The organism is uncultured Psychrobacter sp. (assembly GCF_947500265.1).
GTDB lineage: Bacteria > Pseudomonadota > Gammaproteobacteria > Pseudomonadales > Moraxellaceae > Psychrobacter.
Genome location: NZ_CANMRN010000009.1, coordinates 57,672 through 115,342, shown reverse-complemented (window position 1 = coordinate 115,342; position 57,671 = coordinate 57,672). Strand labels below are relative to the sequence as shown.

Genomic DNA, 57,671 nt, shown 5'->3' with positions numbered 1-57,671 from the left:
CGCCAAATTAACAGTTTGTTCAACGTTAACGCCTTGCATCATGCCATCGCGGGCGATATCAGTATAAACGATTGATGACACACCTACATCTGCAAAGCGCTTAGCAAGTTCGGTCGCTTTGGTATCTGTCACGTTTGCCCAGCCATGAGTGGCTACCATACCGTCTTTGGCGTCGATACCGACGATGATATGCCCTGCAAATTCGCGGCAAGCTTCCGCGACAAAATCAGGATCTTCAACAGCTTTTGTACCGATGATGATATACGTCAAACCTGCGGTAATATACTGCTCGATAGTGTTCATGTTGCGTACACCGCCACCCAATTGAATAGGCAGGTTCGGATAGGCTTTGGTGATATCATTGACCACTTGTCTATGTACTGGCACGCCATCAAAAGCACCATTCAAATCAACCAAATGCAGGCGACGCGCACCTTCATTTACCCAACGCGCTGCCATAGCAACTGGATCATCAGAGAACACCGTATCATCTTCCATACGGCCTTGTTTTAAACGTACACACTTACCATCTTTTAAATCAATAGCCGGGATAATGACGGGCACAGCACACATATAGCATTCCTTATAAAGCACAAGATTGGCAATAAATTTAGTAAATTAAAATTTTGAGAATGAAACGTTATTGAAGCATCAAATAACGAGAGAAAACGCTGCTTAAAAGTAGCATAAATTATGGACAGATCGAAAACCAAGACATCGCTAAGTTAGCAATCTGTTTGAATACAAATAAGAAAGACAGAAACTAGACAATCATAACCATAAGTTTTAGTACGTAGAATCACTACCAACAATCGTTAAATTCTATTACTGACTGGCAATTTTAGGTCAATTTAGCGTATAATCCTAGGTAAATTTTTATTTGTTTCTATGTGATAGTAACCATGTGTTACGCTTTTTGTTGAGTTGTTACAACTCACTAATACAGCATGGTGATCAGGATGGATCGAGCAATCGCTCAATACGCCAATAAAATATTGGCCAAGAAATTGCTAAAAAGGACTATCTGAAAAAATCTCAACCAATAGTCTCTAAACCATCGATTCTGCGGTATTTAACCTTAATTAGATGTCTTGCAAGTCCCTATCACTAGCTAACTATATTAAAACCGTTACGATTGAAACTATAGCAGCTTATAATAAGCGAGGTTTGCTTATCAGTTGCTTAGCTAGTTTGTCTTTTAACCAGTATATCATCTACCTTAATAGATCGTTATTTGGCCACACTCTTATTCTATCGAATATCTTTAAACGGTATTCGTAAACGAGAGATGGTCAAACATGCTGGTGTTACAAGTTTTAAATTTCAATGAAACGTGTGATAAAGCCATTTGTATTTAAACCAGTCTCTTTTAGCCATGTGCTGTAGCGATTGATTTCGATGAAACGGTTTTAGCATACACCTTGGTAGCCAGTCGCCACTTTGGTAATTCGAATAAGACATTAACGTGTTGTTAAGGAGTCTAAGGTCAGCGTTAATACTCTTACTAGTAGTTATGATCATGTATTGTCTTCACAGAGCTTTCATCCCTATTTCACTATAAAGGAAATAGACGATTGAAGGCTTTGTTGAGTGATACAAACGTTCATGCTACCGATATACCAAACAGGACGTCTGGTATCGTTTTAGACTATGGACTAAGTTTTCGCTTATGATTACCATCAAAAAAGGTTTGGATTTGCCCATCACTGGTGAACCCTCCCGCGAGATATCTGAGCACCAACCGACACATGTAGCACTTGTTGGCTATGATTATGTGGGCATGAAGCCCACTATGAATGTCAAAGAAGGTGACATTGTAGCCAAAGGTCAGCCCGTTTTTGAAGACAAAAAACGTGTTGGCGTGATCTACACTGCCCCTGCTGCCGGTAAGGTCGTCGCTGTTAAACGTGGCGAACGTCGAGTGTTTGAGAGTCTTGTGATTGCGGTCGACCCAAATGGTGAAGAAGTAGACTTTGAGCGCTATGACTCACAGCAGCTTGCTGACCTAGACTCTGAAGTCGTTGAAACCCAACTGATTGCCTCTGGCGAATGGACCGCGTTCCGTACGCGTCCTTATAGCCGCGCACCCGAAATCGGCGCTCGTCCACATGCCATCTTTGTCACAGCAATGGATACCAATCCACTTGCCTTTGACCCGATGCTTGTGATCAATGAGCAGCTACAAGCGTTCAATGATGGACTTGCTGTATTATCTACGCTTAGTCCAAAGACCTTTGTCTGCCATCGTGGCGATACCCAACTGACGCCAGTTACAAAAACTGCAGCGAATAACGTCACTGAGTATCATGGTTTTGCTGGTAAGCATCCAGCTGGTCTTGCTGGTACGCACATTCACTTTTTGCATCCTATCAGCCGCGGTGTGACCGTATGGACGATTGGTTACCAAGACGTGATTGCCATCGGTAAATTGTTTACGACAGGTCGTCTATATACTCGCCGCATGGTGAGCTTAGCAGGACCTGCTGTCACTAACCCGCATTTGGTTATGACTGAGCGTGGTGCTGATATCACTGCATTAACCAAAGGTAAACTGGCTGCTGGCGAGAACCGTATCATTTCAGGTTCAGTATTGTCCGGTCGCAAAGTGTTTGAAAACATCGCCTATCTGGGTCGTTTTCACAATCAGATCAGCGTATTGACTGAAGGTCGTGAGCGTCCTGCGTTCCATTTCTTTACTCCAGGTAAAAACCGCTTCTCAAAACTGCCTATCTATATTTCGCAGTTCTTTGGTGGCAAAAAATACGACTTTACTACGACAAGTAACGGCTCACCACGAGCGATGGTACCAATCGGTGTCTACGAAGAAGTCATGCCACAAGATTACCTACCAACTCAATTACTACGTGCATTGATCGTCGAAGACATCATTAGCGCCGTAGATTTGGGCGTGCTTGAACTGGACGAAGAAGATTTGGCACTATGCACCTTTGTATCTCCTGGCAAATATGAATTCGGTGATATTTTGCGTGATAACTTAACGCGCATTGAGCTGGAGGGCTAACCACGATGAAATTTTTACACAATATGTTCGATCGTATGGAGCCATCTTTCACCAAAGGCGGCAAACACGAAAAGTACTACGCTATTTTTGAGATGTTTGATACGTTCTTACGTCAACCAAGCTCAACCACATATGCGTCATCGCATGTACGTGACGGGATTGACCTAAAACGTATTATGATTACTGTATGGCTATGTACCTTCCCAGCGATGTTTTGGGGTATGTACAACATTGGTCATCAAGCACTAACCGCTATCGCTCAGCTTGGCTTGCAGCCTGAAGGCTGGCGTACTGTGATCACTAGCATGGCAGGCTATAACCCAGACAGTATCTGGGCCAGCTTCGTCTATGGTGCGATGCAGTTTTTGCCTATTTATATCGTGACGTTTGCGGTAGGTATTCTCTGTGAGATTATCTTTGCTGTCGTCCGTGGACACGAAGTTAACGAAGGTTTCTTTGTGACTTCAGTTCTATTTGCATTATGTCTACCACCTGATATTCCTTTATGGCAAGTTGCCCTAGGTATTATCTTCGGTGTAGTCGTCGCAAAAGAAGTGTTCGGTGGTACTGGTAAAAACTTCCTTAACCCTGCCCTATCGGGTCGTGCATTCTTATACTTTGCTTATCCAGCCTATATGTCTGGTGACTCAGTATGGACAGCAGTAGATGGTTTCTCAGGTGCGACGCCTCTTGGCCTTGCAGCCCTTGGTGTGGTTCCTCAGGACTTCGTCGATGTCTATGGTAATGCCATCACGTGGAGTGATGCATTCTTAGGTAATATGCAAGGTAGTATCGGTGAAGTATCGACGCTAGCTATCCTAATGGGCGCTGCAGTGTTGCTATGGACGCGTATCGCTTCTTGGCGCATTATGGCAGGTTGTGTGGTCGGTCTGATTGCTACGTCTCTTGTATTCAACATGATTGGCTCTGAAGACAACATGATGATGAGCTTACCGTTCTACTGGCACTTAGTTATCGGTGGCTTTGCTTTCGGTGCTGTATTTATGGCAACCGATCCAGTATCAGCTGCGCATACAAACAAAGGCCGCTGGGCTTACGGTATCTTGATTGGTTTTATGACCGTATTGATTCGCGTCATCAACCCTGCTTTCCCAGAAGGCATCATGCTGGCCATTCTATTCGCCAACTTATTTGCTCCATTGTTTGATTACTTTGTGACTCAAGCAAATATCAAACGCCAAACCGCTCGGAGGGTTCGCTATGTCCAAGCCCAAAAGTAATAACGCGAAAACCATCAGTGTGGCTTTGACGCTATGCTTGGTGTGTTCAGTGTTGGTCTCAGCAGTGGCTGTTGGTCTAAAGCCTGCGCAAGTTGAAAACGCTCGTTTAGACCGCAACAAAAACATCTTAGTTGCGGCTGATATGTATGACGCTGAGTCTGATACAGCAGATGATGTCGCCGAACGTTTTAAAGACTTTGAAGTCAAAATCATTGATCTAAACGAAGGTACTTATCTCGATGACGATGCGCTAAAAACTGCTGGCATCCCTGATCGTAATGCTTATGACGCCAGTCAAGCGACAAAAAACCAAGCTTTAAGTGAAGACTTGGGTGACAACGATCCTGCTGGTATTGGTCGTAAGCCAAAGTATGCCAAAGTCTATGTCAAAAATGATGACGCCGGTCAGCCAGAAACGGTTGTACTGCCAATTCAGGGCTACGGTCTATGGGGCACTATCTATGGTTTCTTAACGCTCGAAAGTGACATGAATACCATCAAAGGTATCAGTTTCTATGAGCATAAAGAAACCCCAGGTCTTGGCGCTCGTATCGAAGAGCCAGAATGGCGTGCAAAGTGGAGCGGTATCGAGTCTTATGACGAGAATGGTAACGTTGCCACTGGTGTAACCAAAGCTGGTAACCCAAAAGAGAACTGGGTTGATGGCATTAGCGGTGCAACATTGACTAGCCGCGGCGTCAGCAACATGATTCAGTTTTGGTTAGGTGAGCAAGGTTATAAGCCTTATCTAGATACGCTACGCGAAAAGAGCGGCCAAACGGTTGAAGGTGCAGACACGCAAGCAAATCAATCAAAGCCGGCAGCTCAACCTAAAACCGAATTGGCAGCCAAGCTACCAGTAGCAAACGGCAAGGAGGCATAACATGGCTGACACTAAAAGCATTTTAACCACGCCTATCTTTGATAATAACCCTATTGCCCTACAGATCCTCGGTATCTGTTCGGCATTGGCTGTCACCACCAGCATGGCTAACGCTATGGTCATGTGTGTGGCATTGACCTTGGTAACGGCATTTTCAAGCTTCTTTATCTCGATTATCCGTAAACAGATTCCATCAAGCATTCGTATCATCGTACAGATGACGATTATTGCTTCGTTGGTTATCTTGGTTGATCAGGTACTAAAAGCAGTTGCTTATGACGTCAGTAAGGGTCTATCTGTCTTTGTTGGTTTGATCATCACGAACTGTATCGTTATGGGCCGTGCTGAAGCATTTGCGATGAGCAACCCACCAATCCCAAGCTTTTTAGATGGTATTGGTAACGGTCTTGGTTACTCAGCAGTACTACTATTCGTTGCAACTATCCGTGAGCTATTGGGTGCTGGTACTTGGTTCGGTATTACGATTCTACAGCCAGTCACTGATGGCGGTTGGTACATACCAAACGGTCTATTACTGTTACCACCATCAGCGTTCTTTATCATTGGTTTGTTCATCGCTGTTGTCCGTATCTGGAAACCAGAACAAGTTGAAGAAGCTGAGTTTGTAATGAAGCCGCAGTCTAAAGGCATGGCACATGGAGGCGGTCACTAATGGGACATTATGTTAGTTTATTTATAACCTCAGTCTTTATTGAGAACATGGCGCTTGCCTACTTCTTAGGCATGTGTACTTTTTTGGCCGTATCCAAAAAAGTCTCTACAGCGATTGGTCTAGGTGTTGCGGTTGTTGTCGTGATGGCGATTACGGTTCCGCTAAACAACTTACTATTCCAGTTCATCCTAAAAGATGGTGCGCTGGCATGGGCAGGTTTCCCTGATATCGACTTGAGCTTCTTAGGATTGCTAAGTTATATCGGTTTGATTGCAGCCACCGTACAGATCCTAGAGATGTTCTTGGACAAGTTTGTACCGAGTCTATATAACGCACTTGGGGTATTCTTACCACTAATCACCGTAAACTGTGCCATCTTGGGTGGTGTACTATTTATGGTTGAGCGTGACTATAACTTTGGTGAATCTGTTGTCTATGGTGTGGGTGCAGGCTTCGGTTGGGCACTTGCTATTACAGCATTGGCGGGTATCCGTGAAAAGCTAAAATACTCAGATATTCCAGCACCGCTGCGTGGTCTTGGTATTACTTTTATCACGGTTGGTCTTATGTCGCTCGGCTTTATGTCGTTCGGTGGTATGTCCATCTAAACCGCTAAGCTCAAAGCTTTCATTAGCTATTTGACTTATTTAATTCATTTATTCGGTAGAGGTTTGGGTACAGCATAGATTATGCCCCCTCACCCCTACCCCATAGATTAAGGATACCTACCATGGATTACGCTACGGCGATTGGTGGCGTTGCTATGTTTACCTTGATCATCATGGGCCTCGTCGCTATTATTTTGGCGGCGCGCTCAAGACTGGTCAGTTCAGGCGATGTCACTATCCATATTAATGATAATCCCGATAATGATGTGGTGACACCAGCTGGCGGCAAGCTACTACAAACGCTAGCGGGCGAAGGTATATTTTTATCTTCAGCTTGTGGTGGTGGTGGTACTTGTGCGCAGTGTCGTTGCCGCGTTATTGAAGGTGGTGGTTCTATTTTGCCCACCGAAGAAGGCTATTTTACTCAAGGTGAAATCCGCAATCACATGCGCTTAGCTTGTCAGGTAGCTGTTAAGCAAGACATGAAAATTGAGATTGACCCTGAGTTCTTTGATGTACAGAAATGGGAATGTGAAGTTATCTCTAACGATAACGTTGCCACTTTCATTAAAGAGCTGGTACTAAAAATTCCAGAAGGCGAAGAAGTAAACTTCCGCGCTGGTGGTTATGTACAGTTGGAAGCGCCACCACATGAAGTGCACTACAAAGACTTTGTGGTTGATGAAGAGTATAGAGAAGATTGGGAAAAATTCGGTATTTTCAACTATGTCTCAAAAGTTGATGAGCCAGTTATCCGTGCTTACTCAATGGCCAACTATCCTGAAGAGAAAGGCCTCATCAAATTTAACATCCGTATCGCAAGTCCACCGCCACGTGGTCCTGACGGTATTCCACCAGGCAAAATGTCTTCATGGGTATTTAGCTTAGTACCTGGTGACAAAGTGACAGTTTCTGGTCCTTATGGTGAGTTCTTTGCCAAGAAGACCGAAGCTGAAATGATCTTTGTCGGTGGTGGTGCTGGTATGGCTCCAATGCGCTCACATATCTTTGATCAGCTCAAACGCTTGAATACTGATCGTAAGATTAGCTTCTGGTATGGTGCTCGTTCTATTCGTGAGATGTTCTACGTTGAAGACTATGATCAGCTAGAAGAAGAGTTCGATAACTTTGAGTGGCATGTTGCACTGTCTGACCCATTACCAGAAGATAACTGGGAAGGTCCAACAGGCTTTATCCATAACGTATTGCTCGAAAACTATCTGAAAGATCATCCAAACCCAGAAGACTGTGAATACTACATGTGTGGGCCACCGATGATGAACGCTGCCGTAATCGACATGCTACACAGCATGGGCGTGGAAGACGAAAACATCATGCTTGATGATTTCGGTGGTTAAGTTAGATAATTAATCTAGCAAAGTAAGTTTAAGAATATAAAAAAGAGTCTCAATTGAGACTCTTTTTTTGTGCGATTTTTACACATAGTAGTGCCTTTGCAGACTATAAATCTAGCTAGTAGAGTAGCTTTATTATCCTATATTATGGACTATCTAAACTTTGAGAAAGGACTCTTATGAAAACGAAATACAAAGATTTGACCATTTGGATTACTGGTGCTTCTAGCGGTATTGGACAAGCATTAGCCGTTGCCTTCGCCAAGCGCGGCGCTAGGATTATTCTAAGTGGACGTGACAGTGATAAGTTAGAGGCAGTCAAAAATAGCTGCAAACGTGCTAACAAACATATTGTCGTTCCTTTTGATATTAACGATGCCAACCAAACCAAAGAAGCTTATGATACTGCTAAAACTCAGGTAGGAAAAATCGACTGGCTCATCAATAATGCTGGTATCAGTCAGCGTTCGCTCATCATGGACACAGCTGAAGAAGTTGAACGCCAAATCATGGAAATAGATTACTTTGCCCAGACGCGTCTTACTAGACTTGCATTGCCGGACATGATTGCACAAGGCGGTGGTAAAGTCGTGATGGTTTCAAGTGTGGCAGGCCTATTGGGTACACAATATCGCGGTGCTTATGGGGCAGCCAAAGCAGCGCTGCATATGTGGGCAAATAGTTTGCGTGCTGAATTACATGACCAAGGTATCGAAGTAGCCACGATATTCCCCGGGTTTATTCAGACTAATATCTCTATCAATGCATTGACTGGCGACGGTAGCGCACAGGGTACGATGGATGAAGCGACCAGTAATGGTCTAACTGCGACTGAGTTTGCCAAACAAGTCGTGAAGGCGCTCACCAAGGGAGAGGAATATATCATCGTCGCTGGTCGTAAAGAAAAACTGGCCACACGGGTCAACCGTGTCTCTCCGCCAAAACTCTATAAGCTCATACGTGAGTCACAAGTGAAGTAAACCACTCAACCGAACGAATTGTCGCTGAATGGTGCCTTCAGTAGTATTTTTGGGCTCAAGGGGTGTAAAATAAGCGTGGCTTGTTTTACACCCTACTCATTTCTACGCCATACCGAAAATATTATGAAAAACACTATATCCAGCTTATCTTCCAAAAAACCTCTACACCTTACCTTAGTAAGCGTTGTTGGTCTTGCCAGTACTTTAGGTCTCAGCGCTTGCCAACAAACCCCAGACTATAACTATCTGATCGGTGAGACGATGGGGACGAGCTACCATATTAGCTATCAGTTGCCTGATGATGCGGACGAAGCTGCCATACAAGCTGCGGTAGACGAGCGCCTAAAACAAATTAACGATAGCATGTCTACTTATCAAAACGACTCGACCATATCTACATTCAATCGTTTGGCCAAAGACAAACCTATCACTATCGATGCGGATTTTAGTCGTGTGCTCGATGTCTCGCAAATTGTCTATCAGCAATCTGGCGGCGCTTTTGATCCTACCGTTATGCCATTAGTAAATACATGGGGCTTTGGAAGCACCATGACAGTCGAGCGTCTACAAAGCCCACCGACTGCCGTTGAGATTGCTCAAGCCAAAGCATTGGTCGATTTTGAAAGCATCATAAAGAAAGATGACACCATTTATAAAACCAAAGACGGCGTGGGTTTAGATTTCTCTGCCATTGCCAAAGGCTATGGTGTCGATGTCATCGCTGACGTACTGAGAGATGATTATCAAATTCGTAACTATATGGTTGAGATCGGCGGTGAAATAGCCACCTCTGGTGTGAACAACCAGCAGCAGCCATGGCAAATTGCGATTGACGCTCCTATTGAAGGCAGTACTGTCAGCGAACGTCAGACCATATCTGCTATTCGCCAACCAAAGAATACGGCTAGCCAAATGCATCTAGCGACCTCTGGTAACTATCGCAACTCTGTTATATTCGATGGCAAACGCTATAGCCATACTATCGATCCGACAACGGGTAACCCTATTGCAGGCGGTGCACCTTCAGTTACTGTCGCAGCTGATTCGGTTGCATTGGCGGATGCGTGGGCAACCGCCCTTACCGCGATGCCTTATCACAAAGCACTAGACCTCGCTAAAACGCAAAATCTAGCAGCCATGTTCGTGGTACTAGCTGACGATGTAAAAGCAAAGAGTTCTGACGATATGTCCAACGAAGCTGCTGACGAAGCTACTGATGATAACATTGACGACTGGCAGGTGGTACAGACACCAGCGATGAAAGCATTACGTGCTGATAAAAAGCTCTAAACATACTTCAAACTCTAGATGGCACATTCTAAAAGCCACTAGTAAGTGATAGATGTGAAACAAGAGAATACGTTAACGCACAACGAGCCGTACTAAAATTTGCTATACTATTATACAGTTGTTATTAACGGTGCTTAGCTGCCATGAACTTAGGTAACACCACTAATAACTGCCCTATTTTTTAAAATGAGGTTTCCTCTATGCTTAGCCAACTGCTTCCTATGCTTGCCATTACTTTCACCGTATTTGTCCTATTTTTCATTTTTATGGGCGTCGGTTATATGGTCAAAAAAAAGCCGCTTAGAGGATCTTGTGGCGGTGTTGCCAAATTGATGGGCGATGAAAATTGCTCGTTTTGTGGTAATGATCCCAATAAGTGCGATTCACTAATCGCTGAACAGCAAGAGAATGCATTAAGAGCTGCTCAATTGGGTAAATCGGTTTAATAGCCTATTGGTTACTATACGTTGGTAGCATTTACCTGACATATGTTCTTATAATAGCGTCAAGTCATTCAGAAGTGACTTGGCGCTATTTTTATTGTGCGATAAGGCTGCTCATCTAATATTCGTTATTATCGCCATCTCTTACTATCACTGTTCTATAGCCGTAACTCGAAGTAACCACACATATATCTTGACTAACCTGCCTGCCAATTTAGCAAAGTCAGTTAAGCAAATTGTATGTCTTACGCGCTACATATATCTTTCGGTCTGATTTACGATATCGATTACCGTTTAGGTACGTGTCTGGGTAAATGCTCTCTGGTGTTATTTTATAAGCGGCAATTGCTTGGCGCTGTTTAATAACGTGTTCTTTTTCGCTGTCATCGTTGTGCTGCTATGTCTACCTCATCCAATCTATCTGCTTCATCTAGCCTGCCCTCCTCACGCTTTACCTTTTGGTTGGTTCTGTGTGCCATGATTCTGCTAGCAACCAATATGCGTGCACCTATCGTCGCGCTAGGTTCTATCGCTCCAGTGGTAAAAGACGCGCTTGATATCTCTGAGTTTCAGATAGGCTGGCTAGGGGCAGTGCCTATGCTGAGCTTTGCCGTTGGTGCGCTGATTTCTCCAACCATTGGTAAGCGATTCGGACTAGAAAACACACTGATTGCCATGATTGGGTTGTTAACGGTAGGGATGATTATCCGTACTGCTATCCCGACGTGGAGTGGGTTTTTAATTGGTACTTTGTTGCTTACCCTCGCCATCGGCTTCGCTAATACTTTAGCAGCGCCTGTTATTAAGCAGCGTACCCCGCAACATATTCCGTTAATTACAGGGTTGTTCAGTTTAACGATGACCACAGCAGCGGGTATCGTCGCAGGCGTGGTGCTACCGTTATCTGAGCAAGTAGGTTGGCAGTGGGCGTTAGGCGGTTGGACAATACTGGGTGTTTTTGCCTTTGTCATCTGGCTGTTCTTACGTGTACGGTTGGGTTCATCTAACCATCAAGCGGTTATCCCTGCGGCGTTAGGTTCTTCTGATATCTCCATGTGGCGAACCACCTTTGCGTGGCAGATTGCTATTTTTATGGGATTGCAGTCATTATTGTTTTACACCGTTGCCAGTTTTTTACCATCGATTTGGGTCAGTAAGGGACTATCTGCCGTCAGTGCTGGACAAATGGGTTCTGTATTTCAGTTTATGGCACCAGTCTCTATATTAAGTTTAACTTGGCTGGTCAATCGTGGCCGCCCTATTCAAGCGCTAGCAGTGTTCGCCGCTGTGCTAAATGTCGTTGGCATATTGGGCGTCAGCTATCTATCGACTGACTTGGCATGGCTATGGTCAGGCATGATGGGCATGGGCTGTTCAGCGATTTTTACCTTGAGCATGATGCTGTTCTCTATGCGCACCTATACGACCAATCAGGCAAGTGAGCTGTCTGGTATGGCTCAAGCAGTGGGTTATGTCATTGCATTTTTTGGACCGTTAGGTACAGGTTGGCTACATGAAATGACTGGTAGTTGGAGTATGCCGCTTTTTATTATGCTGATACTGATGATTGTCAACGTCGTGATTGCTTGGCTTGTTAGTCGTCCAGTAATGGTCGATGGTAAATATATTTGATTGCTATAAGCCTTTGTTATTCATAAGGCCATGATTGCTAACGCGCAATAAAGCGGTCTTAAATTAACCTTAGGGCAATATAGGTCGCTGTCTTATTTTGCTATAGTCAGTTCAATATAACTTAGATACTTAATATAATCTGGATACTCAATATAACCCGGATAAAAGGAAGGTGAGTGAAAGTACTACCAATAGTAGACTGAGCGAGCCTGACGATTCATCCGACTGTTACTGTATCTGGTTTAGATAGGATTTGACTAGACACTGGTTTGATTGCATATAGGACATAACACCCATGATGAAATTTCCCTCTCGTTTTGCTCAGCGCTTGCCTGCTATCGCTATGCTCGCGGCTGTAATGGCTATCAGTGGCTGTCAAAAAGATGCTGAAACCACATCTGCTACTGATACGCAGAGTACCAGTACTGAAGCGAATAACAGTCAAGCCAGCACTGCTCCAGTAGCCACTGAAACCTCAGCAACAACTGATCAACAGGTCAAATCCTCATCACTTACTATTCTAGCGCTTGGTGACTCCCTGACAGAAGGTCTGGGAGTGGACAAAGATGACAACTACCCTGCTCAGTTAGAAGATCGTCTACAAGAGATGGGCTACGCTAATGCCAAAGTTATCAACTCAGGTCTAAGCGGTGAAACCAGTACGGGATTGGTCAATCGATTGGACTGGGTGTCGCAAACCAAACCCGACATCACCATATTGACCATCGGTGCTAACGATGCGATACGTGGTATCGATGTAGCAACCATTGAAGCCAATATTCGTACTGCGGTTAAGCACCTGCAAGACAATGGCAGTATCGTCATCTTAGGCGGTATGTCAATCTATGACAATCTAGGCAATGAATACGTTGCGGCATTCTCAGACATTTATCCACGTGTTGCTAAAGACATGAATCTGACGCTTATTCCGTTCTTCTTAGAGGGCGTCGGCGGTGACCGAGAGCTTAACCAAGCGGATGCGATTCATCCAACCAAAGAAGGCTATGAGATTATCGTTAACAACAACATCCTGCCTATTCTAGAGCCTAAGTTAAAAGAGCTAGAAGAACTACAAGAGCTAAAAACAGCCGATACCGATAACACAGCTACGACTGCTCAAGACAATACGACAAAAAATAAGACAAACGAGACCATTTAACGAGACACTGTAATGACATCATCATCTTCGACTGCCACAGCAACGCCACAAGCAGACGCTAAGACACAAGCTCTACTGACCGCTTCACAATTAAATAAAACCGTGCAAGTCGGTGAGCAAAAGCTGTCCATCATCAAAGACGTAGATATCTATGTCAACGCTGGCGAGTTTGTGGTCATCATGGGTAAATCAGGCTCGGGTAAATCTACTTTGTTAGGTTTACTCGCAGCATTAGACTATCCCGATAGTGGTACGGTGTCGCTGGCAGGTCAAATGCTTAGCAGTCTTGACGAGGATGCGCTTGCCGTTATTCGACAGCAGGATATGGGCTTTGTCTTTCAGTCGTTTCATCTACTGCCCACACTAACCGTCGCTGAAAATATCGCCTTTCCACTTGATATTGCCAGACGTCCAAACCCATCACGCGTAGACGAGCTGATAGATGCGGTCGACTTAGGTCATAGACGTAACAGCTTACCCAATCAGTTGTCAGGTGGTGAGCAGCAGCGTACAGCAGTAGCACGAGCACTGGTATCGCATCCAAAGATTGTGTTTGCGGATGAGCCAACGGGTAACTTGGATGAGCAAAACGCCGATCAAGTCATGCAGCTGCTATTGGACTTACGCCAACAGGTTGGCTCGGCACTGGTGGTCGTGACTCATGATCCTGCACTTGCCGAGATGGCAGATCGTGTCATCACCATGCATGACGGCCGCATTGTACCTACATGAATAACTGGATTGTATCTTAATGAATAGTAAGCCCACAGACAATAAATCGCCTGATACAAAAAAGACTGATACCAGTATGCATCAAGAGTCCAGTTATCCTAACGGCATCCTTAATCAATTTACCCGTACCCTAGGTTTTCAAACTCTAGGCTCACAAGCACTCAGCCGTAGTTGGTGGCAGCGCTGGGTATATCCCGTGTTGTTTCTACTGACATTGACCTTGTCGCTTGCAACCTACCTGACCCTCGACTCGGTGCAGCAGTCTGTCGATAGCTACATCAATGACAATCAGCGCGCACTCGTTGGTGGGGATCTAATCCTAAACAGTAAGCAAGACTGGCCAAGCGAAGTATTGTCACAGGTAGAAACTATCCCTGATACACAGACGGTGTATGACTATCAGTTTAGCGCCATGCTGGTCAATGATGAGCAAACCTTGCTTGCCAGCGTCAAAGCTGTCTCGCCGTCGTATCCCCTATACGGCATAGCGGAACTTGCCTCAGGACAGCCGCTGTGGGATCAGCTAACATCTGATAGTGTGATCGTCGCGCCAGAAGTGCTCAGTAGTCTACAGGCCGATGTCGGCGACCGTATCACCATCGGCGATGCGCAGTTCACGATTAGTGATGTACTGACCAAAGAGCCTGATCGTCCGCTGACCACCTTTGGTTTTGGTGGGCGTGTGTTAATGAAACAAGATGCACTTCCGTCAACCAACCTATTGGGTCAACGCAGCCGCATAAACTATCGTATCGAGATGGCAGGCGACCCAGAACTGATAACCACGCAGCGTGAACAGCTTACAGATATCCTGACCAATTATCCTGATATTGAGCTATCTGACGCTGAGTCCGCAGACACTTCTGTCTCGCGTATCTCTGATAATGTGCTGATGTTTTTAAAATTACTGGTCATCGCAGTATTGCTACTATCTGCGGTCGCCATGTACGGTGTCATTAGCGCTTTTGTCAGTAAGCAGCAGTCCAATAATGCCATTCGCTTGGCGCTAGGCGAGCCACTTGGCTCACTCAAACGTAGCTACTATCAGCTGCTTATCATCACGACCGTCATTGCTTGTGTCGCAGCGGTTGCCCTTAGTCTGGGCTTACTCAAAATCGGTCAGCCGTATCTGGTCGCTATCTTGCCTGCCGATGTCGGTCTAGCCATCAATCCAATCAGTGCCGTCAAAACCATTGTGATTGCTTTAGCCCTGACGTTGCTGATTGCGCAGCGTGGTTTGAGCGCACTTAGCACGACCAAACCCGCTACCCTACTCAATCAAGGAGCGAGCACGCAAACGCAAAACTTGCCTTGGTATCGACGTGTGCCGCTACTATGGTATGGCTTGGTGCTGGCAGGACTGTATGCTTTCTTTGCGTATGAAGCTGGTTCACTGTCATTAGGCGCACAGCTATTGGGCGGCTTGATTGGCTTTGTGGCGATATTTTGGCTATTGGCGCGTGGGTGGCTCTGGCTGCTTAACAAGTTGGCAAGCAATACTAAGGTCAGTTGGATGCAGCGTATCGCCATCCATAACCTTGCGCGTAAAGGCAACCAATCAGCGTTATTCTTTGTCACCTTATCACTATCGGTGGCGGTGCTGACGCTTATCACCACACTCAATCACAGTATCAATGCGCAGTTTATCAATGCCTATCCTGAAGATGCGCCCAATCTGTTTTTGCTCGATGTGCAGAGCGATCAACATGACGATATTGATACCATCATTGAGGCGCCTGTCACTTATTATCCAGTCATTCGTGCGCGTGTAGAGACGGCCAATGATGTGGCGGCAAAAGATATCGAGCCTGCTGATGGCTTTGATGACCCCACGCGTGTCTTTAACTTGAGCTATACAGATACGGTCATGGAGACCGAATACATCACTGAATCGCTCACAGACGACGCGCTATACACCCCTATCGATGCGACAAATGAGCAAATCAAACCCTTGTCTATCTTGGACACTGCTGCAGGTATGCTCAATGTCGGTATGGGCGATCAGGTGCGTTTTAACATTCAAGGGATCGAAATCATCGGGCAAATTACCAGTATTCGCACGCGCTATGAGCGTGGCCCAAGCCCGTATTTCTATTTCTTATTTGAGCCATCAGTGCTATCCGCAGCCCCGCAGATTCAGTTTGCTACTACGCACGTATCAGAGAATGCCATTCCAGAACTACAAGGCAAACTGGTACGCGAGTTCCCTGCTGTCACTACGATCGATGGCACTGCCATTGCCAAGCAAATTCAAGAACTGGTGGTACAAATGAGCCGCCTGGTCTATGTATTCACCTTGCTTGCTCTACTCACTGGCGTCATGGTGCTGATCAGCTCGCTGCTGTCCACTTCACAAGATCGCATGAAAGACAGCGCGTCATTTAGACTGCTCGGTATGCAAAAGCGTGACTTGTATATGCTCAATATTTTAGAGTTGGGTGTACTTGGGATTAGCGCGGCGACATTTGCCGTTGTCATCGCCAGCGTGGGTGCATGGGCTGCTATCACGCAGTGGTTTAATTTACAATTTAGTGTGCCGTGGACGAGCTTGGCGATTGGCGGTGCAGCATTAATCATATTGCTGTTTGCGATTGCCATTATTTATGTAAGATTGGTAATTGGACGCGGGATTATGGCACGGGTAAGAGCGATGATTTAGCAATAGTTTATTTTACGATTCCAACTCGTTTAAAACTGACTATTTGCTATACTAACGCCCATATTGTCATTAGGGGTATGCGTGCCTATACCTCATTAACACCCTCCCAAACAGCATGGTAGCCTTATGAAATTCTCAAAGTTCGGTCAAAAATTTACCCAGCCAACTGGCATCTCACAATTGATGGATGATCTGGGCGATGCGCTAAAAAGCGATCAGCCAGTCAACATGCTGGGCGGTGGTAACCCTGCTAAAATTGATGCCGTCAATGAGTTGTTTTTGGAGACGTATAAGGCACTAGGTACGGATAATGATGCAGGCGTGCCCAATAGTAGCGCGATTATCAGCATGGCGAATTACTCTAATCCACAAGGTGATGCTGGCTTTATCGACGCCTTGGTTGGCTTCTTTAACCGTCATTATGATTGGAATCTGACTTCAGAAAATATCGCCTTGACCAATGGCTCACAGAATGCGTTTTTCTATCTATTTAATCTGTTTGGCGGTGCTTTCGTTGATGAAAACAGTCAAGATGAAAAGAACGAATCTGTCGACAAGTCTATTCTACTGCCATTGACCCCTGAGTATATCGGCTATAGCGATGTGCATGTCGAAGGTCAGCATTTCACAGCGGTATTGCCACATATCGATGAAGTGACGCATGATGGTGAGGAAGGCTTCTTTAAATATCGTGTGGATTTTGACGCGTTAGAGAACTTGCCAGCGTTAAAGGAAGGTCGTATCGGCGCGATTTGCTGCTCACGTCCGACCAATCCAACTGGTAACGTGCTAACTGATGACGAAATGGCGCATTTGGCTGAGATTGCTAAACGCTATGACATTCCCCTTATCATCGATAACGCCTACGGCATGCCCTTCCCCAATATCATCTACTCTGACGCGCACCTGAATTGGGATAATAATACGATTCTGTGCTTTAGCCTATCGAAGATTGGTTTGCCTGGTATGCGTACCGGTATCATCGTGGCCGATGCCAAAGTAATTGAAGCGGTCAGCGCAATGAATGCCGTGGTAAATCTAGCTCCGACACGCTTTGGTGCAGCGATTGCCACGCCATTGGTAGAAAATGACCGTATCAAGCAATTATCTGATAACGATATCAAGCCGTTTTATCAAAAGCAGGCAACCCTCGCGGTGAAGCTGTTAAAAGAAGCCTTGGGCGACTATCCTTTGGTCATCCATAAGCCTGAAGGCGCGATATTCTTATGGTTATGGTTTAAAGACTTGCCGATTAGCACGCTGGATCTATACGAGCGCCTAAAAGAAAAAGGTACGCTTATTGTGCCAAGTGAGTACTTCTTTCCTGGTGTCGATGTTAGCGATTATCAGCACGCACACGAGTGTATTCGTATGAGTATCGCTGCGGATGAACAGACACTGTCTGATGGTATCAAAGCCATTGGTGAGGTAGTACGTGAGCTTTATGATGAAGCCAAAAAATAAAATGAGCTGCTAGAATTATAAATTCAAATAGCAAAACGAAAAAATGGACTGATTAATAGTCCGTTTTTTTATGGCGTTTGGTTAGTGAAGTTGATTTATTGGTTGGTCGAAATATGGTTGTCCACTTATTCAGGGCAAAGAGCACATACGGCAGCATACACGTATTAATCAAATCACGGATACTCGCGAGTATTTGATCACGACTCAAGCTTGCCAAGCCAAGCGATTCAATCGTATCTCGATTGTCTAAATACTCACCCAACAGCGCAATGCAAGTCACGACGATCAATGCAATAAATGACCGAATACCTTGGCTTTTGATAATAGGACGCAGCGCAACCAGACACAGCAGATAAACACCGACACCGACATAGATATGTAAAGCATCTTTGGCAAGGCCCGTTGTTTCCATAACATTCATTTTAAAGGCAGTAAAATCCACTGAGATATTCCAAATATAAGCGAGTAGAAAATAACTGAGCGTATCACTAAACCATGATGGCTAAACTATAATAGCTACAGAATAGCAGCTAAAAAGTGATGGCTGAGCATAAAAAAGGCAGATTATACAATTGATAATCTACCTTCTACTAAATTAAATATTCACTTCACGTTTATCAACTATTTACACATTCCACTCTACAAAGTTCTTGAGCAGTTGCAAGCCAGCAGTATGGCTCTTTTCTGGATGGAACTGGGTGGCAAATAGATTGTCTTGGATCACACTGGCACAGAACGGTTGACCATAGTCACATACCGCTGCTACTTGTGAGCTATCGGCAGGTTCACAGTAATAACTATGCACAAAGTAAAAATGCGCATTGTCTTCGATACCGTGCCAGAGCGGATGGTCAAAATCCATACCGCTAATGGTATTCCAGCCCATATGCGGTACTTTTATCGTTGCGCCCTCCTTGTCTTTCCACGTAGGGTCAAACGCTTCTACAGTGCCGTTTAAGATGCCCAAACAGTCCGTGCCACCATTTTCAGCTGACTGCTCAAACAATGCCTGCATGCCCACACAGATGGCCATAACGGGCTTGTTAAACACTGCATGGCGTATGACATCATCAATGCCTGCATCACACATGCCAGCGATACAGTCGCGCATCGCACCCACACCAGGGAAAACGATCTTATCTGCCGCCGCGACGACTTTTGGATCATTGGTGATAGAGACTTCTGCCCCGACTACCGATAGGGCCTTGCTAGCAGAGTGCAGGTTGCCCATACCATAATCTAGTAGTGCTACTTTAGTCATCGATTGGTTCTCATTTTTAAATATTTTGACTAGTACTATTTATACTGTTAGCCATTACCAATGTGTAGATAAGGCTTTGCTACAAGGAAGTCAAACGTAGGCTGTACAACTAGTACGCCAAGCTTGACTGACACCGTAGAAGAGCCTTAAATGCGCCTTAGAAAGCCTCTTTGGTCGATGGCAGGGTATTCAACGCACGCTCATCGTACTCACAAGCCATACGTAACGCACGAGCAAAGGCTTTAAAGGTTGATTCGATCTGATGATGGCTGTTTTTGCCTTTTAGATTATCCAAATGCACAGTCATCCATGAGTGATTGACGAACCCGTAAAAGAACTCACTGAACAAATCAACATCAAAGCGGCCGACGTGCGAGCGCGTAAATGGGATATCCATGTGTAGACCAGGACGCCCTGACAGATCGACGACAGCACGGGTCAATGACTCATCTAGCGGCGCATAAAAATGCCCATAACGACGAATGCCTTTTTTGTCACCCAGTGCTTTGTTGAATGCTTGGCCAAGCGTAATACCAGTGTCTTCGACGCTATGGTGGTCATCAATAAACGTATCACCCGTACATTTGATGTCTAGGTCAAACAAACCGTGACGCTTAATTTGATCAATCATATGATCCAAAAATGGTACGCCAGTGTCTACCGTGCCTTTACCTGTACCGTCCAGATTAACGGTACAAGTGATTTGCGTCTCGGCTGTATTACGCTCAACGGTCGCGATACGTTCAGGGCGACCATATAGATTTACGTTTTTTGACTCAGTTTGCTCAGGTGTGGCAGCAGTCGTCGTTGCATTGGCTGTCATGGCTACTCTCTATCAGTTTTTATCAGTGAAAAGCGTTCAATAAATAAGGCAAAAACCTGCCCAGAATATTTTACTAGTGTCTGGGTCAGACCTTAGCAGAAAATGATATATACAAAAGATATCAACATATTAGGGTTTATACATACTAAATATTATATAGCCTCATCATAGCAAACCCTAACATTTACTGCCACGACCAAGCGGTAAACCACGCACAAAATCACGTCATTCTGCTAAAATAGTGTGTTCAGTATTATCAATCATGACTCGCGCTGACTTTGAAGACCCTTACTTACGGCACTGCACGCTATGACATCGTGCTGTCTCATATTGCTAATTTATACTGTAGAAACCCTCTATTTATAGGAACTGCTATGCCTTTAGAAGCGATCGCCATTAATAGTTTGGATGCGCCACTTATCAAAAAACCTGCTCGCGACAATGAGCTAGCAGAGCGTTTGCAGGCGTTGTACGATAGTGATGATGCACAGCCTGACGGTCTCGAGGTATTAAATATCGTTGAGCAAGGATTTAAACGTGGACAGTACCTCTATGTCGGTATGTTCAATGATAAGCCTATCGCCGCTGTCGCCTGCTTTGATGACGGGCAGACCAATGCTAAGCGCCTGCAATATCTCACGGTGCATCCAGAGAATCGTAAACGTGCTATCGATGCCAAGTTTATTAAACTGGTCTATGATTGCGAAGTTAGAAAAGGCGTACGTGAATTTGTCCCTGCTGACGCTGATATTCACCGTATCATGAGCGAGTACGAACTGTTGCGTGTAAAAGACTAAACCGAGCGCTAAAATGGTTAATTTTGCCAATATCTAATTATTTATCGTCTTTTATCAGATATAATGCAAAAACAGCTTGACAGAAGCGCGTATATTTAGTTTAATAGCGACCTCAACGAAGACGGCTCGATAGCTCAGTAGGTAGAGCAACGGATTGAAAATCCGTGTGTCGGCAGTTCGATCCTGCCTCGAGCCACCATTCGTTAATAGAATTCTAAAAAGCCCTGAACAGCAATGTTCGGGGCTTTTTTTATGTTTAAATTTTACCGTATTCTTTAGCGTTCATTTTATTCATACGTTGCTTTTATTCATGCGTTGCTTTTATTCGTATAGCCGACCACTATTCGTACAACCGACCACGTAAGAGTAAATTACAGCGCTCACGCGAATCCAAGTCGTATATAGTTGCGCGGTAATCAATACCGTGACGCCCCTCAAAAAATATCACTCGGTCACCCACTGCCAAAAAACAAGACGTACGCGCATCATAGATAAAGCCATCTATCACAAATGCCAAATCGCGATCTATCTCGCGTACCGTATAAGTCTCCCCTTGCGGAATCAAACGTTCAAACCAAGCACTATGGGCAGCCGTAGTAGCTAGTATGCTTGTCGTTAGCAATAGCCATGCCACCAGTATGTTTTTGGGTAATCGCAAACGGCTGAGCTCATTTACACTTATCTTATTTCTCAACATAACATTTCTCGTAGCATTGTATTTATCACACTCATAGCCTTCATACGTCTCATAGCCTTCATACGTCTCATAGCTGACTTTACCATAACTATTTCTACTTAACGCTCTTGATGCTAAATACCTACTGTCACGGTTGCATAACATTTTTGTGCTTTTTTCTAAACAGCTTGGCTAAGTATACTCAATAACCATATACGAATAGATAAGAATAATAGGTCATAGATATGAGAGAGTTTGATTACGACTTGGATTATAAGAGTTTGGATTTGCGCGCTCAGCCTGAGTTGTACCGTGTTGGTCGCGGTGAGCAAGGCGTATTACTGGTAGAGCCTTATAAATCTGAGATTTTACCCCATTGGCGTTTTGCGACTCCTGATATCGCCCGCGAGAGCAGTGAAGCTATCTATCAGATATTTTTAGATTACTTGGCTGACGATGACTTCGTCGGCGCAGATATGGCGCGAAAGTTTATACAAATGGGCTATACCCGCGCTCGTCGCTATGCCAATCACAAAGGTGGCAAAAAATATAAAGGCGCGGTACCTGATGATAAAAAAGGTCAAAGCGGCGCCCATGGCCGCGAAGAATTGCCACGACAAGAGGAAGACCCAGTCAAAGCAGAATCAGCACGGATTTTTAAAGTTAAATGGGACGAATGCCGTGAGAACGAAGATTATTTAAGAATGAAGAAAGAGCATCGTGAACGCTATAAAGATGTCGAATAGTTGCTAATACTCAAGACATTCAGCACAACAGGTAACTAAATTGACTGGTCTCGAAATACTACTGTGCTAAGGTATGGCCAATATAATAAATATAACGATTTTCAATAGTGAGGAACAATGAATAAGCAGCTTTTAATTTTTGATTTTGATGGAACACTCATTGATAGCGTGCCAGATTTGGCCGACGCAACCAACGCCATGCTAACCACATTAGGCAAAGATACTTACCCTATCGAGACAATACGTAACTGGATAGGAAATGGTTCACGCCTGCTCGTAGAGCGCGCTTTGGTTGGTAAAGTGGAAGTAGCAGAAGGTGAGCTAACGGTCGAAGAAGCTGATCACGCAGAGCAAATATTTTTTGAAGCTTATAAGAGTCTTAGTGGTAGTAAAACCGTTGCCTACCCAGATGTCGATGACGGAATCAAAAAACTGCACGCTGCTGGCTATACACTTGCTTTAGTCACCAACAAGCCTATTCGCTTTGTACCGAAGATATTGCAATCGTTTGGCTGGCAAGACTTATTTAGTGAAGTGATGGGCGGCGACAGTTTGCCTGTCAAAAAACCAGACCCAACGCCCCTACTACACGTCTGTGAGACTCTTAATGTCAGTGTCGAGCAGTCAGTGATGATTGGGGACTCTAGGAACGATATGTTGGCTGGACAGAACGCCAATATGGACACGCTCGGCCTGTCTTATGGCTACAACTATGGGCAAGATATTCGCGAATTAAATCCGACTGAGGCATTTGACCACTTTGCTGACTTGGTTGCTTGGATTATGAAAGATAAAGCCTAGTCTATAAAGAACCTATCAAATCATCATGATGTAACTTGCTCAAACAGAGATTACGCTTTACTACGATAGCTCAGCGCCTCAGATACGTGGGCGCTGTTGATATCAGTACTGTTAGCCAAATCAGCGATTGTACGAGCCACCCGTAAAACTCGGTGGTAGCCACGCGCTGATAGATTTAGACGCTGCTGAGCAAGTTGCAATAACTGCTTTTCATTGTCGCCTAGCTGGATATATTCATCAATTTCGCTAGGGCTAAGCTCATTATTAACCTTTTGCTGACGCTGCATTTGATGCTGATGCGCGACCACTACGCGAGCCCGTACTTGCTTAGAGGTTTCACCTACCTGACTATTTTGCAGATCGGCAATCGGTAACGCAGGCACGGTGATATGCAAATCAATACGATCTAAGAGAGGCCCAGATAATTTGTCTTGATAGCGTTTTATCTGCTCAGGTCGACAGCGACAACGTCCTGATGTATCGCCATCATAGCCACATGGGCAAGGGTTCATCGCAGCGACCAGTTGAAAATTCGCCGGAAAAGTCATTTGAGAGTTAGCACGGCTAATAGTGATTTGTTTGGCTTCTAGCGGCTGACGCAATACTTCCAGCACACTCCGATCAAACTCAGGTAATTCATCTAAAAACAACACGCCTTTATTAGCAAGTGTGATTTCACCCGGTTTTGGTCGTGAACCACCACCGACCAACGCCACAGCTGATATTGTATGATGCACCTGTCTGAATGGCCGCGTCCCATAGTCATAATCGCTGTCTGCCACCGAATAGGTACTGGCAACTTCTAGCGCATCCTCATCACTCAAGTCTGGCAATATCGTTGGCAATCGTGATGCCATGAGCGTCTTGCCAGAACCTGGTGGCCCTGTAAATAACAATGAATGACCGCCCGCAGCGGCAATCTCTAACGCGCGCCGAGCATGGTGCTGTCCTTTGACATCAGCTAAATCCACTTGATAGCCGACATGCTGCTGTACAGGACTTGGCTGCACCACTGACAAACTTGCATAGCTTGCACTTGGGTCAACGAGCGACTGTAGATGGTCACAAACTGCTTTTAGGCTTGGTGCAGCTAGTATCGTTACGCCATCAACGCGGCTGGCCTCACGACCATTATCAATCGGTACGATCAGTTGCGGTGTTATCGGCGGCGAGGTATCCGAGTTATTTTGCTCTTGGTCACTCGCTGCTACTAACTTCGACAATGCTAATGACAACTTCTCAGCTTTGATTGCTCGTGCGACTGCCAAACTACCAGTTACTTGTCGCAATTGACCATTGAGCGCTAATTCGCCAATAAACTCATATCCTGATAGCACCTCTGGCTCAAGCTGTCCGCTTGCCGCTAGTATACCGATAGCAATTGGTAAGTCTAAACGCGCGCCATCTTTAGGTAAGTCAGCAGGGGCTAAATTGATTGTGAGACGGCGGTTAGGAAACTGGAAACCTGAATTGAGAATGGCGGAGCGTACCCTGTCTTTACTCTCACGCACGGCGGCCTCAGGTAGCCCGACGATGGTCAATGCAGGCAGTCCTTGCGATAGATGCACCTCAATGATGACCTTGGGAGCATGCAGACCAACCACCGAACGGGTATAGACTTGGGCAAACGACATCAGCATCTTCCTAATACAGAGTGTCATTGATAATAAAGTATTATTTATCAACGCGCAAATGTCGTGTTTTATTGCTGGTGTAGAGGGAATCATCAGAACCTCAGCGTCGTTCTGAGGTTTTTTATGTGTAAATAACGCTCTATTTTAATATTTAAGAATACTCACCGACCACCCCACTGCTAATAGGGATTTGTTATACTATCTACTATACATTTAGCGATACATACTGCTGCCGATGACGTATTCAAATTTTATTATCAATCAGTCACAAAATTTGAAAATAAACACCACATCCGAAATCATTTTTAATCCAAAAACCAGCAGTATCTAGAGTAAAGACGAGGAATATCGCATGACAGACTATTCAGAACAGAACACTCAGCAGCCCTACAACCGTGCGGACGAGCCGCCCACGACTGTGCGCCCTGTTATGCAACCTGACAACCCTTATGCCAGTACACGTGGCAGTATTACGAGCAAGCAGCTACCAGCATTTGATGAAGCAATTATCAATAAGTACAATCGCTCAGGGCCACGTTATACCTCTTATCCGACTGCTCTAGAGTTCGCGCCAATACCAGATAGCTTTGAAGCTATCGGTCTTGAGACAAAAATCCTGCAGAATCGTGAAGCGCGCGCTCCTTTATCGCTATATTTTCATATTCCATTCTGTCGCCACCTTTGCTACTACTGTGCTTGCAATAAGATTATTACCAAAAAAAATAGCGATTCTGGTGATTACTTGCAGTATTTAATCACTGAAATTACGCATAAGCGCCGCCTGTTATCTACGCCAGAAGGCAGCGACAAACCATTGGTCAAACAGCTACATTTGGGCGGTGGTACACCAACATTTTTGCGTGACGAAGAGATGGTGCAATTATGGGAGTTTTTACAGACTCAGTTTAAGTTTTTGCCAGAAGATGAAGGTGACTACTCTATCGAAATTGACCCTCGCGAGCTGAGTGAAAACACTCTAAAGATATTGCGTAATCTCGGTTTCAACCGTATCAGCTTAGGTGTGCAAGATTTAGATGGAACGGTGCAAATTGCCGTTAATCGTGTGCATTCCGCAGAGCTTATTGAAAGCGTGCTAACAGAAGCACGTGAGCTTGGTTTTCGCTCTATCAATATTGATTTGATTTATGGTTTACCGCATCAAACGCCTGATACTTTGGACAAAACCGTAAATCGTATCATCGAGATGTCGCCAGATCGCCTGTCGGTCTTTAACTATGCGCATTTGCCTGAGCGATTTAAAGCTCAGCGTCAGATAAAAGATGAAGACTTGCCAAGCCCAGCTACCAAACTGACGATGCTCGGCAGTACTGTCAATACATTGACCGAAGCCGGCTATCAATATATCGGTATCGATCATTTTGCCAAACCTGATGACGAGTTGGCTATCGCCCAGCGCGAAGGTAAATTACATCGTAACTTTCAGGGTTACACCATCATGGGTGATTGTGACTTATTAGGCTTTGGTGTCTCATCAATCAGTCAGATTTCTAATGCCAATACGCGCTATATTTTGCAGAACGATACTGATTTACAGAACTATCAAGCCAAGATTGATATGACGAAAATCAATCCGACTGTCATGCCTGCGGTCAAGTATATAAAAACCTCTATCAAAGACCGCTTGCGTGAATATGTCATCATGAACCTACTATGTCATGACTATCTCGATTTTAAAGATGTGAATCAAAAATTTGGTATCGATGCCATCACCTATTTTATTAGTGAGATTCAGCAGTTGGCCGCTATGCAAGACGACAGATTGATAGATATGGATGCAGCAGGTATTCGCGTCTTACCCAGAGGTCGCTTGCTTGGCCGTAACGTCGCTATGGTATTTGATGAATACTTGGACAATAAACATCAAAACCGCTTTTCAAAAGTTATCTAAGCTAGCGAAACTTTAGTCCAATTAATACACATAAAAAAGACCTCAAGCGAGGTCTTTTTTAATATTGCTATGACTTTTTACACTTTTAATTTATCACCGACCATACCTTTTACGGTACTTAAGATATCTGCTGGTAATACCACCATTTTGGAGTTATCAGATTCAGCCAACTCTCGTATCGCTTTAATATACTGCTCACCCAGCAAGTATACGATCGGCATCTCTTCCTCGCCCATCGCACTAGTAATCAAACGAATCGACTCTTCAGAACCTCTGGCTAGTACCACCTGCGCTTCAGCATCACGGCGTGACGCTTCCAAGCGACCATCCGCTTCTAAGATAGCAGCTTGCTTTTGACCATCAGCACGGGTCACGGTCGCACGGCGCAAACGTTCTGCCGCTGCCTGCTCTTCCATGGATGCTTGCATGGTCTGCGAAGGATTAATATCTTGAATCTCTACTGTCTTAAGGGTAATACCCCAATCCGCAATATCTTCTGAAATCGCATGTTTTAGCTTGGTTTTGATCTCGTCGCGACTGGACAATGCACTATCAAGATCCATCTCACCAATGATCGAACGTAGCGATGTTTGTACCAGATTACGGATACCGTACTCATAATCTTCGATACCGTAGACCGCCTTGTCAGGACGCACGATATTAATATAAGCGACAGCGTTTGCAATGATAACAACGTTGTCACGAGTAATGACTTCTTGTGACGGGATATCGAGTACGATGTCTTTGGTCGTTACCTTATAAGCCACATCATCTACATAAGGGATGATGAGGTTAAGCCCAGGCTCTAGCGTTTGGCTATACTTGCCCAGTCTCTGTACTACCCATTTATAACCTTGCGGTACAATACGTACGCCTTTAAACACGGTGAATACCACCAGTGCAATCAATACCACCATGACAATACTAAAGCTTTCCATAACTCATCCCTTATTATTATACCTGCATACTTTTATGCATCGCTGCCTGCGCTTTTGTACTGCTCACAATCAGCTCGTTGCCAACGATATCCGTCACGACCACTCTATCGCCTATTGCCACCTGCTCACCTCTCGTACGGCACATCCATTCAGCCGCACCAACGATAGGAACACTAAATCTAACCGTTCCAGCTTTATCTAGCTGCGGTGACACGACAATCATGCCGACTTCACCAACTATGACACTACCCCCTAGCCCAGCTTTGGTACGATCTACTGACAACGGTTTGATAAACTTGAACCAAGCCAGCAAAAACACAGCGGAGAGCACTAACCAGACGATAATCTGAACAGAAACAGAAATAGGCAACAGCCATGATAGCGCTGCAACGATGATGGCAGCGGCACCAAACCACAGGCTGGCAAACGTCGGTACAAACATCTCAACGATTAGTAATAAGAAGCCTAATACTAACCAATGCCAAGGTTCAATCATCCAAAGTATCTCCATCCTTGCCACCATTCCTATCTTTATCATTCCAGTTTTTAATGTAGCACACTTTTAAGGATAACAACGCTTTAACAGTAATGATATATTACTTATTGGATGCTTATAAATTACTAACTTAAAGACCTCAACATAAATTTTAAGCAAAAAGAAACGACCACTTAAAGTGATCGTTTCTTTATTATAGCTGTTTAGCTAAAAGCTTATTTTCTAAGTCATTAGAATTTTAGCTGTGCGCCAACAGTCATAAGATCAGCGTCGCTACCTAGCATGTCGTATTCAGCTTCAACACTGAAATCAGAGTTTACTGCGTAACCAAGACCTACACCACCAGCGACGTTAGTATCGTCGTCTGAGAAATCAGAAGCGCCAGCAAAGTTAGTGTTGTTAGCTTCTACTTCAGTTTTTGCAACACCTAGCTTACCTTTTGCGTATAAGCCGCTGTTTGGGAATGCATAACGGTAAGTACCATAAGCGCCGTATGTCTTAGCATCGATGTCGCCGCCTCTATAGTCAGCATCATCTGAACCTACGTATTCTGCTTCCATACCAAAGTTAGGATCAAAATTATAACCAGCAGTTACACCGTATGCAGTTGGGTCATCAGCACCATCAACATCTAGATCAAACTGACCAACTTTAGCAGCAACATATGGCTGACCCGTGTAGCCGTTGCCATAGTTAACAGCAGCTTGTGCACCTACAGAAAGTAAAGAACCAGTTGCTAGTGCAAGTATTGTTTTTTGTAGAGTTTTCATTATTAGCTCCTTGAAAGAAATTTGGACAAACAAGTTATTTATTTATATTGGCCTTGTGGCCCTATCGCCTTGTCTGCTAACGATGAATACATAGTAACAAACTATTTCAGACACTCTGTCAGTGTTTAATGGTACGAAAGTTAAGATTTGAAAGTTTTTATCAGTGTGTGGGTTACAAAGGCTTAGATATGAAACCTTTTGTTACATCCACCCAGTTTATGCAATAATCCATACTCATTTCACAGTTTTCTTGCTATACAAATCGGCTAAACATGGCTGATATAACAATAACTAGAGAGAAAAAATGCAAAATTCAATCACTGAGCGTTTGCAAAGCGCACTTGCAGACTTAAAAGCAAAGCAGCAGTATCGTCAATTACCAAACCTGCAGCACGATGGGCGATACGTCGTTAGTGCAGGTAAGGCTTTACTTAATATTGCGAGTAATGATTATCTGGGTTTAGGCGGCGATACCGAGATGCAAGCTGAGTTTCTTACTCAAGTGGGGCAGGTATCTACTACGCACACTCCTAAAATGAGTGCCACTTCCTCACGCCTACTGACAGGCAACGATATACAGTTAGAAGCTCTAGAAGAAGAACTACAAAGCTGGTATCAAAGCGCCATAGAAAAACAGAGTTTAACCGATTCAAAGTCGGTGCTGGTGTTGAACAGTGGCTATCACGCCAACCTAGGTACCTTGCCAGCATTGACAGCTTTGCCAGTTAAGACACTTATTTTGGCTGACAAGCTAGTACATGCCAGCATTATCGATGGGATGCGCTTGAGCCAAAGTAAACTTGTCACCTATCGTCGTTACCGTCACAACGATTACGAGAATTTGGCCAAGTTTATTGAACAAGCAGACGAAACGGTTGAACGCATCATTATTGTCACCGAGAGTATATTTAGTATGGATGGTGACCGTGCTGACTTGCCTCAACTAGTACAAATAAAATCCAAAGATGCTCGCATTGAGCTGTATGTCGATGAAGCACATGCTGTTGGAGTGCTTGGCAATACAGGTCTAGGATTGGCGGAAGAAACGCATACCTTGGCGGAGATTGACTACTTGGTGGGTACCTTTGGTAAAGCATTTGCTTCAATGGGTGCTTATATCATGTGTGATGAAGTCGTCAAACAATGGCTGATCAATGCTATGCGTCCACTGATTTTTAGCACTGCACTCCCTCCTATCAATCACGCATGGACACGGTTTATTTTAGCAAAAATGCCGACCTTAACTAATCAACGTGCGCATCTAGCACAGTTGTCTACCACGCTTAGCCAAGCCATTGACCCACGGCACCGTGTATCGCCAACTTTGCAAGATATAGATTATCAATCCCCTATTGTTCCTTATATATTAGGCGATAACGCGAGCACGCTTGCCAAAGCACAACAGTTACAAACCGCTGGATTTTACGCGCTGCCTATCAGGCCACCTACTGTGCCTGCAAATACTGCTCGCATTCGTTTAGTTATGAATGCCAAACTGACTAACGAAGACTGCGAACGACTGATACAGCAGTTGTAACCTTATCGTTTGACACAGAATTTACTTCTACTATTGATAGATAACTGGCGCACTTGGATGTAATGAAGCCTATGACAACATTCGACACAGCTGATGACCTCAGTGTTAGAAAACAAACCATCGCTCGCCACTTTGCCAATGCAAGTGACTATGACCAGCATGCTAGTATCCAGCAGACCGTTTGTCATTATTTATTAGACAGTATTGCTCATACCAAGCAAAGCAGTGTGCTAGAAGTGGGTGCAGGCACAGGTCAGATGACGCGCCTACTCGCTGATCATATTCAAAGCCAGCACTGGCTTATCAATGAGTTATGTAGTGAGCAGACGGCTACATTGCAATCAATACTGCCGACTGCTGACGTAATGATTGGTGATGCTGAAACGATAGATTTAGCAGAAAATCATAGCTTGATAGTTAGTGCCAATGCCGTGCAATGGTTTGATAATCCATTGAGTTTCGTCACGCAATCAGCGCAGCGTCTACAATCTGGAGGCCAGCTAGTCTTTAGTACTTTTACGCCAAATAACTTTTTACAAATTAAAACTCTCACTGGCCAAGGACTTCACTACCCAGATATTGATGAATGGCAATTGGTATTAGATAGTGAAGGCTTTGAGAATATCGAACTTTCAACTCAGCGCTTTGATTTACCATTTCCAACCCCCTACGCTATCTTGAAGCATATGAAACTCACCGGCGTATCGACCAATCAAACGCAAGTTAAGTCAGAAGATAGCCAAACCTTTGTATGGACAAAATCGCGTCTACAGCAATTTGAGTCAGGCTATTGGCAGCAATTCTCAGAAAAGAATGGCATAGGACAGATCGTGGTTAATTTAACCTATGAAGTTCTCATAGTGAGTGCGTTTAAACTATAAGAACACATCTTATTCATAAAAAAATAGCTAGCAGAAATAGTAAACGATAGAAAAAACAGCCATAAAAAAACGCACCCCGAAGGATGCGTTTTTTCATTTAACTAGTTATCGATTCGTATCGACTATACCATTTTCAAAAACTTGAGTAGCAAGAAAAACGAGCGTAAGTACTACATTAAGTAGACTAAGCGAGTTTGACGCAGCTAATCGCGTTTTTGGATTTGGTATTATTTTTTGTCTTCGTCTACTTCAGTGAACTCAGCATCAACGACGTCGTCATCAGCTTTGTTGCTACCAGCATCGTCAGCACCTTGTTGGAACTGGCTTGGATCCATACCTTCTGCACCAGCGCCGCTATCAGCGTAGATTTTTTGGCTGATTGGCAAGAATGCATTGTCTAATGCTTCAAGCTTAGCTTTGATTTCGTCATGATCGTCTTCTTTCGCTGCGGCTTCAAGCTCAGTGATAGCAGATTCTACTGTTGATTTTTCTTCATCAGTGACTTTATCTTCTGCTTCTTTTAGCGCTTTTTGTACAGCATGAATACGGCCATCTGCTTCGTTACGAACTTGCGCTAGGTTAGCGAATTTCTCATCTTCAGCAGCATTGGCTTCTGCATCGCGAACCATTTGTTCGACTTCTTCGTCCGACAAACCAGAATCTGCTTTGATTTGGATACTTTGTGCTTTACCAGTACCTTTATCGGTTGCAGAGATGTTCATGATACCATCAGCATTGATGTCAAAAGACACTTCAATTTGCGGTAGGCCACGTGGTGCTGGTGGAATATCCGTCAAGTCAAAACGACCAAGCATTTTGTTTTGGTTAGCGATTTTACGCTCACCTTGATATACCTGAATCGTTACAGCTGGCTGATTGTCTTCAGCCGTTGAGAATACCTGTGATTTCTTAGTAGGAATCATGGTGTTTTTCTCGATAACTGGCGTCATGACACCGCCCATAGTTTCGATACCTAGAGTCAATGGCGTTACATCAAGTAGCAATACGTCAGTTTTGTCACCAGACAATACGGCACCTTGAATCGCTGCACCAGCTGCAACTGCTTCATCAGGGTTCACGTCTTTACGTGGCTCTTGACCAAAGAACTGCTGTACATTTTGCTGTACTAATGGCATACGAGTCTGACCACCAACTAGGATAACGTCATCGATATCGCCAATTTTTAGACCAGCATCTTCAAGTGCAGTCTTACAAGGACCCATTGTACGCTGTACTAGGTCTTCTGTTAGGCTCTCAAGTTTTGAGCGGCTGATAGTTACAACCAAATGCTTAGGACCACTGCTATCAGCAGTGATGTATGGCAAGTTCACTTCAGTGCTTTGTGCACTTGATAGCTCAATCTTCGCTTTTTCTGCCGCTTCTTTTAGACGCTGCATCGCAAGAGAGTCACCTTTTAGGTTAACGTCTTGCTCTTTTTTGAATTCAGCCACTAAGAAGTCAATCAATGCTGAGTCAAAGTCTTCACCACCTAGGAAAGTATCACCGTTGGTCGCTAGTACTTCGAATTGTTGCTCGCCGTCTACGTCTGCGATTTCGATGATTGAGATATCGAAAGTACCACCGCCCAAGTCATATACAGCAACAGTGCTATCGCCTTGCTTCTTGTCCATACCATAAGCAAGTGCAGCAGCAGTTGGCTCATTGATGATACGTTTTACGTCAAGACCAGCAATTTTACCCGCATCTTTAGTTGCTTGACGCTGTGAGTCATTGAAGTAAGCAGGTACAGTTACAACTGCTTCAGTCACGCTCTCACCAAGATAGTCTTCTGCTGTTTTTTTCATTTTTTTCAAGATTTCAGCAGAAACCTGTGGTGGCGCAAGCTTTTTACCGTTGATTTCTACCCACGCATCGCCGTTGTCTGCTTTAGCGATTTTGTAAGGAACCATACCGATATCTTTTTGTACGACTTTGTCATCAAAACGACGACCGATCAGACGCTTGATCGCAAACAAAGTGTTGCTTGGGTTGGTTACTGCTTGACGCTTAGCTGACTGACCAACAAGCGTTTCGTCATCTTTATAAGCGACGATCGATGGTGTGGTACGAGTACCTTCAGCATTCTCGATGACTTTAACTTTGTCACCTTCCATTACTGCTACACACGAGTTAGTAGTACCTAGATCAATACCAATTACTTTACCCATAATCAATTGCTCCTAATTTGTTTTTAACTATAAATACTTATTTATCCAGACCGTAGTCGGTCACTTGTTGCTATATATCGGTTTACCCGTCGTATTTTTCAAGGCGATAATCACGCAAAATCTATGTTTCATGTCATTTTTTGTGAAAAACCTTCATATTAGTAGGGTTTAGCCCTAAAAATATTACTGACCAACACGAACCATGGCCGGACGTAATAGACGACCGTTTAGGCTATAGCCTTTTTGTAATACTGTACCAACTGTATCTGCCGCTGCTTCTGGATCAATACCCACTGCTTCATGGAAGTCAGCGTTGAATTTTTCGCCTTGTGGATCGACCACTTCTACGCCGTTTTTGGTCAATACTGCAACCAATGCTTTGTGCGTTAATTGTACACCCTCAGCGACTGGATCATTGGCATCGGCATTTTCGATAGCGCGCTCTAAGTTGTCAACGATGTCTAACAATTCTTTAGCAAATTTCTGTAGTGCAAACTTTTTGCTCTTATCCGCTTCTTGCTCCATGCGTTTTTGCGCATTGTAAGCTTCAGCATTAGCACGTGCAGTACCTTCTTTGGCTTGTTTTACTTCGCCTTCTAGCTCAGCAATACGTGCTTTGAAAGTATCAAGGTTGATTTCGTTTTCGATAGTCGTTTCTTCACCTGAATTATTCTGTGGATCAAACTCTTTCATGGTTTCTTCTAAGATACTGTCATTGTGATCAATATTCTCATGTGCCACATTTTGGTCAAGATTTTCGTGGTTCGGGTTTTGCTCGCTCATGATAGCTCCTTGGAATTTCAATAATGAAGATTAAGAGATGGCACAGTAGACCGAATAATTACTGGTCCTACTATGCCATTATTAAATGCTCGATGTTTCTGACTCATTGTTTTTTTAATACGCTTCAATAGCTGCTTGATAAAGGTGATAAGTACAAATTTCAAGCCTAGAGCAAAGGAATTTTTACCATTTATGACAAATATTCGTGAAGTGTCATTAATACGATGCGTCAAACATTTTTGTTCCATGTCAATAAATCTCAATATTTATTCACAAAAAGAACAAAAAACCGCTATTTATTCCAATTGCTTTACGCTTATTAATCAAGCTATTACCAAACGATACGCTATTATTCTGCTGTCTATTTTATCATTGCTATAAATATTATCGCCTACACTCAAATGCACGCTAAAAATCATTTATGAGAGCTGTTATGTCTAATTCAAAAAATTTATCTATCAATACTTTGCTTAATAAAGCATTGATGACATTGCACTTAGCGTCAAAAGAACACCTAGCGTCAAAAGAACACCTAGCGTCAAAAGAGCCATCAAATCAAGATGTAGAAGCTGACTCATTAGAAAAACGTCTAAGCGTTAAAGAAAAAATACTTGCTTATAACCCTGTGGCAAACTACCAGCCGCATACATTGCACTATGCAATGAAAAGTCTCGGCTACTTACCAGACCCTGTTTTAGAAGGGGCGATTGGTTATCTTAAAGGCCCTAACTCAAAACAGTATTTGCATGCAAACGCTCATCTGCGTCTCATCCTTGCAGTGAATAGCTACCTAAAAACACCGTTAGAACTAACCCCAATGCCGGAGTTGCGTGAGAGATTTACTGCTGATGCGGTAGCCATGCAATCACCTAGAGTATGGCAACAAGCCAATACGACTATGCTAAGCAATATAAAGCCCTTTACTAAAAAAAGTGATTCGCCTGTTAGTTGGAAAGATGAAACGATTGCTAATGCGGATGATGGCGACATGACTGTCCGTTGTTATAAAGCCGGCGGCAAAAAGTCTGGTTTTAGAAGAAAACGTATCCGCAATCCTGATGAAACAGTCATGCTGTTTTTTCATGGTGGCGGGTTCTGCATTGGTGATGTCGATACACATCATGAGTTCTGTCATGCAGTCTGTGAGCAGACTGGCTGGTCTGTGGTTAGTGTCGATTATCGCTTAGCGCCTGAATGTCCTGCTCCCGCAGCATTGAAAGACTGTATCACTGCGTATGATTGGTTAGTTGATCACTGTCACACGTTGGGCGCATTACCTTCTCGTATTGTATTGGCTGGTGATAGCGCAGGTGGTGGTCTATCAACTTTAATTGCGCAGCAACTGACCGCACCGAGCAAAAGCGCATGGGCAGACTTAGGGATAGATGGACAGAAAATGTTTAATCTATTAGAAAAACTACCTAAACCTCTAGCGCAGATGCCTTTGTATCCAGTCACGGATATTGAGACAGATTATCCTAGTTGGGAGCTATATGGTGAGGGTCTACTATTAGATCATGCTGATGTAGCAGTATTTGATGCTGCTTGTTTGGAAAATAGCCCACTGCCTCGCTTGCATATACTGAATTCACCTATGCTGGGTGATAATAGTAAAGTTTGCCCGACTTACATTGTAGCTTCTGAGCTCGACGTATTACGTGATGAGGCGTTTGCTTATGCAAAGCAGCTGAAAGGTTACGGCGTTGCTACAAAGACCTATACTGTGCTTGGTGCACCGCATGGCTTTATTCATTTTATGAGTGTTCATCAAGGTCTTGGACAAGAGACAAACAATATTATTCATGGTTTTAGCAGCTTTGTACGTGAGGTCATCAGTACACAATCCCAATTAGCGGCATAGACCATTTGCCACCTAATTAATGATTTGTATAACTGATTAATTGGTATTACCAGATAGCGTAATCAACCAAATCTCTGAGCGCGATCCCAATCGAAACGGAATGCCCCAAAAACCATAGCCAGAGGACACGACAAAGTGTCCTTTACCAATCTGCTCATAGCCATAGCCTAATCTATTAATAGCATTTACGATGAAATTAGCGGGGAATACTTGACCGTTGTGAGTATGTCCCGAGACTTGTAGATCTATAGGTAATTGACTGTGATTATCTATATCACTCGGTCTATGGTCTAACAATATTACTGGCTGCGACGTATCTACTTGCGCAAGCAAATCGGTAGTCGCTACACGTTGACGTTTATGATTATCAAAACGTCCAACTAACCATACTGGTTGACCCTCGTGCTCGATATAGAGCACCTCATCGTTCAACAGTTGTACACCTGCATTTTGCAGCGCTTCGCTAATAGGTCGCTCATGACCATATAAATCATGATTACCCAATGTCGCATAAACACCACATGGCAGAATACTGCACAATTCTGCTAAGTTTTGCTCCATATGATATTCATTAAAGGCCTCTGTATTATCATCCATAATATCCCCTGGCATTAGTAGCATATCTGCACCAGAGCGAATCATAAGTTGTTGCAATCTATCTATGGCTTTTACACCAAATAATCGCCCTATATGCAAGTCACTAGCGACTGCAATGCGTAGCGGCTTGGTTAAAGGTTTATCTATCTTAATAGACAGCTTGCGTATAACAGGGGCATAGGCACTATATAACGAATAAATAAATAGTCCTATAAATAGGAATAGCGCTAGTACTCTTAGACCTATAGCCATCTCATTCGATTGGTGCAACGTACTACCTGATAAAGCAATGACCAGCAGATACCCTCCGTAAAATAGACTCACTGCCAACGCCGTCAGTATCATAAAGTGCATGACTAGCATCCACCCACTAATCCAACGATAACTGTTAGCAAATGCTCTTTTTACGCTCAATACTAATAGACCATTAGTAATAATAAATACACTGCCCCATATCATTGTCTGTAATGTTGGCGTTATCCAAGGCTGGAGCCACCACTGTATACTCAATACTGTACCTAAGCTAAACAACTGTAATAGCAAAAAGATGGTGAAGAAGAATGCGTAACGCATGGACTGCCCTTAGACATAAACACGGTTCAATAATTGATTATCAGAAGATGGTTTGTAATGTTTCACATGAAACAACACTCATATAACTATTTTTGGTTTTCTAATGCTTGCTGGAGTGTCGAGTGTTTGAATGAATAACCCGCATCCAATAGCGCTTGTGGCAGCACCTTTTGACCATCAATAAGTAACGTGGACATTTCGCCAAACATCAGCTTAAGCAAAAACTCTGGTAAAGTAAAAAACGTGGGGCGATGTAGCCACGAACCAAGTACTTTGGTAAAAGTATGATTGGTCACAGGATTTGGTGCGGTAAGGTTATATACGACTGTATGTGTATCATTTACGGTACCGCTTGCAGTCTTGATAGTGCTGTCACTAACAAGTGCATTTTCTTGGGCTAAGCTTTCAATGTGGTTAACGTCTGATTCTTTAGTAAGTTTAAGCTGCTGCTCGATAATAAAGATGACCGCATTGACCCAATCTTCACGGCTGATCCAGCTCATGATTTGCTGTCCATTACCCAACTGACCACCGACACCAAATTTAAATGGTAGTAATAATTTAGCCACCATTCCGCCCTCAGGGTGAATAACCACACCTGTTCTGACGATAGCCACAGGAACATCATGATCGGTAGCTTTAAGTGCTAATTGCTCCCATTCATCACATAATGTATGAGCAAAGTCCGTCTCGTAATCGCTGTTTTCAGTCAGTGGCTTGTCGCCTTGTGTACCATACCAACCGATTGCTGATCCGCTCACCAGTAACTTGGGTTTTGTACTAGCACGTGCGATAAAATCCAATATCGACTGAGTAGGTTTGATACGGCTCGCCATCAACTGTTCTTTTCGCTCATCGCTCCAACGAGAGTCAGCAATCCCAGCACCTGCTAAATTCAGTATGACATCAAAGCTCATATCAGACTTCGCAAGCTCGTCATAAGTCATCATATTGATATCATCGGGATGTGGTTGGCCGCTATTACGAGTTAGCCAAGTAATCGCCACGTCTTTATTTTGTGCGCGAGACCGTGCCATTAACTCTCGGCTAAACGCACTTCCCAAAAACCCTGAACCGCCACTAATCAAAACATTCATACCTTACTCCCTATATGCCTCAAATATCACCACTATGACTTATCGTTAAAGTACTTATTGTTGAAGCACTTATCGTTCAATAAAAACCAGACCGTTATAACCATCGTCTGCTTTTTTGTGGTTTTTATCAAAACGACTTTTACATGCTTTTGGTAAAGGAAGGTAGAAAAGTAGGCAAGCTAGCAAATGGTTAATCTATGAATGCTCAAGTAAGTAAGGCGCAGCGACACCTATCACTTTGCATTGCAAGCAATCACTTCTAAAAAGTTTAAGAGTTTTTATAGATAGCGCTATCGAACGACGAAACCTGTCGTTGCGTCACGAATTTGGCTAGGTAAGGTATAACCCAATGTATCGCCCTGCAAATAACCAATTTGATCATTAAAATAAGCATAGGCGGTCTCAAAAGTGCTAGCAGGTATTTGACCTGATGGGTTGCAGCTTGTAGAAACCAATAGACCAAATGGGTTCTGCTCACTGATCATCTGTTGGCAAAGCTGACGAACTGTAGGATGCGAGATAACTCGAACAGCAATAGTCTGATGCTGACCGGTAATCCAAGTAGGTACAGTGCTCGCAAGCGGCTGAGGAATCGGTAATAACCAAGTATGTGCTTGGCGATTTTGCTGTTCATCTCCGCTATCATCTGTCTGCCAACTATCAATAACCTGCTGGCGCTGAACATCATCTAAAGAGGCTAGCAAAGGTGCTAAGCGAGACACACTATCAGTGACGACTATCATGCCTTTGGCTTGTGGACGTTGTTTGATATCCAAAATACGCTGAACAGCTGCTTGGTCATAAGGGTCGCAACCAATACCCCAAACGCTTTCTGTAGGATACGCGAGCAGTTGCCCTTCTTTTAGCCACTTAGCGGCTTGGGTAGCGGAATCAGTAATAAGAGGTGTAGGTTGACTCATGACTTAAATGGTTCGTAGAAGTAAATTCTAATAATACCACAAGAGAGATATTGTCTAGGAGAGACTATAACTAAGGGCTATCTATGCCAGTGTCTAATAAGGAATATTTACGATACTTTAAACGCGTAAATATCGTCCACCTTGTTCGCTGATAAGACCCATTAACTCAAGCTCCATTAGTTGCCCAATCAACTGCGGCGGTGCAAGATTGGTTGCACTAATAAGCGCATCTAAATCTTGCCCATGCCAGTCAAGCTGCTCATAGATTGCAGTTAAATGCTCAGGCACAACGACTGTGCTGCGCGCAGGCTTTATCTCAGAAGATGGTTGCTGGCTAGTAGATTTGATTGATTTTTTCTCTATCTCAAATGCATCGGAAGTCTGAGTAATATTAGAGTGATTACTATTGAAAGTAGTAGCGTTCGCTGTTCTATAAGCGCTTTTATCATAGTCAAGCTGACCATTGACGTCTTCTAGTACTTGCTGAGGATGATAAACCAAGGTCGCGCCTTCACGTATCAAATGATGACAACCCTCTGCATTGCTATTGTCAATATGACTGGGAATAGCAAAGACCTGTTTACCTTGCTCAGACGTGAGACGTGCTGTGATAAGCGAGCCGCTTTTAATTGTCGCTTCCGTCACAATGGTCGCGAGACTCAGCCCAGCTACCAGACGATTACGACGCGGAAAAGTATGTTTATGTGGCTGCGTATGTGGTAGTAGCTCACTAATAATGCAGCCACCTTGCTCAATAATTTGAGTAAATAACTGATCCCGATGATTGGGATAGTTTACATCGATCCCCGTACCCATTACACCAACCGTCCGTCCCTGATAGTCAGGGTCTGCCTGTGCTAATGCACCTAAATGTGCGCGTTTATCTACACCCATAGCTAAACCGCTAGTAACGATATAACCTGCTTGCGCTAAGTACTGCGCCATATCAAATGTGATTTTTTGCGCATGCGCGGTGGGTTTTCGGCTACCTACTATGGCAATTTGTGCCTGATGTAGGCGCGCACTATTACCTCGAAAAAACAATAATGGCGGTGGATCATAGATTTGTGAAAGCTGATTAGGATAGTCAGGCTGATCGGCAAATAGTAGACCATAACGTCCATCTACGAGTGCTTGCTGAATTTTTTCGATGTTGGCAGAGGTTTGCTTGGGCTCCTCGTGACGTTTGAGATGAGTATGATGAATACCCATCTGTCGCCAGGCTGATACCGTTGCTTGCCATGCAAACTGTGCATTGCCAAAAGCAGTAATAAGCTTGTGATACGCCGTTAATGATGCATTCACCTCATACCACAGCGCTAAGGTAGCGCGCTGATCGTCGGATAAAGAAGAGGTGACTGCCGTCATTGTCATCTGTCTCGTATAGGCAAGATTAGATTAGTATTTAGTTTAATATATTGCTTAATAAAGCCTTATAGCTATTTATAAATAAGGAGGTGGTAATAACTGATCACCAATATTAAGTGGTAACTCAGAGTCAAGTACATAAGCATAGCTGATGTGATCAAAGGTATTGAAAACCATTACCATACCGCTAGGCTCATTTGGTAGACGTACAGGCGTGTCGTTGTCTTTAGTATCACGTACCAAAGGCCCTTTTTGATAAACCGTCAGCACATCACCTGGTTTAGCACCTTGTAAGCTACCCAAATTGATGGCGACCACACTACCCTTCGCAGCCGAGCTGATAGAGTCCATCACACGTACGATCATACCACCGCGACTGACACTTGCAGGCGTTGGATAAAAGACAGGAGGAATAGCGTTGTCTAACTCTACGAATACGCGATCCCCTTCACGTACTTCTTTGCCGTAGCTATCGATAAGCTGCAAGCTAGTCACGCCATTACTTTCTGTAGAAGTAACGAGACCTGTCGCTACTTGTGTAACTTCTAAGCCTATCACTTCTTGAGTTTTAGGGTCTACATATAGCTCACCCTCACGGTAGACGCCGTAACGCTGGCCAACGATAAGCGGTACGCCTTTAGCATAGACTTTATCACCGCGCGCAGTAATTAAGTTACGGTTTTTAGAAGCTAAAATATAAGGCGTGGTATTAAAGTCTTGGGGATTAACGATAAGCGTTTTATCAAGCCAATGCTGGATAGCCGACCACGGAATAGGAGGAATGCTATTGGCCGTCGAGGTAATCGCGACCGTACTCGTACTTACACTTCCAGTAAGCTGCTTTTCAACGCCAGCACAGCCTTCACCAGTATCAACGCCAATCAGCGTTTTTCCTTGAATCACACAAAGGATAAGAACGTCATTAGGGTAAATAAGGTTTGGATTTTTGATTTGCTTATTGGTTGCCCAAATTTCTTTCCAGCGCCATGGACTGTCTAGATAGCGACCTGAGATATCCCATAAGGTATCGCCTTTTTTGACAATATAACGATTGGGCGCATCAGCTTTGATAGTTGGCGGCGGATTGTTAGCTTGAGCCGTGCTCATCAACATGGCACTACTAAACGTCGTCATTAACAGTGCTTTTGCTATCTTTTTTAAGCTCATCTTCATCGTTATATCCACAATATGTACCGCTATGTTCGATGCAAAGAACTATACTTAACTTATCACTGCAAAAACCTCTAAAATTAATAAAAGTTTAATTATATCAGCAACTTATTAGTAGAATCCTTATGACGATTATAGGGTAACTGTTCAGTGTAATTGGCTAGAATAATTCCTAAAAAAGCGCCTAGCACGATGATGACTTGCTGACGCTGTTTCTAATATTACAATTATATCTACCATAACACAATCATAAACACTTCATTACAATGGTGTAACTTTTACGCGGATACTTTTCTTTGTTGGTGATAAGCCTAAAGGCCGTAGTCGTTTAAGCAGGATTCGGTGTGACATGTTGGCGGATTTGTTCAGCAACCAGCTCGGCCTTGTTTTCCAGTACCACTACGTGCTGCGGTAAATCTTCTAACCCTTCAGTATGCGCTGGACGAGCGATATCTATCTGACCAATAGCTTCAACAATAGTGTCCGCAAACTTAACGGGTAATGCTGTCTCTGCACAAACGATGATTTCGCCATCCAGCTGTAGCTCTTTGGCAACTTTAATCCCGTCTGCGGTATGTGGATCAACCAATTCACCATGCTGCTCATAAAGCGCTTTGATAGTCTGCAAGCGGTCGTTATGAGTAGATTTACCAGCAGCAAAGCCATAACGCGTATTAACCGCTTCCATCAAGTTAGATAAGTCAAAGCCTCGACCTGATTTTACGCCGTTAAATAACTCATGAACGCGTGCGCTGTCTTTTTCTAATAGCAAATAAACAAAACGCTCAAAGTTAGAGGCTTTTGAAATATCCATCGACGGACTAGAGGTTACATAGGTTTTTTCAGTCGGACGCGGCTGATAAGCGCCTTGATTGAAGAAGTCATTTAAAACGTCGTTTTCATTGGTTGCAACAATCAGACGCTCAATTGGCAGTCCCATTTCACGAGCGATATGACCGGCACAAATATTACCGAAATTACCTGATGGTACGCTAAAGCTGACTTTTTCATCGTTGCTCGTCGTGACCGCAAAGTAAGCTTTAAAGTAATAAACAATCTGCGCTAGGATACGACCCCAGTTGATAGAGTTTACCGTGCCTAGATTATAAGCGGCTTTAAACTCAGCATCTTGCTGTAGCGCTTTAACGATATCTTGGCAATCATCAAACATACCATCGATAGCAATATTATGAATATTATCATCGGTCAAGCTATACATCTGCGCACGCTGGAATTCACTCATTTTGCCATGAGGTGACAGCATAAAGACTTCGATATTTTCTTTACCACGTAGTGCATATTCCGCTGCACTACCTGTGTCACCACTGGTCGCACCAATGATCGTAATACGCGCGTCTTTTTTCTTAAGCACATATTCAAAGGCATTGCCCAAAAACTGCATGGCAACATCTTTAAACGCCAATGTCGGACCGTTTGATAATCCTAGGATATATAAATTATCTTCAAGTTTGCGGACAGGAACAATCTCTTCAGAGCCAAACACCTCAGTGGTATAAGTGCGTTCAATGAGGTCTTGTAGATCAGCCGCAGGAATATCTGTTGCAAAACGCTGCATAATCGCCATCGCAAGCTTTGGATAGCTTAGCGTACGCCATTCATCAAGCGTTGCACTATCAATATTCGGATAATGCTCAGGCAACATCAAACCACCATCTGGGGCAAGACCCATCAAAAGCACATCACTAAAATCCATTGGTGCTGTCTGACCACGGGTACTGATATATTTCATTAGATTGTCCTATCTACAATAATGTTGTTCAATATTTAAAAACGGTTTATTCAGCAGTTTTTTGTAGCAATGCATAATAAAAACCATCGCCACTCACGCTATCAATCGGTAAGCACTGACGACCAATCGCTTGTTCGATACCCCAACTACAATCTTCGGTAAACTCAATCGCTACCGCATCATTATGATGAGTGATGAAGTCCTGCATTTGCTCGACGTTCTCTTGCTTTAAGATAGAACATGTCACGTACAGCAGATAACCACCAGCTTTGAGTTGTGGCCATAGATTATGCAAGATGTCTGCTTGTAGCAGCGCCGTTTGCTCGATGTCTTCTTCGGTACGCAAGATACTGATATCAGGATGACGACGAATCACTCCCGTCGCGGTACAAGGAGAGTCCAATAATATCGCATCAAATACCGGCTCATTGGTAGCTGCTTTTTTATTCTTGCCATGCTGCCATCTGGTCGCATCTGCACAGACAATATTCAATGCGATGCTGTTATTTGCTTGCTGCAAATCATGCTGACTTAGATTTAAACGCTGTAAATTCTCGCGAATACGCTCGATACGCGGTGCTTCATTATCAATAGCTGTTACCTTGATATCAGTAATCGCAGGTGACGTTTCAGATGATATCTCATTGTTGTCTTGTTTCACGTGAAACAACGATGATTCGTCACTAGTGCTCATGAGCTCTAACCAATGAGCAAGCTTGCCACCAGGTGCCGCACAAGCATCTAGAATATGTATCTCATTATTCGTATTTTCCGTATCAGATTTTTCAGCGCTAAGCTTAGCCATTAATGCTTTATTGATAATCGGTGCAGCTAACTGAGCATGCATATCTTGTACGCTAGCCGTTCCTAAAGCGAAATCAGGCAAAGCGTTAACGGCAGTGCTTTGATGTAGTCTAAGACCTTTGGTCGATAGCGTAGTAGAAGTGGCAGACCCTGATGAGCTTGCTACCTTAAAACCAGTCGTTAGCTCAACGATATCTGCATCAATTTCTGCGCCATCCAATGCATGCTGATAATCTTCTACCGAAGTAACCGCTGAGTTCACTCGTAAAAACATCGGTGCTGGCTGACGCAAACCTTGTGTCAGATCGTCATACTGTTCGCTCCAATCTTGTTTAAGCTGATAAGCGAGCCAATTCGGTAGACTATGCTTTTTATCGCATTTCTTACGGAATTTGCTTGGATTTTTAGCAACTTTACGCAAAATAGCATTCACCAAACCAGTCGAGTGAGCGAATTCAATCTCTTTGGCTGCTTCAACGGTTTCATGAATCGCAGCATGGTCAGCCACTTCTAAATATAGCAACTGTACTAAGCCGACTTGAATGGTGGTACGCACTTCAACTTCGTCGATAGGGTTGTCTGCTAAGCTGTCGAGCAAACGTGCCAGTGCGTACCACTGGCGCAATGTCGTGAGCAGTAAGGCATGGGCGAAACCTTTATCGCCATCGTGCAAACTATTCAATAATGGATCAAGGACGCTTGAGAGCGACTGACCATTTTGAATAGCCAGTAAGGTGCGAATCACACGCACGCGTACGCTGCCATTCATAATAAGATTGCTTGATGGTTTGAGCTTATTGTTTCTAGGCGCAGTACTGTTTTGTCTCATTAAATTTCATTTCCTTGACGTATGATCGATAGCGTCTTGTGCAAGTAGGTTAAATATAAGTAACGTTATTTTGTTTCTGACGTAAATTGATCGCCGTCATTTAATTGGTTGCCATGGCAAATTTGTTCAGCTGTCATTGGCTTACCACCTGCAAACTGCAAGTGAGTAATGGCTAAAGTGGTGGCTGATGATTCAGCGTCACTCTCTTTGCCACAAGCGACTAAGATCGCTTTTCGTCCGACACTGATAACCGTTCCAGCAGGTTCATTGGTTTGCTGCGATGTATTTACAGGTAAGCTAGCCAACACTTTGACGCGCTGCCCTGCTAGGAAAGTATAAGCACCTGGCCATGGTGTCAGCCCACGAATTTGGCGTTCAATAGTGGCAGCAGGCTGCGACCAATCAACTTCGCCTTCCGTTTTGACCAGCTTTTCAGCATAGTTGGCTTGACTATCGTCTTGAGTGATAGCTTGCGCTTGATAAGTGTGCAAATCCTTTAGCACCGTACTAATGGCTGTCGGACCAAGTGCCGCCATCTTATCATGTAGGCTAGCAGCGGTATCATCAGAGGCAATACTTTCGCTGACTTTATAAAGCATATCACCTGTATCAAGACCTTTGTCCATCTGCATAATGGTAATGCCGGTCTCATCATCTCCGGCCAAGAGTGCACGATGGATAGGTGCAGCACCGCGCCAGCGTGGCAACAGTGAAGCGTGAATATTCAAGCAACCATGAGTAGGCGTCTCTAATACACCGATAGGTAGGATCAACCCGTAAGCGGCGACAATCATCACATCTGGTTGATAGGTACGCAGAGTTTGCCTAGCAGCTAGACCTTCTGCACTAGAATTTTTAAAAGTGACTGGCTGCTCGACAGCGATATCATGTGTCAATGCAACTTCTTTTACCGCAGAGGCTGACAGCTTCTGACCACGACCTGCCTTACGATCAGGCTGCGTATAGACCGCGACAATCTCTATATTCAGAGATTCTTGCTGCTTAATTAATGACTCAAGGCTAATAGCAGCAAATTCAGGCGTACCCGCAAATACTACCCTTAATCGGTTAGTAGTTGGGTTATCATGGTCAGTAAGCGAGTTGGATGTATCAAAGGTAGGAGCAGTTGTAGTCATAATCATGCATTATATAAGGTTTATTTGTTCATTATAGGTGAGTTTACGGCGCAGTGCCATGATTGTAATGACCTCACTTCATGATAACCAATGACATTATTTGCCTTTATAATATCAAGAACATCGAACGTTCTATTTATATCTTTTACAAAACAATTTGGTGTTAATAACCACTCTCTGTGAACAGTAAGCCGTTATTCTGCTATAAATAGAAGGTAGCACTAAATATTTTAGACAATTCAACTGTCGTATAATTCACCTACTATATGTAGAAACTTCATTTTTATTTCATTATATTTTTTCGTGTCGAGATAGGGCCACGCTTTCATGCAACAGTTTCAGTCCTTACAGCGCTTATTGATTTTTTATACCTTGTCTCTCACGGTTATGTTACTGCTGTACTATGTCACACTGTTTGATGGGATAAAAAAACATAGTGAGCAACATAGCATAGATACTTTTTATTCCCTACAGCACAGTATTATTGAGCATGCAGCACCTGTAGATAGTGAAATAAAAAAAATCTTAGAACAACCTACTTTTGATCAACTGAGTTATCAGCTGATTTTGATGATGCCTTCTGGGCAAACCTATATTCATCATAATACTCGTCCTAATGAATCTGCTTTTTCTACCGTTGCTTTCCCTACCATCGGTACATCAGCTTCTAGCAGCAGCGACCATAGCTCTTATACTGTCAATAGTAATGAACTAACAGGGATCATTAATCTAAAAAGCGGACATCAGATTTATATCGTATTACGTCATGAGCCTTTTGTTGTTGACTGGATATCTTACCGTTATTGGCTCCCTTTGATGGTCGCCATCATACTATTCTTCATGGCATTGCTCTATATGCTCAATCGTCGTACTAACTGGGAGCAATTACTGGTTTATACCGATAATTTGAGTAGCCGCGCCAAAGAATCTTATACGCCGCCACCGTTTTTACAAAAGAAATCTACTACCGAGTTCATGTTATTAGGTCATGCGCTAAGTCGCGTCAGCTACCAGCTACATAATGACTATCGGCGTATCAAAACATTGACTCATCGTTTAGAACGCTTGGTTGATCAAGCACCCTTACCGATGTTGATGAGTATACGACATGGTCAAATTAGTTTCTATAATCAGCGTTTTGAGCAAGTGTTTACTCCTCCTACACAGAGAGAGCAAAGCTATGAGCTAACTGATTTTGTTGAAGGGAAAGATGAGGCCACTCAAATACTGTTAAAAACTATTTCAAGTTTGCGCGTTACTCGCACACTGATAGTTTATGGCTTGGAGAATAAACAAGCCTACCAACTACACGTAACACCATGGTTCGGTGAACATGGGCAAGTTCATGGTTTTACTGTGATTTTCAATAATGTCGATGAGATTTTCCATCAGTCTGAACAACTACAGCGGCACAACCAACAAATGCAATTACAAATTGATGAATCAAACGCAGCCCAAGCATTTATAGGTCGTAAGTTAAGGTTACCACTAGAGAAGATAATTGATTCGTTGGAACCCATCGACCCTTCAACATTGACAGCTCAAGGTAAAAAAACTCTAAATACATTGATTACAACCAGTCAAAGCATGTTGACTGTGCTCAATGAGACGCTAGCAACAGAGGAAGTTGAAGTCAGAAAAACACGTCTAAGTATCGAAACGGTTGATATTTATAAGGTAAGCAAAGAAGTTAGCAATTTAGTCACACAAGAAATAAGACAACAAGGGTTAGAATTGATTTATTTCTTTGCGCCGGACTGTCCTCGTTACATCGAAACTGATTACATTCGACTGCACCATATCCTATTAAACCTGTTGAAAAACGCTATTAGTTTTACAACATCAGGCTATGTCGCGCTCACTGTTGATCGTGTACCTAAAGATAAAGTAACGCGAATAAGTAATCAGCATTTAACTCCTAACAATGACACGACAATGCCTGCGCAGACATCTTATTGGATTCGGTTTAGCGTAAAAGACACTGGAGCAACTATTACTCCTGAGAGACAAAATCAATTAGTCAATATCCTGAATCAAAACAGTGAGCAAAACAATCATAACTTAATTGAAGACAGTAATATTGGCTTGAGTGATGCCAATAGCTTTGCTCAGTTACTCGGCGGTTTTATCGAACTAAGTAATACGGTGGATAAAGAGACGATATTTAGCCTCTACCTTCCTTATCCTCATGCCACTTATCAATCGGTATATCATCGTTGTTCGCAGCTGCCCCATATCCACCTTATCGCTATCATAAATCAGCCCCTAGTTGCTGAACATTTACAACGTTTGTGCGAGTACTTAACGATATCCATGACTATCTACAGCACTTTAGATAGAGCCACTGTACAGCAGCTAAAAAATAAACTAAAACAAGATGAGCAAACCGTCATTCCTGTCTTGTTATTAGATTATGAATACAGCCAATCCATCACCTTATCAGCTCATGCGAGCAACAAGTATAACGAGCAGCAAGAAGCATTAAATGACCTAGTCACTACGCCTTCACTACCGAAGATATTACTTAGCATGAAGCTTGAAAGGCATATCCCTTCTACTTTACTAGGCCAATATGATGGATTTTTGACCAAACCCTTAGACGCAAGTTTATTACTTTCTGAACTGCTACGTTTAACCTTGTTTGCAAGGAAAACACTAAACATACTGGTCAAACATCAATACGACAGTAGTCTATCTTTTGTAGAAGATACACCTAAAAAAGAAATCTTGTCTCCACTGATTTTGGTCGTAGAAGACAGTCCTACTAACCAAAAGATAGCCTGTAAGATGTTAAGTAAACTTGGTTATCGTAGTATTGTCGCAGAAGACGGACAGCAAGCACTCGAGAAACTCAAAAGCCAACGTGAAGAGATTTCTCTGATTTTAATGGACTGCCGAATGCCCGTTATGGATGGATTACAAGCCACACAAGTGATTCGCTCACAAGGTGATAAAATACCGATTGTGGCGCTAACTGCGAATAATACAGAAGAAGATCGCGAGGCTTGTATGCAAGTAGGTATGGACGAGTTTTTATCCAAACCCATTAGTAAGAAAGACTTAGAATCCGTTTTGCAGAGTTTTATACAGTAAATATCTAGTGCAAATAAAAAACACCCTATCGATATCACTTAATCAAAGTAATATCGATAGGGTCAAAAACTTGGTACGAGGATAATATTTCGGTAAGCTTAGTTGTTATTTCATAAACCCATTATCGGCCAAAAATGCTTCTGTGATTTGGCTTTGCGGGCTTGACGCGTTCATACCGCCAGATTGAGATTTATTTAGTAGACGCTCTAGATAACGGGCAACGATATCTACTTCAATATTCACTTTGTTGCCTACTAACCAATGCTTAGCAATATTCGTCACTTGGGCAGTATGCGGAATGATATTTAGAGAGACAATATTGTCACGCACTAAATTGGTCGTCAGACTAATACCATCTACTGTGATAGAGCCTTTGGTCGCTGTATAGTGCGCTAGCTCTTGCGGTATCTCAATCTCAATATAGATAGAACGGGCATCTTGTTTTAATTTGCTAACGACCCCTACTCCATCTACATGACCAGCGACAATATGACCACCAAAACGAGTCGTCGGTAGCATGGCTTTTTCTAGATTGACCGTATGACCTGCTTTCAACCCTTCTAATGCTGTTCTAGCAATTGTTTCACGTGAGACATCAACAGAGTAGTAGTTGCTTCCGAGCTCTACCACGGTTAAACAAATACCATTTGAAGCAATAGAATCGCCTAGCTTCACGTCACTGAAATCTAAGTCATCAGACTCTACTGTCAAACGTATGTCACCACCTGTCGCCTGCATCGATTTAACTTTTCCAACGCTTTCTATAATTCCAGTAAACATATTATCCTCATCTCATTACTGTATTGCCTTCATAGGCGAATATTTTAGTTTATCAAATCAGCTATCAATTCTTTATCACAATTTGCTCAAATAGCTGACAGTGAAACATCGTTAGACTTGACCTTTAATAGGATAGATTGTGGATAAGTAGGGATAAATCAATAGAGGTATAGCTAGAATTCGCTATAAATACATAGTTATCCACAATAAATAAAAATTTCACATGAAACCTATTTATTTATGGATAGACTGTTAAGATATTGATTTATATAAATATTTATTAAAATAATCGAGATATAAACATCTTTTGTGTTTCATGTGAAACAAAGTTATACACAGTTCCATGTGAAACACGTAAGTTAATAATTGATTTATCCATATTCTAAGCTTTTTTTTATAATTTGTGGACAATATGCTTATACGAAGAATATTTATTTATAAAGGTAATAAGGTTAATTTAAGATCTGGGCCAAGCTGCTGATGACTTTCTATATCAAAACGTAACTGCTGAGCAAGGGACATAGGATTGAAATCAACCATTGGACGAGCGTCATCACCAAGTAAACAAGGTGCTTGATACACGATTAACTCATCTACCAACTGTTGACTCAAAAAACTACCTGCAACGCTAGCACCTGCTTCCACCAACACATCATAGCACTGGTGCTCACTAACCAGTGTCGCCAACAACACCGACAAATCGCCTTCATGCCAGTAGATAGTATCTGGATGCTGACATAGCTGATAATCAGACTGTAGACTGTGCTTTAAACGCTGACGCCTATCAAGTATGACTATTTTGGGATTAGGTATTTTTTCAGGTGGCACTCCCAATTGTTCTGAGCGCACATTGAGCTGCGGGTTATCAGTTATTACAGTTTCACTACCTGTAATAATCGCACCACTTTGTGCTCGTAGTTTTTGTACATCTTCACGAGCGGCAGTTGAGGTAATCCACTTAGATTCGCCAGATGCCATCGCTGTACGACCGTCTAGACTGGTTGCTATTTTCAATCGTACATAGGGCATCTGAGTGCGCATAGCTTTTAGAAAACCACGGTTTAGTGCTTCTGCCTGCCCCGTTAGAACACCGACTGTTACCTCAATACCAGCTTGCTCCAATAGTTTTACACCGCGACCTGCAACCTGCGGATTAGGATCCAGCCCTGCAATCACAACGCGATTTACCTTAGCGGCAACAAGCGCCAACGCACATGGCGGCGTACGTCCCGTATGACTACATGGCTCTAATGTAACGTAAGCAGTTGCCCCTGCTGCCTGTGTACCAGCCTCTTTCAGCGCAAACACTTCTGCATGTGGCTCACCAGCTTTGGGGTGAAACCCTTGACCCACAATCTGCTCTGCCTGAACAATAACGCAGCCTACTGCAGGATTGGGTCTAGTAGTATACAAACCGCGCTTCGCTTGTTCGATAGCAAGCATCATAAAATAGCGGTCTTGTGCATCTTGAGCATGGCTTTGAATAGACATAAGGCTAGGCTTAATAAATGATTGAGGGTTCTATATAAGAAAATAAGGTTCGAAAGCTGATTAACAATTAGGAATTACTTATCAATTAGGGCTTATTTAAAAGCTTACTTCGCCTACTTTTCATTTGGACGAATATTGGCAATTTCTTGATGAAATGCATCGATATCTTGAAAGTCGCGATACACACTAGCGAAGCGTACATAGGCGACATCATCCAAAGTTTTGAGTTCACTCATGATGATTTCACCCAAGACTTTACTACTGATTTCTCGCTCACCCATCTGCCTAACACGCTTTTCAATACGGCTAATCATCGCCTCTTGTTCATCGATAGTGATAGGACGCTTTTGCAAGGGTAGTAAAATAGAACGGCGCAGCTTTTCATTGTCGTAAGGTTCAATCTTGTTACTTGATTTGATAATCCTTGGCATGACAACTTCTACCATCTCAAAAGTCGTAAAACGTTCTTGGCAGCTGTTACACGAACGGCGGCGTCGCACTTGTGCCCCTTCCGCAGCAAGACGTGAGTCAATAACCTTGGTCTCTGACGCATTACAGTACGGACAGTGCATAGCATTTCCTTATTTTACGATTGAGAATAAGAACAGTATTTTCAAGATAGATAATTTATTAAATAATAAAAAATACCATTTACCCGTTATTTACCAATACAAAAGCTACCAAATATTTTACCCAATAAGTCATCGGCGCTGAACTCACCTGTGATTTCACCCAAACTCTGCTGTGCCTGACGTAAGCTATCAGCAACCAACTCACCTGCTTCAAATACGGTTAATTGTTCATGTGCTTCTGCCAAGAAATTAGCAGTTCGTCTAAGGGCGTCTAAATGTCTGGTACGAGCGATTAAACTATTCTCTGGTGGATGAAAGCCTACTTTCTCACATAGTGCTTCAACCAAATTATCGATACCAATACCTGTTTCACATGAAACATTAACTTGCTGATAACCTCTGTTCTTGATTTCAGCTTGGGTCATAGCAGCACTTTTTTCACTACTATTATCGCTCAATAAATCGCTCTTATTAGCAATGATTAGTAAGCGTTTAGCTTCTGGCAATTCACCAAATAACTGTTCAGCAAGCTGTAACGGTGTACTTTCTTCTTCAACATCACGAGTCACATCATAGACCATCAGTAGCATATCAGCCTGCGTGATAGCAGTACGAGCACGCTCGATTCCGATACGCTCTACAGTATCTTCTGTCTCACGTAGGCCTGCTGTGTCGGTCAGATGTAGCGTCAAACCATTGAGTACAACTGTCTCTTGCAACGTATCACGTGTAGTACCCGCGACATCAGTCACGATAGCACGCTCTTGTCCTGCAAGACGGTTGAGCAAGCTAGATTTACCTGCGTTTGGCCTACCTGCTAGCACGACATGGATACCATCGCGCAAAAGCTGACCTTGCTTTGCCGTTGCTAAAACTTGTTGTATCTTATCTTGCGTTTGCTCAAGCTTGCTTTGTATGACGCCATCAGACAAAAAGTCCACGTCCTCTTCGTCAGGGAAATCAATCGCTGCTTCAACATGTAAACGAAGATGAATGAGTTGTTCTAATAGCTGGTTAATTTTTTGTGAAAACTCACCACTTAAAGAGCGAATCGCACTACTGGCCGCGGCAGCACTGGTCGCATCAATCGCATCAGCGATCGCTTCGGCCTGCACCAAGTCCAATTTATCATTATCAAAGGCACGGTAAGAGAATTCTCCTGCACTCGCTTGCTTGGCACCTAGCTCAAATACGCGCGCGAGCAATTGGTTTTGCAAAATAACACCACCATGCCCTTGCAGCTCAATAACGTCCTCACCTGTGAATGAATGCGGACCTTTGAAAAACAAGACCAATCCCTCATCAATGACAGTGCCATCAGCCTGATAAAAACGACAAAAGCTAGCCATTCGCGGCGTAAAAGCAGACTTACCTGTTAGAGCACATGCCATATCATAAGCAAGGCTGCCTGATAGACGTATGACACCCACACCCCCTCGCCCGAGCGGCGTTGCAATCGCAGCAATTGTGGCCAATCCAGATGTATTAGACTTTTCAGAAGAATTAGGTACGGCTAATGCTGTCTCTAAGGAATCCACAATGACTCTCAATGTTTAAAAGCTCCATTATAGACGTCTGGACTCATACTGACAAAGCAAACTTTGAAAGGTAGCCGCATCAGACATATTTTCGTTTTAATATTTATAAACTATGGATAATGTTGATAAGCTGTGGATAACATTTACCACTTATCCACCACCTATAAAAAAACCACCGCTTGCGCGATGGTTTTTTATATTTCTGACAAAGAATTAATTAATCGACTACTTTTACCGTACGACGCTTCTGCTCTTCATCTACTTTCTTATTGACGATATATTGCTGAGTCATACTAAACAGGTTGTTGACTGTCCAATATAAAACCAAACCTGCTGGGAAGAACAGCATGAATGCAGTAAAGATAATCGGCAAGAACTTCATGACTTTTGCTTGCATCGGATCTGCTGGCTGCGGATTCAACTGCTGCTGTACAAACATCGACGCACCCATTAGCAATGGCAAGATAAACCATGGATCCATCGCTGATAGATCTTGTATCCACAAAATCCATGGTGCATGACGCAGCTCAACACTCTCTACCAATACCCAATATAAGGCTAAGAAAATCGGCATCTGCATTAAGATTGGTAGACAACCTGCCATCGGATTGACTTTTTCTTCTTTGTATATCGCCATCATCTCTTGCGACATTTTCATACGATCATCGCCATGCTCTTCTTTAAGCACTTTGAGTCTTGGCGCAATGGCACGCATTTTAGCCATCGAGTAGTAGCTCTTATTAGAGAACCACATTAAGGCAATTTTTACTAAGATAGTCAGTAAAATAATTGACCAACCCCAGTTACCAACAACCTTATGCACACCTTCCAAGATAGCAAACAAGACCTTTGATATTGGCCACAGTAGACCATAATCAACTGTTTTGTTAAGGCCTACCGCAACGTCTTTTAGCTCAGACTGAACTTTTGGACCTGCATACAGCGTTGCATTTAAAGTAACTTGTTTGTTTGGTGCTACGTTCACTGGTTGGCTATTGAAGCCGATAAAGTAATCACTACCTGTTTCACGAGTGAAGAATTTGCCAGTGAAGTTTTCAGGTGTCCAAGCAGATACAAAGTAATGCTGTACGATACCAACCCAGCCTTTATCGCTAGTCGTCGTCAACTCACCATCACTAAAGTCACCAAATTTCAGCTTATTATAAGGATCATCTGGTGTACCCCAAGCACCGCCTAGATAAGTCGCCATGCTCAGCGCGCCTTTATCAGACATACCAGGATCTTTACTATCATCACGCTTTAATTGCGCAAACATCTGACCTTGCCAAGCATTGGTAGACGCGTTTTGGATCTGATAACTAATATCAATTGGATATTTATTTTCAGTGAAAGTGAAAGTCTTGGTAATCGTTACACCGTCTTTTTTGTAAGTAAGCGGCACTGACAACGTTTGCTGTCCATCTTCCATCACATAATTGTTAGCAGTATGGTTATAAGTCGCTCTACCTTCTGCTGTATCAATACCGTTCTGACCGATAAGTCCAGATTGAGCCACATACACACGGTTACTGTTGTTTTCTAACAATACGAAAGGCTTATCGCTATCGAGCGTTGCGTCATACTGCTTGAGTGCAGCATAAACAATATCACCGCCTTCTGGATTGATTTTTATATCATAGCGATCAGTTGTTACCGTGATTAGACCAGCGTTTTTCGCAGGAGTCGCTGTCACAGCACTATTATCCACAGGTAATGTCTGTACCGGGATATCACCTGCTGCACCAGTAGTAGAAGGAATGTCAGCACCTACCGAACTTGTAGTTTCTGGCACCGCATCTACAGCTGGAGCATCGGCATAATCATCTCGCCATGCCAAAATCAGCAGATAAGCGGTAATTAGCATCGCAATGATGATCATCACCCGAAATATCTTTTGCATAAACCTTTCCTAGATTAAAAAATTAGGGAATGAAAAATTAGGGCATGTGTCATGACTGTACTACACAGCTGTCCTGTCACATTGCAACTGAATTAGTAGTCATTTACATAAAATGTGCATCATTTTACTAAAAATCTGTCTCAAATGATACCAAGAGTGTGGATAACTTGTGGGTAACTCAACAGAGTATCTATCTGCGACTAGAGAAAGTGACTTTATGTCAATTTCATCAAATAATTAAGCTGTGAAATATAACTAGTATTGTCTCGATAGACACCCAAACCCTGATTGTCAGTATTTGGTACATCAGTAAAAGATATGTATTGATAGCTATAGGAAGCTAAGGGTAAGGGTACAAAATCTATACCATGGCCACTTAAAGGGTGACACCTACTAAGACGTCTTAACAATAACCAACTACCTTTATGAACACCATGCCATGTTAAAGCTTGCTTGCCATAATTTGAGCATGTTGGATAATAGCGACAACGTGCAGGTATTATAGGACTAACTATTTTTTGATAAAAAACAATTAAATTAAAAGCTATATTATAAAAAACACCTTTTTTAAATTTACTTTTTAATAAAAAATTCATTTTATTTTTTTTCTATTTTTTTAAAAATATTAATTATTTGATTTTTTAATTCTTTATTATCTATATCTTTAATAGATTTTTTAACAATAAAAACAATATCTTTATTTTCTATCTTAAAAGCTTTGGTACGGAACTCTTCACGCACATATCTTTTGATTAGATTACGAGCGACAGCAGTAGGTACTTTACGCTTGGTAATAGCCATACCGACTCGCGGCTGTGCATGCTCGTTGGCACGTACAAAAGCCATTAAATGACTCTGATGAATCTTGCGCTCAGGTGCGTCAAATACCTCACGGAAGGCTGCAGGGGTAAGCAGGCGTTGCTGTTTAGTGAAACTAGCTGCAGGTGTATCTGATAGAGTATTGGACATAGTACAACCTAGTAGAATAACGATAGAAGAAATAATAACAAATTATAGAGACAAAAAAAGCGCCTATGTGGGCGCTTTTAATATATGGCTAAGTGTCAGTTGTGATGATTGACTATCGCAATCTATAAACAATAAGAACACAACAAGCACTATTAGCCATGCTTATCGCAATCTACTGATTATACAGTAAGGCGATGACGTCCTTTAGCGCGGCGACGAGCTAAGACCTGACGGCCTTTTTTAGTTGCCATACGAGCACGGAAACCGTGAGTACGTTTACGCTTGATCACGCTTGGTTGGAATGTACGTTTCATAACTCACCTATCAAAATAATGGACTAAATTCGTAATAACGGAGGATTATACCATTCAGTATAGTTTTGGTCAATAAACTAATTTGCTTTGTCCCTAAATAGGAAATACCTCATACAAATCTAGTAAAGATATTTCCTTAGAAACATATTTCTAGTTAACCAAATTTTATAATTATATATTCTATAATTTACAAAGTTATCCACAGGTCGGTTCAAACACTATAATAATAATTAATTAATATAAATATAGTATTGTTATTATTGGGACCATGATTATCTGTGGTTAAGTCTATTTTCCTTTTTATTATCAATTTACTAGGCTATGGGTAAGCCTGTGGATAAACTGTGGGTTAAATATGGATAACTAGCTTGTGAAAGTTATGCACAAAACTGTCCACAGTCTTATCCACAAAAAACAAGGTTTTATCCACAGGGTATCTGTGTTAAATTAGGCGCTACTTGATATACACCTTCGTATAGGATATCAGTACGAACTCTTTGGTTAGTTGTTACGTGTAATATCGAGGCTTAGGTAGCAATTTATATTGC

General features: G+C 43.1%; 49 protein-coding genes and 1 tRNA gene (1 of these 50 only partly in view). 23 read left to right on the top strand and 27 right to left on the bottom strand.

Going from position 1 to position 57,671, the window contains the following annotated elements; genetic code table 11:
* Positions 1–573: the 5' portion of a 1-(5-phosphoribosyl)-5-[(5-phosphoribosylamino)methylideneamino]imidazole-4-carboxamide isomerase gene (gene hisA / locus Q0788_RS12365; protein WP_298811130.1), read on the bottom strand. The gene continues 165 nt to the left of window position 1, outside the view; the window shows 573 of its 738 coding nt (coding positions 1–573); it begins with the start codon at positions 571–573; the stop codon falls past the left edge of the window.
* Positions 574–1,669: 1,096 nt separating this feature from the next.
* On the opposite strand from hisA, the gene Q0788_RS12360 reads away from it, so the two are divergent.
* The 14 genes from Q0788_RS12360 (at position 1,670) to Q0788_RS12295 (ending at position 18,141) form a co-directional block, all read left to right on the top strand.
* On the top strand, positions 1,670–3,022 hold the full coding sequence (locus Q0788_RS12360; protein WP_298811129.1) for a Na(+)-translocating NADH-quinone reductase subunit A: 1,353 nt from the start codon (positions 1,670–1,672) through the stop codon (positions 3,020–3,022).
* 5 nt (positions 3,023–3,027) lie between these two features.
* Positions 3,028–4,263, top strand: a complete 1,236-nt coding sequence (locus Q0788_RS12355) for an NADH:ubiquinone reductase (Na(+)-transporting) subunit B (protein WP_057762164.1) — start codon at positions 3,028–3,030, stop codon at positions 4,261–4,263.
* The gene (locus Q0788_RS12350) at positions 4,244–5,146 is read left to right on the top strand and encodes a Na(+)-translocating NADH-quinone reductase subunit C (RefSeq protein ID WP_057762167.1); all 903 of its coding nucleotides are present in this window, start codon (positions 4,244–4,246) and stop codon (positions 5,144–5,146) included. The genes Q0788_RS12355 and Q0788_RS12350 overlap by 20 nt, the downstream gene beginning before the upstream one ends.
* Before the next feature lies 1 nt (position 5,147).
* On the top strand, positions 5,148–5,819 hold the full coding sequence (locus tag Q0788_RS12345; protein WP_057762168.1) for an NADH:ubiquinone reductase (Na(+)-transporting) subunit D: 672 nt from the start codon (positions 5,148–5,150) through the stop codon (positions 5,817–5,819).
* Positions 5,819–6,427: an NADH:ubiquinone reductase (Na(+)-transporting) subunit E gene (gene nqrE / locus Q0788_RS12340; protein WP_011281361.1), complete on the top strand. Its 609-nt coding sequence runs from the start codon at positions 5,819–5,821 to the stop codon at positions 6,425–6,427. Before Q0788_RS12345 ends, nqrE begins: the two co-directional genes overlap by 1 nt.
* 122 nt (positions 6,428–6,549) lie before the next feature.
* A complete protein-coding gene (nqrF, locus tag Q0788_RS12335; RefSeq protein ID WP_102078341.1) occupies positions 6,550–7,785 on the top strand; it encodes an NADH:ubiquinone reductase (Na(+)-transporting) subunit F in 1,236 nt (411 codons plus the stop codon).
* 176 nt (positions 7,786–7,961) lie between these two features.
* Positions 7,962–8,762: an SDR family oxidoreductase gene (locus Q0788_RS12330; RefSeq protein ID WP_298811128.1), complete on the top strand. Its 801-nt coding sequence runs from the start codon at positions 7,962–7,964 to the stop codon at positions 8,760–8,762.
* A gap of 123 nt (positions 8,763–8,885) precedes the next feature.
* Positions 8,886–10,052, top strand: a complete 1,167-nt coding sequence (locus tag Q0788_RS12325) for an FAD:protein FMN transferase (protein WP_298811127.1) — start codon at positions 8,886–8,888, stop codon at positions 10,050–10,052.
* Positions 10,053–10,252: 200 nt separating this feature from the next.
* Entirely contained in the window at positions 10,253–10,498 is a 246-nt protein-coding gene (gene nqrM, locus Q0788_RS12320; protein ID WP_057762175.1) for a (Na+)-NQR maturation NqrM, read from the top strand.
* 396 nt (positions 10,499–10,894) lie between these two features.
* The gene (locus tag Q0788_RS12315) at positions 10,895–12,127 is read left to right on the top strand and encodes a CynX/NimT family MFS transporter (protein ID WP_298811126.1); all 1,233 of its coding nucleotides are present in this window, start codon (positions 10,895–10,897) and stop codon (positions 12,125–12,127) included.
* A 295-nt stretch (positions 12,128–12,422) separates the two neighbouring features.
* Positions 12,423–13,286 carry an arylesterase gene (locus Q0788_RS12310; protein ID WP_298811124.1) on the top strand — a complete coding sequence of 288 codons (864 nt, stop codon included), beginning with the start codon at positions 12,423–12,425 and terminating at the stop codon, positions 13,284–13,286.
* 12 nt (positions 13,287–13,298) lie between these two features.
* Positions 13,299–14,018, top strand: a complete 720-nt coding sequence (locus Q0788_RS12305; protein ID WP_191114420.1) for an ABC transporter ATP-binding protein — start codon at positions 13,299–13,301, stop codon at positions 14,016–14,018.
* A 19-nt stretch (positions 14,019–14,037) separates the two neighbouring features.
* Complete coding sequence (locus Q0788_RS12300; RefSeq protein WP_298811121.1) at positions 14,038–16,677, top strand: FtsX-like permease family protein; 2,640 nt, start codon at positions 14,038–14,040, stop codon at positions 16,675–16,677.
* 126 nt (positions 16,678–16,803) lie between these two features.
* Positions 16,804–18,141 carry a valine--pyruvate transaminase gene (locus Q0788_RS12295; RefSeq protein WP_298811119.1) on the top strand — a complete coding sequence of 446 codons (1,338 nt, stop codon included), beginning with the start codon at positions 16,804–16,806 and terminating at the stop codon, positions 18,139–18,141.
* 52 nt (positions 18,142–18,193) lie between these two features.
* On the opposite strand, the gene Q0788_RS12290 is transcribed toward Q0788_RS12295, so the two are convergent.
* From Q0788_RS12290 to hisB, 3 genes are all read right to left on the bottom strand, one after another.
* Entirely contained in the window at positions 18,194–18,553 is a 360-nt protein-coding gene (locus tag Q0788_RS12290; RefSeq protein WP_298811117.1) for a hypothetical protein, read from the bottom strand.
* 213 nt (positions 18,554–18,766) lie between these two features.
* The gene (gene hisH, locus Q0788_RS12285; RefSeq protein ID WP_298811115.1) at positions 18,767–19,402 is read right to left on the bottom strand and encodes an imidazole glycerol phosphate synthase subunit HisH; all 636 of its coding nucleotides are present in this window, start codon (positions 19,400–19,402) and stop codon (positions 18,767–18,769) included.
* A 157-nt stretch (positions 19,403–19,559) separates the two neighbouring features.
* On the bottom strand, positions 19,560–20,225 hold the full coding sequence (gene hisB / locus Q0788_RS12280; protein WP_298811113.1) for an imidazoleglycerol-phosphate dehydratase HisB: 666 nt from the start codon (positions 20,223–20,225) through the stop codon (positions 19,560–19,562).
* Positions 20,226–20,599: 374 nt separating this feature from the next.
* Here hisB and Q0788_RS12275 point away from each other — a divergent pair, with 374 nt between their 5' ends.
* Both Q0788_RS12275 and Q0788_RS12270 read left to right on the top strand, forming a co-directional pair.
* The gene (locus Q0788_RS12275; RefSeq protein WP_102091078.1) at positions 20,600–21,022 is read left to right on the top strand and encodes a hypothetical protein; all 423 of its coding nucleotides are present in this window, start codon (positions 20,600–20,602) and stop codon (positions 21,020–21,022) included.
* Positions 21,023–21,145: 123 nt separating this feature from the next.
* Positions 21,146–21,221: transfer RNA gene (locus Q0788_RS12270), tRNA-Phe, on the top strand.
* A 141-nt stretch (positions 21,222–21,362) separates the two neighbouring features.
* Here the strand turns inward: Q0788_RS12270 and Q0788_RS12265 are convergent.
* Positions 21,363–21,719, bottom strand: coding sequence for a hypothetical protein (locus tag Q0788_RS12265; protein WP_201606168.1), 357 nt, complete (start codon positions 21,717–21,719; stop codon positions 21,363–21,365).
* 224 nt (positions 21,720–21,943) lie between these two features.
* On the opposite strand from Q0788_RS12265, the gene Q0788_RS12260 reads away from it, so the two are divergent.
* A complete protein-coding gene (locus Q0788_RS12260) occupies positions 21,944–22,444 on the top strand; it encodes a DUF4385 domain-containing protein (protein ID WP_298811107.1) in 501 nt (166 codons plus the stop codon).
* A 117-nt stretch (positions 22,445–22,561) separates the two neighbouring features.
* Complete coding sequence (locus Q0788_RS12255) at positions 22,562–23,245, top strand: phosphoglycolate phosphatase (protein WP_298811104.1); 684 nt, start codon at positions 22,562–22,564, stop codon at positions 23,243–23,245.
* Between the two features lie 50 nt (positions 23,246–23,295).
* Here Q0788_RS12255 and Q0788_RS12250 read toward each other — a convergent pair whose 3' ends face one another.
* Complete coding sequence (locus Q0788_RS12250; RefSeq protein WP_298811101.1) at positions 23,296–24,879, bottom strand: YifB family Mg chelatase-like AAA ATPase; 1,584 nt, start codon at positions 24,877–24,879, stop codon at positions 23,296–23,298.
* 352 nt (positions 24,880–25,231) lie between these two features.
* Between Q0788_RS12250 and hemN the strand changes: the two genes are divergently transcribed.
* Positions 25,232–26,788: an oxygen-independent coproporphyrinogen III oxidase gene (gene hemN, locus Q0788_RS12245; protein ID WP_298811098.1), complete on the top strand. Its 1,557-nt coding sequence runs from the start codon at positions 25,232–25,234 to the stop codon at positions 26,786–26,788.
* 77 nt (positions 26,789–26,865) lie between these two features.
* Here hemN and Q0788_RS12240 read toward each other — a convergent pair whose 3' ends face one another.
* The 3 genes from Q0788_RS12240 to Q0788_RS12230 form a co-directional block, all read right to left on the bottom strand.
* The gene (locus Q0788_RS12240; RefSeq protein ID WP_057762202.1) at positions 26,866–27,726 is read right to left on the bottom strand and encodes an SPFH domain-containing protein; all 861 of its coding nucleotides are present in this window, start codon (positions 27,724–27,726) and stop codon (positions 26,866–26,868) included.
* 16 nt (positions 27,727–27,742) lie between these two features.
* Positions 27,743–28,237, bottom strand: a complete 495-nt coding sequence (locus Q0788_RS12235) for an NfeD family protein (protein WP_298811095.1) — start codon at positions 28,235–28,237, stop codon at positions 27,743–27,745.
* A 215-nt stretch (positions 28,238–28,452) separates the two neighbouring features.
* Complete coding sequence (locus tag Q0788_RS12230; RefSeq protein ID WP_298811093.1) at positions 28,453–28,992, bottom strand: porin family protein; 540 nt, start codon at positions 28,990–28,992, stop codon at positions 28,453–28,455.
* Between the two features lie 304 nt (positions 28,993–29,296).
* On the opposite strand from Q0788_RS12230, the gene Q0788_RS12225 reads away from it, so the two are divergent.
* Entirely contained in the window at positions 29,297–30,529 is a 1,233-nt protein-coding gene (locus Q0788_RS12225) for an 8-amino-7-oxononanoate synthase (RefSeq protein WP_114701497.1), read from the top strand.
* Between the two features lie 71 nt (positions 30,530–30,600).
* The gene (locus Q0788_RS12220; RefSeq protein ID WP_298811086.1) at positions 30,601–31,410 is read left to right on the top strand and encodes a methyltransferase domain-containing protein; all 810 of its coding nucleotides are present in this window, start codon (positions 30,601–30,603) and stop codon (positions 31,408–31,410) included.
* 227 nt (positions 31,411–31,637) lie between these two features.
* On the opposite strand, the gene dnaK is transcribed toward Q0788_RS12220, so the two are convergent.
* Together dnaK and grpE are read right to left on the bottom strand one after the other, a co-directional pair.
* Positions 31,638–33,578, bottom strand: coding sequence for a molecular chaperone DnaK (dnaK, locus tag Q0788_RS12215; protein WP_298811083.1), 1,941 nt, complete (start codon positions 33,576–33,578; stop codon positions 31,638–31,640).
* A gap of 183 nt (positions 33,579–33,761) precedes the next feature.
* On the bottom strand, positions 33,762–34,361 hold the full coding sequence (gene grpE / locus Q0788_RS12210; protein WP_057762215.1) for a nucleotide exchange factor GrpE: 600 nt from the start codon (positions 34,359–34,361) through the stop codon (positions 33,762–33,764).
* A 433-nt stretch (positions 34,362–34,794) separates the two neighbouring features.
* Between grpE and Q0788_RS12205 the strand changes: the two genes are divergently transcribed.
* Positions 34,795–36,222 (top strand): alpha/beta hydrolase, encoded by a 1,428-nt coding sequence (locus tag Q0788_RS12205; RefSeq protein ID WP_298811080.1) that lies wholly within the window; start codon positions 34,795–34,797, stop codon positions 36,220–36,222.
* A 36-nt stretch (positions 36,223–36,258) separates the two neighbouring features.
* Here the strand turns inward: Q0788_RS12205 and Q0788_RS12200 are convergent, their stop codons facing one another.
* From Q0788_RS12200 to fmt, 8 genes are all read right to left on the bottom strand, one after another.
* Positions 36,259–37,392, bottom strand: a complete 1,134-nt coding sequence (locus Q0788_RS12200) for a metallophosphoesterase (RefSeq protein WP_298811077.1) — start codon at positions 37,390–37,392, stop codon at positions 36,259–36,261.
* 86 nt (positions 37,393–37,478) lie between these two features.
* Positions 37,479–38,489 (bottom strand): TIGR01777 family oxidoreductase, encoded by a 1,011-nt coding sequence (locus Q0788_RS12195; RefSeq protein WP_298811074.1) that lies wholly within the window; start codon positions 38,487–38,489, stop codon positions 37,479–37,481.
* Positions 38,490–38,779: 290 nt separating this feature from the next.
* Positions 38,780–39,409 carry an L-threonylcarbamoyladenylate synthase gene (locus Q0788_RS12190; protein WP_298811071.1) on the bottom strand — a complete coding sequence of 210 codons (630 nt, stop codon included), beginning with the start codon at positions 39,407–39,409 and terminating at the stop codon, positions 38,780–38,782.
* Between the two features lie 117 nt (positions 39,410–39,526).
* The gene (gene dprA / locus Q0788_RS12185; protein ID WP_298811140.1) at positions 39,527–40,777 is read right to left on the bottom strand and encodes a DNA-processing protein DprA; all 1,251 of its coding nucleotides are present in this window, start codon (positions 40,775–40,777) and stop codon (positions 39,527–39,529) included.
* Between the two features lie 75 nt (positions 40,778–40,852).
* A complete protein-coding gene (locus Q0788_RS12180; RefSeq protein ID WP_057762225.1) occupies positions 40,853–41,950 on the bottom strand; it encodes a LysM peptidoglycan-binding domain-containing protein in 1,098 nt (365 codons plus the stop codon).
* 325 nt (positions 41,951–42,275) lie between these two features.
* The gene (gene thrC / locus Q0788_RS12175) at positions 42,276–43,697 is read right to left on the bottom strand and encodes a threonine synthase (protein ID WP_298811069.1); all 1,422 of its coding nucleotides are present in this window, start codon (positions 43,695–43,697) and stop codon (positions 42,276–42,278) included.
* Between the two features lie 46 nt (positions 43,698–43,743).
* A complete protein-coding gene (locus Q0788_RS12170; protein ID WP_298811068.1) occupies positions 43,744–45,330 on the bottom strand; it encodes a transcription antitermination factor NusB in 1,587 nt (528 codons plus the stop codon).
* Between the two features lie 65 nt (positions 45,331–45,395).
* Positions 45,396–46,466 (bottom strand): methionyl-tRNA formyltransferase, encoded by a 1,071-nt coding sequence (gene fmt, locus Q0788_RS12165; protein ID WP_298811066.1) that lies wholly within the window; start codon positions 46,464–46,466, stop codon positions 45,396–45,398.
* Between the two features lie 327 nt (positions 46,467–46,793).
* Here fmt and Q0788_RS12160 point away from each other — a divergent pair, with 327 nt between their 5' ends.
* Positions 46,794–49,559 carry a hybrid sensor histidine kinase/response regulator gene (locus tag Q0788_RS12160; RefSeq protein WP_298811064.1) on the top strand — a complete coding sequence of 922 codons (2,766 nt, stop codon included), beginning with the start codon at positions 46,794–46,796 and terminating at the stop codon, positions 49,557–49,559.
* Positions 49,560–49,664: 105 nt separating this feature from the next.
* Here Q0788_RS12160 and Q0788_RS12155 read toward each other — a convergent pair whose 3' ends face one another.
* The 8 genes from Q0788_RS12155 to rpmH form a co-directional block, all read right to left on the bottom strand.
* The gene (locus tag Q0788_RS12155; protein WP_298811062.1) at positions 49,665–50,339 is read right to left on the bottom strand and encodes a riboflavin synthase; all 675 of its coding nucleotides are present in this window, start codon (positions 50,337–50,339) and stop codon (positions 49,665–49,667) included.
* 435 nt (positions 50,340–50,774) lie between these two features.
* Positions 50,775–51,830, bottom strand: a complete 1,056-nt coding sequence (gene ribD, locus Q0788_RS12150; protein ID WP_298811060.1) for a bifunctional diaminohydroxyphosphoribosylaminopyrimidine deaminase/5-amino-6-(5-phosphoribosylamino)uracil reductase RibD — start codon at positions 51,828–51,830, stop codon at positions 50,775–50,777.
* A 113-nt stretch (positions 51,831–51,943) separates the two neighbouring features.
* Positions 51,944–52,402, bottom strand: a complete 459-nt coding sequence (gene nrdR, locus Q0788_RS12145) for a transcriptional regulator NrdR (protein ID WP_057762240.1) — start codon at positions 52,400–52,402, stop codon at positions 51,944–51,946.
* A gap of 86 nt (positions 52,403–52,488) precedes the next feature.
* Positions 52,489–53,877 carry a tRNA uridine-5-carboxymethylaminomethyl(34) synthesis GTPase MnmE gene (gene mnmE, locus Q0788_RS12140; RefSeq protein WP_298811139.1) on the bottom strand — a complete coding sequence of 463 codons (1,389 nt, stop codon included), beginning with the start codon at positions 53,875–53,877 and terminating at the stop codon, positions 52,489–52,491.
* Positions 53,878–54,157: 280 nt separating this feature from the next.
* Positions 54,158–55,840 (bottom strand): membrane protein insertase YidC, encoded by a 1,683-nt coding sequence (gene yidC, locus Q0788_RS12135; protein WP_160021025.1) that lies wholly within the window; start codon positions 55,838–55,840, stop codon positions 54,158–54,160.
* A 215-nt stretch (positions 55,841–56,055) separates the two neighbouring features.
* Positions 56,056–56,436 (bottom strand): membrane protein insertion efficiency factor YidD, encoded by a 381-nt coding sequence (yidD, locus tag Q0788_RS12130; RefSeq protein WP_298811057.1) that lies wholly within the window; start codon positions 56,434–56,436, stop codon positions 56,056–56,058.
* Between the two features lies 1 nt (position 56,437).
* Complete coding sequence (gene rnpA, locus Q0788_RS12125) at positions 56,438–56,809, bottom strand: ribonuclease P protein component (RefSeq protein WP_298811054.1); 372 nt, start codon at positions 56,807–56,809, stop codon at positions 56,438–56,440.
* A 179-nt stretch (positions 56,810–56,988) separates the two neighbouring features.
* Positions 56,989–57,123 (bottom strand): 50S ribosomal protein L34, encoded by a 135-nt coding sequence (gene rpmH, locus Q0788_RS12120; protein ID WP_007394757.1) that lies wholly within the window; start codon positions 57,121–57,123, stop codon positions 56,989–56,991.
* Positions 57,124–57,671: the final 548 nt, after the last annotated feature.

What these genes read in the sequence shown, in the direction of transcription:
- Q0788_RS12345 (WP_057762168.1), top strand. Translation starts at nt 5,148, where the DNA reads ATGGCTGACACTAAAAGCATTTTAACCACGCCTATCTTTGATAATAAC.
- thrC (WP_298811069.1), bottom strand. Translation starts at nt 43,697, where the DNA reads ATGAAATATATCAGTACCCGTGGTCAGACAGCACCAATGGATTTTAGT.
- dprA (WP_298811140.1), bottom strand. Translation starts at nt 40,777, where the DNA reads ATGACGGCAGTCACCTCTTCTTTATCCGACGATCAGCGCGCTACCTTA.
- Q0788_RS12250 (WP_298811101.1), bottom strand. Translation starts at nt 24,879, where the DNA reads ATGTCGTTTGCCCAAGTCTATACCCGTTCGGTGGTTGGTCTGCATGCT.
- hisH (WP_298811115.1), bottom strand. Translation starts at nt 19,402, where the DNA reads ATGACTAAAGTAGCACTACTAGATTATGGTATGGGCAACCTGCACTCT.
- Q0788_RS12290 (WP_298811117.1), bottom strand. Translation starts at nt 18,553, where the DNA reads ATGGAAACAACGGGCCTTGCCAAAGATGCTTTACATATCTATGTCGGT.
- Q0788_RS12275 (WP_102091078.1), top strand. Translation starts at nt 20,600, where the DNA reads ATGCCTTTAGAAGCGATCGCCATTAATAGTTTGGATGCGCCACTTATC.
- Q0788_RS12170 (WP_298811068.1), bottom strand. Translation starts at nt 45,330, where the DNA reads ATGAGACAAAACAGTACTGCGCCTAGAAACAATAAGCTCAAACCATCA.
- Q0788_RS12195 (WP_298811074.1), bottom strand. Translation starts at nt 38,489, where the DNA reads ATGAATGTTTTGATTAGTGGCGGTTCAGGGTTTTTGGGAAGTGCGTTT.
- Q0788_RS12240 (WP_057762202.1), bottom strand. Translation starts at nt 27,726, where the DNA reads ATGGAAAGCTTTAGTATTGTCATGGTGGTATTGATTGCACTGGTGGTA.
- Q0788_RS12180 (WP_057762225.1), bottom strand. Translation starts at nt 41,950, where the DNA reads ATGAAGATGAGCTTAAAAAAGATAGCAAAAGCACTGTTAATGACGACG.
- Q0788_RS12310 (WP_298811124.1), top strand. Translation starts at nt 12,423, where the DNA reads ATGATGAAATTTCCCTCTCGTTTTGCTCAGCGCTTGCCTGCTATCGCT.
- dnaK (WP_298811083.1), bottom strand. Translation starts at nt 33,578, where the DNA reads ATGGGTAAAGTAATTGGTATTGATCTAGGTACTACTAACTCGTGTGTA.
- Q0788_RS12260 (WP_298811107.1), top strand. Translation starts at nt 21,944, where the DNA reads ATGAGAGAGTTTGATTACGACTTGGATTATAAGAGTTTGGATTTGCGC.
- rnpA (WP_298811054.1), bottom strand. Translation starts at nt 56,809, where the DNA reads ATGTCCAATACTCTATCAGATACACCTGCAGCTAGTTTCACTAAACAG.
- Q0788_RS12235 (WP_298811095.1), bottom strand. Translation starts at nt 28,237, where the DNA reads ATGGAGATACTTTGGATGATTGAACCTTGGCATTGGTTAGTATTAGGC.
- Q0788_RS12220 (WP_298811086.1), top strand. Translation starts at nt 30,601, where the DNA reads ATGACAACATTCGACACAGCTGATGACCTCAGTGTTAGAAAACAAACC.
- nqrE (WP_011281361.1), top strand. Translation starts at nt 5,819, where the DNA reads ATGGGACATTATGTTAGTTTATTTATAACCTCAGTCTTTATTGAGAAC.
- Q0788_RS12200 (WP_298811077.1), bottom strand. Translation starts at nt 37,392, where the DNA reads ATGCGTTACGCATTCTTCTTCACCATCTTTTTGCTATTACAGTTGTTT.
- Q0788_RS12315 (WP_298811126.1), top strand. Translation starts at nt 10,895, where the DNA reads ATGTCTACCTCATCCAATCTATCTGCTTCATCTAGCCTGCCCTCCTCA.
- Q0788_RS12265 (WP_201606168.1), bottom strand. Translation starts at nt 21,719, where the DNA reads ATGTTGAGAAATAAGATAAGTGTAAATGAGCTCAGCCGTTTGCGATTA.
- Q0788_RS12190 (WP_298811071.1), bottom strand. Translation starts at nt 39,409, where the DNA reads ATGAGTCAACCTACACCTCTTATTACTGATTCCGCTACCCAAGCCGCT.
- nqrM (WP_057762175.1), top strand. Translation starts at nt 10,253, where the DNA reads ATGCTTAGCCAACTGCTTCCTATGCTTGCCATTACTTTCACCGTATTT.
- Q0788_RS12295 (WP_298811119.1), top strand. Translation starts at nt 16,804, where the DNA reads ATGAAATTCTCAAAGTTCGGTCAAAAATTTACCCAGCCAACTGGCATC.
- Q0788_RS12160 (WP_298811064.1), top strand. Translation starts at nt 46,794, where the DNA reads ATGCAACAGTTTCAGTCCTTACAGCGCTTATTGATTTTTTATACCTTG.
- hemN (WP_298811098.1), top strand. Translation starts at nt 25,232, where the DNA reads ATGACAGACTATTCAGAACAGAACACTCAGCAGCCCTACAACCGTGCG.
- Q0788_RS12205 (WP_298811080.1), top strand. Translation starts at nt 34,795, where the DNA reads ATGTCTAATTCAAAAAATTTATCTATCAATACTTTGCTTAATAAAGCA.
- Q0788_RS12230 (WP_298811093.1), bottom strand. Translation starts at nt 28,992, where the DNA reads ATGAAAACTCTACAAAAAACAATACTTGCACTAGCAACTGGTTCTTTA.
- Q0788_RS12355 (WP_057762164.1), top strand. Translation starts at nt 3,028, where the DNA reads ATGAAATTTTTACACAATATGTTCGATCGTATGGAGCCATCTTTCACC.
- nrdR (WP_057762240.1), bottom strand. Translation starts at nt 52,402, where the DNA reads ATGCACTGTCCGTACTGTAATGCGTCAGAGACCAAGGTTATTGACTCA.
- rpmH (WP_007394757.1), bottom strand. Translation starts at nt 57,123, where the DNA reads ATGAAACGTACATTCCAACCAAGCGTGATCAAGCGTAAACGTACTCAC.
- yidC (WP_160021025.1), bottom strand. Translation starts at nt 55,840, where the DNA reads ATGCAAAAGATATTTCGGGTGATGATCATCATTGCGATGCTAATTACC.
- grpE (WP_057762215.1), bottom strand. Translation starts at nt 34,361, where the DNA reads ATGAGCGAGCAAAACCCGAACCACGAAAATCTTGACCAAAATGTGGCA.
- Q0788_RS12225 (WP_114701497.1), top strand. Translation starts at nt 29,297, where the DNA reads ATGCAAAATTCAATCACTGAGCGTTTGCAAAGCGCACTTGCAGACTTA.
- Q0788_RS12350 (WP_057762167.1), top strand. Translation starts at nt 4,244, where the DNA reads ATGTCCAAGCCCAAAAGTAATAACGCGAAAACCATCAGTGTGGCTTTG.
- Q0788_RS12360 (WP_298811129.1), top strand. Translation starts at nt 1,670, where the DNA reads ATGATTACCATCAAAAAAGGTTTGGATTTGCCCATCACTGGTGAACCC.
- Q0788_RS12305 (WP_191114420.1), top strand. Translation starts at nt 13,299, where the DNA reads ATGACATCATCATCTTCGACTGCCACAGCAACGCCACAAGCAGACGCT.
- Q0788_RS12300 (WP_298811121.1), top strand. Translation starts at nt 14,038, where the DNA reads ATGAATAGTAAGCCCACAGACAATAAATCGCCTGATACAAAAAAGACT.
- Q0788_RS12325 (WP_298811127.1), top strand. Translation starts at nt 8,886, where the DNA reads ATGAAAAACACTATATCCAGCTTATCTTCCAAAAAACCTCTACACCTT.
- nqrF (WP_102078341.1), top strand. Translation starts at nt 6,550, where the DNA reads ATGGATTACGCTACGGCGATTGGTGGCGTTGCTATGTTTACCTTGATC.
- Q0788_RS12255 (WP_298811104.1), top strand. Translation starts at nt 22,562, where the DNA reads ATGAATAAGCAGCTTTTAATTTTTGATTTTGATGGAACACTCATTGAT.
- hisB (WP_298811113.1), bottom strand. Translation starts at nt 20,225, where the DNA reads ATGACAGCCAATGCAACGACGACTGCTGCCACACCTGAGCAAACTGAG.
- Q0788_RS12155 (WP_298811062.1), bottom strand. Translation starts at nt 50,339, where the DNA reads ATGTTTACTGGAATTATAGAAAGCGTTGGAAAAGTTAAATCGATGCAG.
- ribD (WP_298811060.1), bottom strand. Translation starts at nt 51,830, where the DNA reads ATGTCTATTCAAAGCCATGCTCAAGATGCACAAGACCGCTATTTTATG.
- yidD (WP_298811057.1), bottom strand. Translation starts at nt 56,436, where the DNA reads ATGAATTTTTTATTAAAAAGTAAATTTAAAAAAGGTGTTTTTTATAAT.
- fmt (WP_298811066.1), bottom strand. Translation starts at nt 46,466, where the DNA reads ATGACTACAACTGCTCCTACCTTTGATACATCCAACTCGCTTACTGAC.
- Q0788_RS12330 (WP_298811128.1), top strand. Translation starts at nt 7,962, where the DNA reads ATGAAAACGAAATACAAAGATTTGACCATTTGGATTACTGGTGCTTCT.